The following is a 53967-nucleotide window of genomic DNA, read 5'->3' as shown; positions in this document are numbered from 1 at the left end:
GAGATGTGGACGGAACTTACGCGGGGTTCTTGTGCTGGAGATAGTCAACTCTGACAACCGAGTACCGTCGTGAACGTCGAGAAGCCAACTCAAATCGACGCGGACCTTTTTGCCGTCTTTGGCGACGATGAATCCGCCAAACTCCATCCCGGATTCGTCTGTGACCGTATGTTCTTTTACTTCTCTGTTCTTGAGATCTATGCTGTTTAGCATCGTCGGAAACGTAGACCGCCAGAGATAGGACCCAACCTTCGAGCCGGTATTTTCAACCACGGAGTCGGCCGCATACGCAGACTCGTCTACGCTAACAGTTCCTTCAATCGCTGCCGGTTCGCCATCGATTATTTCTCCGCGGTCGTAATGGTTTGCCAAGTACAGTTTGTAGTATATCCTGCAACTCTTCACTAGCAGGTTCCCGTAGTATATCGCAGGTATGAGCAGCAGCGCGTATATAATAAGCGCACCTATGCCAACCATACGTGGGTGCAGGATTTGACACCGTTAGTATCTATCGACAAAGAAGCTAGCAATCTTATATGCTAATATCTTATGGGATTAGAATGTAGGGCGATTATAATTGGCGTTTCAACAACGGGATTGCGGTTTCGATTATTACATTCTGTAAGAAAAAGTGGGAAGAGCCGCTGACTTGAATCAGCTCACCAGAATCGCATTAGGGGACGGGAATCGAAATTCCGTTGAGGCTCACACCTTTACAAATCGGGCAATTAAATCCTTTCGTCGGACACGGGTTTGCACAGACCTTCGGCGAGAGACCGATGGAAAGGCTAGACTCCGTGAGACTGGCGCTCACGCAGATGCTTCCGGTCATCTTCACGCCGTAATATTTGGTACTCCAGTCTTTGAGACAAAGCCCCTTGTCCGTGACACCGACTCCAATTCCGAAACTGGAAACGGTGATCGTGGCAGCACCGAGATAGAGGTCAACCGTAATACTCGCTGAAACGCCCTTGAAGTCGAAACTGAACTTCACTCCTAACCCAACACCGAACTCGAACTTTGGTATCCCGTCAAAGTTCAGGGTAGTTGTTCTTTTGACGTATGTTTTATTATCAGACGACGTGGAAACGACGTTCGTCGAAGGGCTTGACCAACCCTGAGAGTTATCCGGGCTGAACCCCACCGGAGCCTCTCGATTCTTGAACTCCTCGAAACTCTCAATCGCGTACGGTTTGGCTGTTGCCGTCTTCGCGTTTTTGTTCTGTCCAACGTATATTTTCGCGTCATCGGCGGAGTTCGAAGGTTGATCTACCGCGTTGGACTGGACCCCAGCGGCTTGGCTTGCCAAATGCAGGTCCATCTCCTCGAGACTCTTCTTCAGTTCTTCTTCGGTAGTCTCATCATCCTCGGTCGTCGTCTCGTCTGAATCCCCGGTGTCACCCGCGGCTGCCACGGGATACCCAACCATTGTACTACCGAGGCCGCTCGCAGCCAGCAACATCTTCCGTCTGGTGATATCTTTTTTCTCAGATATCAACGCGAGATCACTATCTCTGCATATTAAACGTTTCTAAATTAAGTATCGTCGTATATATTTCTTAATGCTTAACATACTGCACCCATATTGTATTCGAGGCTCTGATTTTAGAATTAATGGGGCGAGTTCACGCGTTGGTGGTGGGACGTGTCGAACCGGTATCGCAATGCACCCAGAACGCGTCCACTGCATCTCGTTGTTCTCGACGGTACTGTCCCCAGGGATGTAGGACGCGAGGGTACGATGAACACGCGAAGCGTCTCAGATTCCGTTAGAATCTGACTGCCGATCAGAACTCTACGATTTGAACGCTACACGCCGACTCAGTTGCCCCCTCACGAGCGCAAACTCGGAGAATCGTTTCGTCCCAACAGTTCGGCAGTCTCGTCCTCGCCGAACGCCATCGGGCGACGCCACCACGGACCCTTCCCGGAGTCGCTCGATAGGTCGGTGACGATGCGGTTCGCCTCGGAACCCTGCTCGGGCGAACTCAGCGGGACCGCCGTCTCGTAGAGACCGGAGTCCTCGTCGTCGCCCGCCAGTAGGACCGCGGCGTCGAACTCCTCGCGCTTGACGTGGGCGTTGTTCCGGAAGCGTCGGCGTTCCGCGGCGGGGAGGTCAGCGTACTCCTCGCCGGAAAGCGGGTCGCGCGCGAGTCGGAACTGCCCGACGAGGTACGCGCCCCAGTCGGGCGAAATCCACTCCTTTTCAGGTTCGTCGCGGGTCGTCAGCGTCGCGTAGAACAGCGCGTAGTCGCCTTCTCGCAAATCGAGGAGCGGTCGGGCTTTCACGCCGTGGGGGTCGCCGTAGGTGTAGGTCTCGCACTCGGGGTACTCGGCGAACTCCGGGTCGAGGTGGACCGGTGTGTCGGCGGTCCCCTCGGGCAGTTCAGTGTCGAGGGTGAGTTCGGCGTACGTCGGGACAGCGCGGTCGGTCGGTGCGTCCTCGGGAATCGGAACGAACTCGAAGCGGCCGTCGGGGTAGATGGGTCCGCGGACGCCCGGCGCGTTCGTGTTGGCTCCGACGTTGATGGCGACGGCGCGTGGCATTCGAAATGTGTCGAGGTGTGCCACCGAGAAAGGACTGTCGTTAGGAGTTACGGCGCCGCCATCGGACTCACGCAGTTCCGGCAGTAGGTGTAGCCGGTGTCGTTCTCCGCGCCGCACCGCGGGCAGACGACGACCGAGGGGTCGTCGCTTCGCTGTCGGTCCTCGAAGTCCCGGACATCCTCGATGGATATCGACTCGCGGTTCGTCGGCGTCGAGCGAAACAGCGGTGCGTCCTCGTCGCTGCGAAGATATCGGTAGATGAGCAACTGGACGAGCGAGAAGAGGAGTACGTAGAGGACGACCCAACCCCAAACGCCCATATCTTGGTATATGATGTCATGGTACTTTTCTCTTCTGTCGGTGTCGAGACGGGACCGGTTCGACTGGACCGATTCAATCAGACGTGCTTGACGGGACTCGACTGCGGTGTGTCCGTCGTCACAGACCGGCAACGCTTAATCCGGCGAGTGGACAGTAGAAAGCATGAAGCGACGTCGTCGGATGCGCTATCTCGCGTGGGTCGCACTTCTGCTAGGACTGGCGCTCGGCGCGCAGGGGTTGGCCGCGAATCAGGGCGTGTCGGCGACCTCGGCGGCCGACGGGCCGTACGAAGGCCACACGCTCATCAGCGTCCAGAGCTACGGTCTCGACGGTAAACTACTCGAAGTGAACGAGGACAACGAGGTCGTCTGGAAGTACGACCCGCCGAACTCGCGGGTGTTCGACGGTGAACAGTTGGACAACGGCAACTTCCTGGTGGGCGTGACGACCAAGCTTTCGCCCGAGGACTGCCCGGACGACCAACTCGTCGTCGCGTCCGACCAGTGCATCGAGTCGAAGGTCCTCGAACTCGACTACGAGACCAAAGAAGTCGTTTGGGAACACTCGTGGTACGACGAGTACATCACCCACCACGAGGTCCACGACGTGGACCGACTCGACAACGGTAACACCGCCATCGTGGATATGGGCAACGACCGGGCGTTCACGGTGAACCAGTCCGGCGGAATCGTCTGGGAGTGGCAGGCCGAAAACCACCTCTCGGAGGGCACCAAGTTTCACGAGGAGTACGGCGGTCCCGACGACCCCGGCGGCGAGGCCGACTGGACCCACATGAACGACATCGACAAGTTGGACAACGGCAACTTCCAGCTCTCGGTCCGGAACTTCGACGTAGTAATCGAGGTTGACCCTGAGACGAAGAATATCACGAACGTCGTCGGCGAACCCGGCGAAACGGACACTCTCGACCACCAGCACAACCCCTATAAGCTACGAAACGGAACGGTGCTGGTCGCCGACAGCGGAAACGACCGCGTGGTCGAACTGAACGCGACGACCGACGAAGTCCTTTGGCAGTACGGCGGCCGAGGCCTGCTCCACTGGCCCCGCGACGCCGACCGTCTCCCGAACGGCAACACGCTCATCGTGGACACCTTCAACAACCGCGTCGTGGAAATAAACGAACGCAGCGAGGTCGTCTGGACGTACGAAGGCGTCCAGATGCCCTACACCGCCGACCGACTCTCGGTGCCCGAAGAGGACCACGAGACGGTCCCCGGAACCGAACTCGGCAGTCGCCACAGCGATGTCAACTCGGTCGAAAGCTCGCTCAAGCAGGTGGAGGCCTACGCCGCGTTCGTCTTCCCGGCGTGGATGAAGCTCCCCGAACTCCTGACGCTCGCGGGACTGGCGGTCTGTGTGCTGCTGTTCGTGCTCGAAGTGGGCACTGCTATCGTCCGTGACGTGTAGCACGACGGCGAGCATACCAAACGAAGAACGCCAGGAGGACGGAACTCAGACCGGCTGAATTCGGAGTACGCGGTCGTCTTGGGGTGCGGGCGTCCCCCGACCGTCGTCGTTACTGGTCGTGACGTAGAGGTGGTCGTCCGGTCCAGTGAATACGGTCCGAAGACGGCCGTACTCTCCATCGAGCAGTCGTTCCTGTTCGACGACTTCCCCGCCGTCGTCGATTCGCACACGCCGGAGGTGCGTTCCCGCGAGCGTGCCAAAGAAGAAGTCTCCCCGCCAGTCCTCGACCGGACCGTCGTAGAAGGTTGCGCTTCCGGGCGCGACGGTCGGCGTGTAGGACGCGACGGGGTCGGTGAACTCGTCGTCGTCGCTCGGTCCCTTCGCGTCCGGCCAGCCGTAGTTGTTCCGCGCGCGGAGGACGTTTATTTCGTCGTCGGTGGACGGCCCGTGTTCCGTGGCGTAGAGGGTTCCGTCGCGCCACGCCAGCCCCTGCGGGTTTCGGTGGCCGTAGGTGAAGACGGCGTTGTCGAAGGGGTTGTCCGGATGAGGTTCGCCCTCGGGCGTCAGCCTGAGTACCTTCCCGGCAAGTGAGTCGCGGTCCTGTGCGAGCGACCCCTCGCTGGCGTCGCCCGTCGTGACGAAGAGGTTCCCTTCGGGACCGAACGCGATGCGGCCGCCGTCGTGGATGGAGGCACCCGGAATCCCGTCGAGGACGACCGACTCGCGGGCGAACTCCTCGGAGACGCGATGGCGAATGACGCGGTTGGCGAGACCGTTCTCGCCGTCGTAGGTCTGATAGGTGTACGCGAGGTCCGGGTCCTCAGGATGGAGCGCGAACCCGAGCAGGCCGCCCTCGCCGCGGGCCGCCACCGTGTCGGTGAGGTCGGCGACCTGTTCCTTGCGGTCGGTGTCGCGGGCGACGCGCTGGATGCGGCCGGGACGCTCGGTGACGAAGAAGTCGCCGTCAGGCGCGACGCCAACACCCCACGGAACCTCCAGTTTCATCGTCACGGTCTCGATGCGGAACTGCGGCTCTTCGGTGGTGGTGGTCGGGTCGCTCCCGGAGGTTCGCAGACAGCCACCGACCCCGACCGTGCCTGCCGCCGCCGTCAGCGACCGCAGGTACGCACGCCGCTTCATGCCCGGAGATAACGAGGTCGCGCGAGAAAAACGGCGTGGTTCGTGACTCGTCGTACCGCGACGAGTCCGGAGCGACGGCTATCGGGGCAGTCGGAAACAGGAACTCGTGGGGGAGGTCCCACGGAAGAGGGATGGTCGCGTCCGAATGGGGACAATCGGACGGCGCACGCAACGATTCGGTTCTGACGGGACCGGCGGTTACGCCGAGCAGACGCGCCATGTGGTCGCGCTCGTGTACGACCACTTCTCGATTTCGAGGTCGGTCGCCGAGTCCTTGAGGTTGACCATCAGCGCGCCGATTTCCTTCGCGGAGAGACCGACCTCGTCCGCGATGAACTTGCTCTTGAAGTACATCTCCCCGTCGTCGGCCTTGCTCCGGAGGAACTGCTTGAGGCGCTTTTCCTTGGACTGCGGTTCCGGGGCGTCGGAGGGCTGGGTAGTTGCGCTCATCGTCATTTCCACGTAGGAGGCGTAGGGTGATATAAAGGGGAGACGGTTAGTGTCGTTTTCCGACCGTTTCGGTCATAAAATCAACACGAGGGCAGAAAATCGGGTGAAAAAGACGTTTTACGACGTTTTCTACGAAGTTTTTATCGTTCAAAGCGACCTCTAAGTCTTTGTTTCTCTATTCATAGATTGCGTCTAAAAAGTCATGCGAGCGACTGACATTGGTCCGCAAAAGTGGCGTCGGTGCAACCCCGACGCGCCGGAGACGGGCGTCAGGACTGCTCGTGAACCCAGAACTGCTCGTCGGTCGTGACCTCCTTCTTGAATATCGGCACTTCGTCTTTGAGGCGGTCGATGCCGTCCTCGACCGTTCGAAACGCCTCCTCGCGGTGGCCCGCCAGCACGACGACGAACACGATGTCCTCCCCGTACTCGATGAGGCCGGTGCGGTGGTGCATCACCACGTCGAGGACGCCCTCGCGCTCTTCCAGTTCGGCGCTGATGGCGGCCATCCGCTCGTCGGCTACCCTCTCGTACTTCTCGAATTCGAGGTACTCGGTCGGGTCGTCGTCCTCGCTCTCTTTCGCCCGAACTCGCCCTGTAAACGTGGCGATGGCACCCGAATAGGACGCGTCGTCTGACCGCTTGACCTCGGCGACCAGCGAGTCGAGCGTCTCGTAGGGTTCCGTGTCGTCGAGTTGCGCCCGGACCTCGGCGAGGTCGATTTCCTCTGTCGCGTCGGCGCGCACGATGGTCTCCCCCGGCGCATCGTCGTCGCTACGCTCGCTTTCGACCACCACTCGGGGCACGTCGGCCTCGGGGAACCCGACGAGGAGCGCGTAGTCGTAGTCGGGCGCGAGGTCCGCGAGCAAGTCCGACAGCGACCGGTCACGCCCGGCGGCCGTCCACCCCTCGGAGTCGAGTTCGTACGTCGCGTCCGCGGGGTCGTCGCGGCGCTCGGCGTCGGTTTCGGTCCGGCAAATCTCCGCGACCCGGTCGGTCTCGCCGAGTCCGTCCGCGAGTCGGTCTGCGACGGCGCGTGCGGCCGCCTCGGGACCGACGACGCTCAGTACGTGCATACCGCGATTTTGCACCGGCGCGCGCTTGTAGCCTTCGGTGGTTTCTCCGGAACGCCGGACAGTGACGAAACGCGGAGCAGTCGCTCCCGACAGTTGGCAATCCTTAAGGCCGCGTCCGGGTTATTCCGCGACAGAATGAAAGTAGTCGTCTCCATCGGTGGGAGCGTACTCGCGCCGGACCTCGGTTCCGAACGAGTGCGCGCTCACGCCGACGTAATCGAGGACCTCGCCGCCGAAGGCTGTACCGTCGGAACCGTTGTCGGCGGTGGCGGCGTCGCCCGCGAGTACATCGCCAGTGCGCGCGAGTTGGGAGCCAACGAGATAGAACTCGACGACATCGGCATCGACGTGACGCGACTGAACGCGCGCCTGCTCATCGCGGCGCTCTCCGAACAGGCCGCGCCGAGTCCGCCCGAGGACTATGAGTCCGCGGGGGCCGCGATGCATCGGGGCGACATCGCCGTGATGGGTGGGGTCACGCCGGGCCAGACCACCGACGCCGTGAGCGCGGCGCTCGCGGAGTACACCAACGCCGACCTGCTCGTCTACGCGACCAGCGTTCCCGGCGTTTTCAGCGACGACCCCAACGAGACCGACGACGCCCGGAAGTTTGACGAACTCACTGCGGGCGAACTCGTGGATGTCATCGCGGGACTGGAGATGAACGCCGGAAGCTCCGCCCCGGTGGACCTGCTCGCGGCGAAACTCATCGAGCGGTCGGGCGTGCGCACCATCGTCCTCGACGGCACCGAACCCGAGCGCATCGCCGACGCGGTCCGGTTCGGCGAACACGAGGGCACCGACATCGTGCCCGAGGGCGCGGACGACCAGATGACCTACTGGGCCCGAGACGAGCGATGAGCGACGAGTCAGCCACCGACGGGGACGCCGTACGCGAGATGCACGCCGACGACGACCCCTACGTCCTCCAAGGTCCCCAGCCACACGCCTTCTGGGCCGAGTCGGTCGCCGAAAAGATTCTCGACCGCGACCCAGAGGAACCCATCGTCATCAAGGGCGGCATCTCGCCCTCCGGGGTGCCCCACCTCGGAAACATGAACGAAATCGTCCGGGGTTACTTCGTCGCCGAGGCCCTCCGCAGTCGGGGCTACGAGGTCCGGCAGGTGTTCACCGCCGACGACCGCGACCCGCTCCGAAAGCTCCCTCGAAAGCTGGCCGACTTGGACGGCAACATCGTGGAGTTGGGCGACGTGAACGCCGGGGCGCTCGGGCGCAACCTCGGCAAGCCCTACACCGAGATTCCCGACCCCTTCGAGTGCTGTGACTCCTACGGCGAACACTTCTCGAACCTCATCGAGCGCAGCGCCGAACTGCTCGGCATCCCCGTCGAGATGGTCTCGAACACCGAACTCTACGAGGACGGCGAGTTCGAGGACCTGACCCGCTATCTCCTTGACAATCAGGAGCAAGCCCGCGAAGTCCTCTCGCACTATCAGGACAAGGTGGACGAGGAGTACGTTCCGTTCAACCCCATCTGCGAGGAGTGTGGCAAGATAACCGAGACCGTCACCGAGGCGAACATCGACGAGGGAACCGTCGAGTACGTCTGTACCGACATGGAGGCGGGCGACCAGACCATCGAGGGCTGTGGCCACGAGGGCACTGCGACGTTCCGCGAGGGGAAACTCCCGTGGCGCTTCGAGTGGCCCGGCCAGTGGCAGGTGCTGGGCGTGGACCACGAACCGTTCGGCAAGGACCACGCCGAAGGCTCGTGGCCCAGCGGGTCCGACGTGGCCCGAAACGTGCTGGACATCGAACCCCCGGTGCCGATGGCCTACGAGTGGTTCACCCTCGACGGCGAGGCGTTCTCCTCGTCGTCGGGCCACGTTGTCATGGTCCAAGACGTGCTGGAGATGATCGAACCCGAAGTTCTCCGGTACTTCTTCACGAAGGACCCGAGCAAGGCACGGGACTTCAGCGTCGAACACTTCGACTACCTCGTGGACGACTTCGACGCGTTCGAGCGTACCTACTACGGCGAGGACCGCGACGCGGACGCCGAGACGACCGACGCCGACGAGAAGGCCGCGGACATCGCGGCCGCCGCCTATCCGCCGACGATTCGGCCGACGCTCGCGGCCCGGTTCGACGCCGACGGCGAACCGCTCTCGGCCCCTGATGCCAAGAGCGTGCCCGCCACCGACGACGACCGGCGCGCGCAACTCGACGCGCTCGCGGACGACGAGTTCGGCGAGCGCGTCCGCCTGCCCTACACCTTCGCGGCGGTCCTCGGGATGACCGACGACCCCGACCTCCGGGAGGAAATCGCTCGGCGAGAGGGCCACGTTCCCGACGACGCGCCCGAGTGGGTCACGGAGTTCGCGCTCTCGCGGGTCGTCCGCGCCCGCGAGTGGGCGCGCAGAACCCAAAACGAGTTCGACTACGAACTCAAGCGCGCCGAGATGCCCGCCGTGGAGTTGGACGCCGAGACCGAGGCCGCGCTGGACGACCTCGCGGACTTCGTGGCGGACCACGACGAACCCGACGAGATTCAGGGCGAGATTTACGAGACGGCCAAGCGCCACGACATCGATATCGGCGACTTCTTTTCGGTCGGCTATCGCCTCTTCTTCGACGACGAGGAGGGACCGAAACTCGGCCCGTTCCTCGCCAAACTCGACGAGGAGTTCGTGCTGGCGCGCCTCCGACGCGAGTCGTAGGGCGACCTTACCGCGCTTCAGGGCCACCATAACAAAGTGGCTAGCTCCCCTTTCTTTCGTCAGCGAGTCGGGCGGCAACGTTAAGCCCGCACCGACCCAAGGTGTTAGTATGGCGATAATCGAACTCAATCTGGAGAAGCCCGCGTTGAAGCGCGTCGAATCGGTCGAAGAGAACCAACTGCGAGCAAGCGAGACCGAGGTAGACCCCGAGGAGGTCGCCGAGTCGATGGAGGTCGAGACCGACGAGCAGACCGACGAGCAGGCCGAGTCGGGCGGCAAGAGTCGCGTCCGGAAGTACGGTCGCCGACTCGTCGTTCTCGGGGGAACTGCGGCAGGCGTCGCCGCGGCCCGAAAGCTCCGCCAGCGCCGAAAGTCGGGGAGCGAACAGCAAGAACTCGAAGAAGACTGGCAGACCGCGGAGTAGCGACGGTTCGTTCCCGGTCGAGTCACGCCGTTCCCAAACGCCTTTGACCGGCGCGTCCTTTCTTTCACGCGATGAACACGCTCGTGTGGGTAGTCGTCGGAGTTGCCCTCTACTGGCTCGGAGTGCTGTTGCTCGGCTCGAAAGGGCTTTTGCCGTCGTACATCGGGACGCAGGGGCCGATTCTGACGATTCACACCCAGCGCGGCAAGAAGTTTCTCGACTGGCTCGCCACCCCGAAGCGACTCTGGCGGGCGTGGGGGAACTTCGGTCTCGGCATCGCGCTGGTCGTGATGCTCGGGTCGTTCCTCCTGCTCGTCGTGCAGGCGGTCGTAATCGTCCGGAATCCGCCGCCCGCTACCGCGGCGACAGAACCGCAGAACGTTCTCGTGATTCCGGGCGTCAACCAGTTCCTCCCGCTGTCGGTCGCGCCCGAAATCCTGTTCGGCCTGCTCGTTGGACTCGTCGTCCACGAGGGCGGCCACGGGCTGATGTGTCGGGTCGAAGACATCGAGATTCGCTCGATGGGGCTGGCGACGCTCGCTATTCTCCCCATCGGCGCGTTCGTCGAACCCGACGAGGAGAGTCGCCAGAACGCCAACCGCGGGAGCCAGAGCCGGATGTTCGCGGCGGGCGTCACCAACAACTTCGCGGTCACAGTCGTCGCCTTCCTCCTGCTGTTCGGACCGGTCGTCGGGTCGGTCGCGGTCGCGCCGGGCGCGACCATCGGGGGGTCGTTCGACGGGTCGGCCGCCGACCGCGCCGACATCGGCGAGGGCGACCGCATCGTCGCGGTGAACGGAAACGCCGTCGAGGGCAACGACGACTTACAGACAGTGCTCTCGCGCACGGACGACCGGACGGTGACGGTCACGCTCGCGGACGGCGGCCAGAAGGAACTCCGCCAGTCGCTTCTGGTCACGGGCGTCCACCCCGACTCGCCCTTTGCGTCCGCGATTTCGGTGCAACGGGACAACACCACGACCGTGACCGAAATCAACGGGACGACGGTCCACACCGAGAGCGAGTTCCGCTCGGCCGTCGAGGACACCCCCGTCGTCACGCTTCGGACCGAGAGCGGTGAGACCGCCACCGGGCCGGTCGGCGTGCTGGCGACCGTCAAGTCCGACGGTCCCGGTGCGAGCGACGGGATGCCCGCCGACAGCACCGTGGTTATCACGGCCATCGACAGCGAGCGCATCCTCAACGCTTCGGACCTGAGCGCGACGACCGAGGACTACGAGGTCGGCGACAATATCACCGTGACCGCCTACGCCGAGAGTGACCCCGGCGAGTACAACCAGCGCGAGGAGTACGAGGTCACGCTCGGCGAAGGCAACGACGGCAGTCCCGTCGTCGGCGTCCTCTCGACGCCGGGATACAGCGGACTGACGTTCAGTAGCTTCGGCGTCCAACTCTATCCCGCCGAGCAGTTCCTCGACCTGTTAGGCGGCGAGTTCGGGAGCCTCATCGGTGGCGTGGGCGGTCCCATCGTCTCGTTCCTCTCGGGCGTCCTCGGTGTCTTGCTGCTCCCGTTCGCCACCATCTCGCTCGGTTCGACGTACAACTTCGCTGGCTTCGTCGCGTGGAACAGCGGCTTCTACACCGTGGCGGGCGGACCGCTCTCGTTCCTCGGTGAGTGGGGCCTGTTCCTGCTGGCGAACCTGCTGTTCTGGACCGGATGGGTGAACCTCAACCTCGGTTTCTTCAACTGTATCCCGGCGTTCCCGCTCGACGGCGGACACATGCTCCGGACGAGCACCGAGGCAATCGTCTCGCGGCTTCCGACGAACCAGCGCCATCAGTTGGCGACGATGGTCACGACGACTGTCGGACTGGTGATGCTGGCGAGTCTCCTCCTGATGGTGTTCGGGCCGCAACTGCTGTCGGGATAGTCGGGACGGGCCTCTTCGTCGGAGTTCAAGCGAAGACGTGTTTCACGGTTTCGGAGTCGATATCGACGACGACCGAGAGGCTTCGACCGTCGGGGTACTCGAACTGAACGGACGCCTCGTCGGGGACGTACGACGGTTCCACCCGGTCGGCGACCACGGCGTCGCTTTTCTCGTCGTAGCTGACAGTGAAGGCCGTCACGTTCCCGTCGGTTTTGACCGTTTCGTTGGCGGGCGTCGCGTCGTTGACGCTCACGCTCGCAGTCGCGCTCACCTTCCGAACCGGGTCAACAGTGGTCACGTACTCGCCGTCACCGAGGTCGTCGAGGCGTTGCCGGACGGTTTCGTTTTCGAGTGCGATCTCCCGCGCCCGATTGCGCTCGGACTCCGAGAGCGGACGCTGCTCGTCTACTGCCACCTCGACCCCGTCCGTGGTATACTCGAACTCGACGGTCTCGACCCGAGACGTACCGTTGACTATCTCCACCTCCGTCTCACCGTCGGAGTAGGTGAGGTTTTGACCCTCGAACGCGAACTCGGAGGCGGGACCGTCCGCGGTCGGACTGGGAACGCCGATTGCGGTTCCGAGTCCCGCGAGTCCGACGCCGAGAACTGCCAACCCCACGACGACCGGGAGTTGGCTTGTATCAATCATAGCTCTACATTGTGTGAAAGGCCAGATATGCGTTTCCGGTGAAACCGGTTCGAAACGGGTTTGCAACGCGTTTCGTTTCTTTTTCACTCTAAAGGATAGCGGATATTATAACGTTTAACGACTGACGGTTCGATATGGACTTGCGAACGTTCCGAAGGCGACGCCTACTTGCGGCAGTCGTCGCCGTCGTCTCGTCGTTTGTTCTCACGACTCAACTCGTCAATCCGTCTCCGGTGATGGTCTCTATCGACGGAAACACGACCGAGATATCCGAGATAGCGGGCGTGTTCACGTATCAAGATGTTCTCGTCCTCGCAGGTGCGGCGTTTCTTCTCGGTATCAGCGGGACGTACTTAGTCGTGGAACGCCGGACGGTGACCGAGACCACTGACGAGGAGGTGGACACCGAATCGCGGTCCCCGCCGACGCGGCCGACTTCTACCTTTACCGCGGGCGGTGCAGCAGTGATGTCGCGCGCGGACGCTGAACCAGCGGAGGCCCGCCTCGACGAGTGGGAAGCGACTGCCGAACGACTCGCAAACAACGAGCGCGAGGTGTACGAGGCGGTGTTAGAAGCCGAGGGCGTCCGTCCGCAGAGCGAAATTGTCGAGCAGACCGAGTTCTCGAAGGCGACGGTCAGTCGGACACTGGACAACTTAGAGAGTAAGAATCTCGTCGAGCGGAAGCGACGCGGTATGGGGAACGTTATCGTCCTTCTGTAGGTGAAACACCGCTAAACGCGGGTTTCGAACCGGTTTCGCGCTCTTTTCCAACGGGAATCTATGTGGTCTTTCACCCAACGTATACCCGTCGCGGTCCGGTGAGGCCCCGGTGGAAGCCGCGGTCGTCTCGCTCGGACCGTCGTCGAGTGATTACACATGCAACGCAATGCCCTGATGCTCTCCGTGTTTGCGGTCACGATGGCCCTCGTTGCCGGGTCCGTCGTCGCCGCGGACGTGGGGACAGACGCTCGGACAGACGCGAAAGTACAGCACGACGGCGTCGAGATAGTCGATGAAGACGGTAAGCTGACCCCCGACGAGCGCGAGACGGTTCGCACGCTCGTCTCGAACGACGGGGAGGCGATAGACGAACTCCGTTCCAGATTCGGTGACGCCGACGAACTCGCGCTCGAAGTCCACGGCGTTACCCCCGACGGACGGGTTCACTTGGACGCTTCGGCACCGGGCGAGAACCCCGATACCGCAGCCGTCGTCGACCTGTACGACGAAACCGTCGAAATCGAGTCCGTCGTCCTCGTTGAGGCCACTAACACCGATACCGTCGGAGACGAGTGGAACGTCACCGAGGTTGACGACGGCGAGTAGCGACGGGTAACTCGCCCCGATTAAATTAATCTAGAAATATTTTTATTAAATTTTGTTATTTCTCTAGTAGAAAATTTTAATAGTTAGTCTGCTAACAAAATGAATGCCATGTCAAAACAGACACGGCGGTCGTTCGTGCGGAAGAGTGCGATAACCACGGTTGGTGTCGGTGCGCTGGCCAGCGGTGTCGGGACCGCGGCCGAGAGCGACGCCGAGAAAATCCCCGCAAGCGAGATCGAAACAGAGAAGCTCGACTCCGCTACCATCGAGCAGGTCAGCGACGACGTGACGACAGAGGCGTCGTGGCCAGTCGGAACCGATTTCGATGGCATGCCGCCTGGCGCTTTCGACGGCGTGGAGTCTCCGGCCATCGTCGAGGGCGCGTACTACGAGTTCGACCTCCAGTACTCGCCGCAACACTCCGTTGACATCGGCTTTGTCGATACGGCGACCGAAAAGTTCCACTACGCGTCGGTCAGTGACAGCGATACGCACAACGTTAAGGCCACGGTGAGCATCCCGGAGGACAGTGCTGCCGTCGCTGTCGGTAACCCCTCCGACAGCAGCCGCGACATCTCCGGCAGTCTGGACGTCACCAACTGACTCGACTGTCCCCCTGACTATTTTTTCGCACGTCGTCCGCTAATCAGTGGGACGGACCCGTGAGAACGTAGAGAATCGCCGACGACTCACACGCTGTCTTACTCTGCCGCACTACTCCTCGGCGTCGAGTCCCATCCGCTCGGCGAACTCCTCGGGCGTGTCCGGAATCCGCTCGAAGTCGCCGAAGTCCCGCTCGTAGTGGCGGATGAGTTGCTCGATTATCCACGCGTTGAACTGCTCGTCGAAGCGCCACTCGTCGGAGCGGTCCTCGACCTCGAAACGGTCGTCGGTGGCGAACGCCGCGAAGACGTGGTAGAAGCCCAAGATTACGTCCGCGAAATCGCGGGCCTTGCCGCCGGTCTCCTCGCGCTTCTCCGCGAGTTCCTCGCGGCCCGAGTCGGTGATCTCGAAATACTTGCGGTCGGGTTCGTCCTCGCGCTCGATGCGCTCGGCCCACCCTTTCTCCTCGAACTTGTAGAGGATGGGGTAGACCGACCCGTAGGAGGGTTCCCAGTGGCCGCCGCTGATGGACCGAATCTCTTTGAGTATCTCGTAGCCGTATCGAGGTTTTTCGTCCAGCAGTTCGAGCACGAGATACGCGATGAGGCCTTTCGGCGGGCCGCTTTTCCGCATTGTGGGAAAGTTCCGACCGTATTTTTGAAAGGCTTTCGGTCGGAGAAACGAGCGTCTCCCGGTCGGTGTCGAGCAGGACTCAAAAACCTATTACCGCCTCGGAACCGAGTATGAGCCATGACGAGAGAACCCCCGGCGACCAACGAGGGCTGGTACGCGCTTCACGATTTCCGAACCGTCGATTGGGACGCGTGGCGCGACGCCCCGCAACGAGAGCGCGACGCCGCCCTCGACGCTGGCGTCTCGTTCCTGCGCGAGCGCGTGGACGTGACCGACGCCGAGGACGGCTCCTCGGCGGTGTTCTCGATGCTCGGCCACAAGGCCGACCTGCTCGTGATTCACTTCCGGCCGACGATGGCCGACCTCGACACCGCGGAGCGCGCGTTCGAGGACACCGCGTTCGCCGAGTACACCGACCAGACCAACTCCTACGTTTCGGTGACGGAAGTCGGCGGCTACACCAGCGAGGAGATGACCAAAGAGCCATCCGAAATCGAGGACACCGGTCTCGCGCGCTACGCCGAGAGCAAGCTCTACCCCGAAATTCCCGACAGCGAGTTCGTCTGCTTCTACCCGATGGACAAGCGCCGCGAACCCGGAGAGAACTGGTACGACCTGCCGTTCGACGAGCGCGCCGAGATGATGGACGCCCACGGCGAAATCGGCAAGACCTACGCCGGACAGGTCTCGCAGGTCATCTCCGGCTCTATCGGCTTCGACGACTACGAGTGGGGCGTTGACCTGTTCAGCAACGACCCGACCCACATCAAGGACCTGCTCTACGAACTCCGGTTCGACGAGAGCAGTTCCAAGTACGCCGAGTTCGGCCCGTTCTACTTCGGTCGCCAGTTCGAACCGGAGGACCTACCGGCGTTCATGGCCGGAGAAGCGGTTCCGGCAGACGAGAGCGCGGACGCCGACTCGTCGGGTCACCCGCACGGTGAAGGCGGCCATCACGGCGACGACGGCGGCCATCACGGCCACGGTGACAGCGAAGGACACGGCGACGGCCACCATCACGGCGACGACGGCGGCCACGACCACGACTCCGACGACGCCGATGACTCCGGGAACATCCGCGGCGAACTCGAAGACCTCGACATCTACGCGGGTCAACCCCACGGCGAAGACGTGTACGCGATGGTCCTCTACTCGGAGGCCGACACCGACGAACTCTTCGAGGAGGTAGACGGCCTGCGGGGCAACTTCGAACACTACGACACGCACGTCAAGACTGCAGTGTACCAGACGAAGGAAGCGTCCGACCGGGACCGCTCGGCGGTCGTGAGCATCTGGGAGACCCAGAGCGCGGCCGACACCGCGGGCGGATTCCTCGCGGACCTGCCGGGAATCGTCGCTCGCGCCGGAGAAGAGAGTGGCTTTGGCACGATGGGAATGTTCTACACCGTCAAGCCCGAACACCGCGAAGACTTCGTGGAGAAGTTCGACACCGTGGGTGGCGTCCTCGAAGGGATGGACGGCCACCTCGAAACGGACCTATTGGCCAACTGTGAAGACGAAAACGACATGTTCATCGCCAGCCAGTGGGAGTCCAAGGAGGACGCCATGACGTTCTTCCGGAGCGACGACTTTGCCGACACCGTCGATTGGGGCCGCGACGTGCTGGCCGACCGGCCGCGACACGTCTTCTTGGCCTGACTGCACGTCGAAACTCGTTTTGTCGTTCTTATCGGTCGCTCCGCGCGCGGAGCGACCGACGCACGGCGGTTTCTGCACTCCCCGCCGCAACCAAAACCCCCATCACGTTACGATGACAAGTGGCGGTAAGTGACCACGGAGGACCCTGTATGACTAAACGATACGTGACCCTCCCGGACGAGATGGAGGCCTCGCTCGAAGCGTTCATCGCGGAGGTAGACCGGCGACTCGCCAGCGACGAGGATACCTGCGCGGTAGTCGAGGAGGTGTTGGTCGATCTCCACGGCGACCGGGAGGCCTACGACCGGTGGCAGGACGGCGAGGAGGTCTCGCCTGCCGAGACGGCGCGTCTACAGAGCTATGACCCGTGTAACGCGACGCTCGAAAGCGAATACTACGCCGAGAAAAACGAAGCGAAGTTCAAACAGTCCAAGCATATCCAGTGGCTCTGGCGGCAGTTCGACGCCACGCCGATGGCCGACAACGTGGAGTTCGCGCTCCGGTTCCGCGCGATGCTCGCCGACCACCTCTTTGCCGACTGCGGTGACAACTGTCGGTTCTTCAAGGGCATCACGTTCACCTACGGCCACAACATCACGATGGGCGACAACGTCGTCGTCCACGACGACGTGCATCTGGACGACCGCGGCGAGTTGGTCCTCGGCGACCGCGTCTCCGTCTCTGACTCGGCGCACGTCTACACCCACGACCACGACGTGGTTGACCAGACCCAAGTTGAGAACTACCGCACCGTCATCGGTGACGACGCCCGCATCACCTACGACTCGATGGTCCGGGCGGGCGTCCGCGTCGGGGAAAACGCCATCGTCGGCGCGAAGTCCATCGTCCAGCGCGACGTGCCCGACCACCACATCGCGGTCGGTCAACCGGCCAAGAGCGTGAAAATCAAGCCCGGTTGGGAGGAGGTGGCCGAACCGCTGGACACCGACGCGGAGACCGACAAGGAGAGTCGCCACATCGAGTACGAGATTCCCGACGACTTGGAGGTCTTCGACGAGTTTCAGCGCGACCTGAATCCGCCGGGCGAGGAGTAGCCTCCTCGTCCGAACGGCGGTTCTCCGTGACCGTAGATTTTCGAGGTTTCGTCCTCGAAAGGCAACCGCATGTTTAAGATGAAATGGTAGTTAGGTGGCAACAAATGGCGCTATTCGGCGTCGGATGGCAGTATCTCGGATACGTACTCGCGTACGGGTTCGCCACGCTCGGCTGCGGGGTCGCCGTCTTGCGAGCCCGGTACGTGACGGACGCCGACACGCGACGAGGGCTTCTGGCGCTTCTCGTCAGTAGCGGCGGCTGGGCCGGACTGGAACTCGCCTTTCTACTGGCTTCGACCCGACTGGCTCAGTACGTCGCGTACCTCCTCAGCCTCGTCGTCGGGCTAACCACTGTCGGGGCGTGGCTGTACTTCTGTTCGGCGTACACCGGACGGTCGTTTCACAGGAGCGTCGGCTACCGTCGGGCGGCCGTGGCGGTGTACGCGTTCATCGTCGCGGTAAAGGTCACGAACCCGCTGCACGGACTCTACTTCACTACCGAGATTGCGACGACACCGTTCCCGCACCTGTCGATTCACCACCAGACGTTTCACTGGGTCGTCTCGGGGCTTTCCTACGCCCTCGTCGCGGTCGGGTTCTTCATGCTCTACGAACTGTTCCTCGAAGCCGACTACGACACGCGGTCGCTCGGTGCCGTCGTCGCCGCGACCGGTCTCCCCGTGGCGTTCGACATTGTGGGATTTGCGAGTCCGGCTCTCGTCGATATCAACTACGAACCCCTCGGGGTCGCCATCTTCGCGCTCGGCGTGCTGTACGTCTTCGAGGACAAGTTCCTCGCGGTTCAACTCACGGACGGCGTTGACGCACCGGTCGTGTATCTCGACAGCGAGGACCGTATTCGGGACTACAACGGAGGCGCTCGCACCCTGTTCCCGGCGCTTGAGGGCGCGACCGGCAAACCGCTGGCCGCCGTCCTCCCGGACCTCGCCGCGCGGGTCGGAGCCGCCGACAGTGACACGGACACCAACACTGACGCAGAAACCGATGCCGACCCCGTCTTGGAGCGGCGAGGAGACGGTGAGTCGCAGTATTACCTCGTCAGCGACACCGCGTTCACGCTCGGGCAGGCCGACATCGGGCGGATGGTCGTTGTCAGCGACGTGACCGAGACCGAACGCCGCCGCCGGGAGTTGGAGCGCCAGAACGACCAGCTCGAAGGCTTCGCCGCGGCCATCAGACACGAACTGCTCAACACGCTCCAAATCGTCGGCGGTCGAGTGGGACTGGCCGGTCGTGCGTTAGAGGACGGTAATCTACAGGGTGCGCGGGAGTCGTTACAGACCGCCTCGCACGCGGCCGACCGCATGACGACTATCGTCGGCGACCTCTCGGACCTCGCAAGACACGGCCAAACGCTAGAGGAGACCAGCCGCCTCGACTTCTCGACGGTCGTGAACTCCGGGTGGAGCGCGGCCGCCCCGGACGACATCGCGCTCTCCGTTGAGGGCCGCGGCACGCTACGGGCCGAGGAATCCCGGCTCGAAGACCTCTTCGAGAGCGCCTTCTCCTTTGTGGCCCACAACGGTGCTTCCGAGGTGACCGTTTGCCTCCGCGACGACGGCTTCGTTGTCGCTGACGACGGCGAACCGCCACCGGACGACACGGAGCCGTTCTTCGAGTACGGCGTCTCGGCACCCGACCCGGAAGTTGGCATGGCGCTGCCGAACGTCAGGACGCTCGCGCGCGTCCACGGCTGGGAGGTCACTATCGACACCGAGTACCGCGAGGGCGTCCGCCTCGTCGTCTCCGGCGTCGCCGTCGAGCGCAAACAGACACGGTCCGCGTGACCGACCCGTCTCGCCGCCTCCGACACTTTTGTAACGGCTACCCGCCACCCTACCAGACGTGTCACTCGTCTCCGCGCTCGGGTCCGCTATCCTGCCGGTCCTGTCGGTCGCGGCGGTCGGCTTCCTGCTCGGGAAGACCCGCGACGTGAACGTGGACTCGCTCGGAACTATCACCATCTACGTGCTGACGCCCGCGCTCATCTTCCACAGCCTCGCCACGTCCGAAATCTCGGGCGGACTGGCGGCGAAACTCGTCTTCGGGGTCGCGCTGTTCACAGTGGTGATGGTCCTGCTCGCGGAAGTCGTCGGCCGACTGCTCGGCGAGACCGAACCCGTACTGGGCGCGCTAGTCCTCTCGTCGTCGTTTCCGAACGCGGGCAACTACGGCATCCCGCTGTCGGCGTTCGCGTTCGGCGCGGTCGGACGCTCGACGGCGGTCCTCTACATCGCGGGCCAGTCGCTGTTGATGTACACAGTCGGCGTCTACCTCGCCTCGCGCGGCGAGGGGACCGACCTGCGCTCGGCCGCGGTCGAGGTGTTTCGCCTGCCGCTGGTCTACGCCGTCGTCGCGGCGTGGCTGGCGCGCTGGTTCGGCGTCGTCCCCGCCAGCGATACCGCGGCGATGGAGACGCTGAAACTGGTCGGCGACTCGGCTATTCCGGTGATGTTGCTGATGCTCGGCATCCAACTGGCCAACACGAAACACGGCGCGGCCGTTTCGCGGGTCGGCGTCTCGAACGGTCTCAAACTCGTCGTCGCGCCGCTGGTGGGCGTCGGCGTCGCCCTCCTGCTGGGTCTCGGGTCGAACCCGGCGGTCGCCCGCGTGTTCATCTTGGAGTGTGGGATGCCCGCGGCGGTCACGCCGCTGATTCTGTCCATCGAGTACGATTCGGGCGGCGACGGCAGACTGACCGGGCCGGAGTACGTGAGCACGGCCATCTTCACCAGCACCGTGGCCAGCGTGGTGACGCTGACGGGACTGATAGCCCTGCTACAGTCCGGACTGCTGGTTTGACTCGCCGTCGCTTCTCATACTGCTAAAACGTCCGAATCGCCGAGCGCGAACTACTGGTACCGACCGCGCCCTTCGACTTCCCGGAGGCGGTCGAGGACCGCCTCGTCGCCGACCTCGGCGTAGGCGTCCTCGAAGGTCTGGCGGAGCGAGTCGGCGTTGTCCGACGTTCCCGCGAGACTCTGGCCGAAGACGTGGAGGTCCATCGCGTAGTCCTCGTCGTCGTCGGTGTTGTATCCCAGTCCGAAGTCGATGAGGAAGGTCCGCTTTGGTCCGACCCGGACGTTTCGCGTGGTGGGGTCGCCGTGGACGAACCCCGCGCGGTGAATCGCGGCGAGGTGTCGCGCCACGTCGCGCACGCGCTCGGTCGTGAGTCCGTCCCGTAGGTCAGCCTCGCCAACGCACTCGAAGACTATCACGCCCTCCTCGGGGTCCACGTCGTAAACCACCGGCGTCGGCACGCCGTGCCTGCGGGCCTCGCTGGTGAGGCGCGCTTCGAGGACCGTCCGGTCGCGCCGGAGTCGCGCGTCGAGTTCCGGGTGGCGGTAGCTCTTGGGCAGGCGGCGCTTCGTGACACGCTCGTCACCGATTTCGACCGTCGCCTCCGCGCCCTGCACTTCGGTCCCCTCGTCGCGCCGGACCGCGACGGATTCGTCGTCTGCGCGCCAACTGACCGGCACTTGGTCCGGCCGGAAGTTCGGGTCCACGGCCGAGGCCCCGATTTCGAGGGTGTCGCCCGTGCGGGCCATCTCTGCGCCCAGCACCGCAATCATCCCGGCGTTGTCCCGGAGGAAGCGCGGGTCCGGCGCGTAGAAGTCCGCGCCGCGCTGGTCGCACATCTCCCGCAACATCTCCCGGAGGCGGGCGTTCTGTCCGACGCCGCCGCCGAGGACGAGTTCGTCGCTCCCGGTCAGCGAGAGCGCGCGCTCCGCGACCTCCGTGAGCATGGCGAAGACGGTCTCCTGAAGGGAGTAACACACGTCTTCGACCGGAACGCCGTCGTCGTAGGCGTCTTTCGCGGCGCTCATGATGCCCGAGAACGAGAAGTCCATCCCCTTGACGACGTAGGGCAGTTCGGTGTACTCGCCGTCGGCCGCGGCCTCCTCGACCTTCGGCCCGCCGGGGTGGGACCACCCGACGTGACGAGTGAACTTGTCGATGGCGTTGCCGACGCCGGTGTCCATCGTCTCGCCGAGGACGCGATACCGACCGTTCCGGTAGCCCAGTACGTGGGCGTTCGCGCCCGAGGCGTTCAGACAGACCGGCGAGTCGAAGCCCGACTGCTGGCGGCCGATTTCGAGGTGCGCGACCATGTGGTTGACGCCGACGAGGGGCACGTCCAACGTCTGGGCCAGCGCGCGCGCGGCGGTACCGACCGTCCGTAGGCAGGGACCGAGACCGGGACCGCGCGAGAACGCGACGGCGTCTATCGGACCGTCGGCCGCCTCCAAGGCCGTCTCGACGACCTCGGGGACGGCGTCGCTCATGTGTTCAGCGGCCTCGCGCGGGTGAATGCCGCCGCTCTCGGGTTGGTAGGCGTCGGTCTCGATAAAAATACCGTCGGGGTCAGTTGCGGCCGTTTCGTCGTCGTACACCGCCGCACTGGCCGCCCACGCTGTGCCCTCGATGCCGAGGACGCGCATTCGCTTGCTCACGGCTCCTGCTCGCGGGAACGAGGCCCGCTCGCTGTCGCCGTTCGCTTTTTCACGATGCACCTCACCTTCGGTCGGTGCATCGCCCTACTTCCACTCGGTGTAGCCACACCGGCCGCAGTGGAGGCGGTCGCCGTGGTCGGCGAGGAACGCGTCGCCACACCGGGTACACTGCTCTTTGTCGGTGGTGCCGTCGTCGTTGTAGAACTCGTTGCGCGCCATTATTCAGCCTCCTCCGCCTCGGCTTCGGCGTCGGTGTCCGCGGCAATCTTGTTGCGTTCGAGCATGTACTCCTGCTCGACATCGCGGGCGTGTTCGGGGCTGTCGTAGACCTTCGCGTAGCCGACGGTCTTTCGCATTCCGAACTTGGTGTTCATTTCGTGGACGACGACCTCGCTGGAGTCCTTGTCGAGCTTGGCCGCGAGGCTGTCGCGGACCGACAAGCGCGAAGGGGTCGATTCGTCGTGAACTATCTGGAACCGCACTTCGGACCGGTGGAGCATCGGATTCTGCTCCTCGGAGAGGATTTCGACTTCCATGTGTATCGCTCAGTTACTCACTACTTGGCCACGTAGCCTGTAAAAGGATTACGAACGACGCTACGACCTTTTCCAGCGGTCGGAAATTCGCCTTTGGCGAATTTCCTTCCTTACAAACGCTCGACCAAAAACACGTCGTCACCCCCTCAGGAGCGCTGTCGGCGCTCCTTCGAGGGTTCCTCGGTCCGCTCGCTCACGTTCGTTCGCTCGCGGTAGAACTGCTGGACTCGAAAAACGGCCGCTACGTCGCGTCCAATATCTCGAACAGCGCCGTCGAATCGCCGTCCATCCGGCCCAAGAGATCGCGCATCTCGGCCTTCGCCTCGTCGGTGACTTCCGCGAGGACCATTCCCTCGTCGGGTTGGCCGTAGACGACGCTCGTGCCGAGCGGCGCGGCCGCGATTGCCGGGAGGGTCACGAGGTCCTCCTCGCCGTCCACGACGATGACCGTGGGTTCGGGGTCCACGATGGCTTCCCCGAGGGTTTCGACCATCTCGCGGGAGACGGCTCCGGCGGGGTTCTCGACGCGGACCTCGCGCGCCTCGCGGCCGAGGCGCGCGACGCCCTCGGCCACGCTGTCTTCGACTTCCTCACGCTTAGTCAGGCCGTCCACGACGGCCACGTCCGGGGCGACTCCGGCACGTTCGAGGTGGTAGGTCACCACGTCGCCGACGGCGACGAGCGGTCCGTCGCCTGCCTCGTCCAGCAGGCGCTCGGCGTCGGTGAAAATCGGACCCATCGGTTCCTTGAGTTCTCCGCGCATCTCCGCGGGGAGCGTGACGAGAACGTCCACGGGAGCTTATCGGACCTTCAGCGCGTACTTTCCGGCTTTCGTCACTTCCATCTCCTCGGCGATTTCGCTCTCGTCGGGATGGGCGATAATGACGTACCCGGCCCAGTCCTCGGTGAGACTGGTCGAGCCACAGATGGGACAGGTGTCCTCGTCGGGGTCGGCCACGGCGTGACATTCGCGGCAGGCGAGACGGTCACTGGCCATCGTTACTCACTCTCTGTGGTCGCTTGTCGCTTCTCGCGCTCCTCTTTGAGCCAACCGTGCTTGCCGAGACCGACCTGCTTTGCGGTAAGCCCGATTTTGCTCTCGCGCGGATTCCGTTCGTCGATACTCTTCGTGACGATGCGCGCCCGCACCGAGTCGCCGACGCCGAGCGTGCGGTTCGACTCGCGGGAGGCGAGCATCTGGCCCTCTTCGTCGTAGGCGAGGTACTCGTCGGAAATCTGGGAGACGTGGAGCAGGCCGTCAACCGGTCCGATACCGACGAAGGCACCGAAGCTGACCACTTCCACGATCTCTCCGTCCACGACTTCCTGCATCTTGGGGTCGAAGGTGACCGCGTCGAACTCCGCTTCGTAGTAGACGCCCGGCCGGTTCGGAAGCACCGCGCCGTCGCCGATGTCGTTGACGTTCACGACACTGACGACGCTTCCAACGTCTTCGTCCATTCGACCCTCTAACTTGTCCTGCAGCAGCTTCTTCACTAGATTCGGCGTCACGTCCGCGAGGTGTTCTGGGGGGACCTCGACCGTATCCTTGAGTCTGACCCGTTTGTACATGCTAAGGTTTGCTAATTGCGAGTTTGTTCCGGCCCCTTATATGAATTACCGGTGCGCCCGCGTCGAGCAGACGCTTCTTGAGGGGACCGTCGTTCGTGACGACGTAGTCGAACTCGGGGGCGAGTTCGACGAGTACGTCGTCTGCGTACGATGCTTCGTGTTCGACGACTCGACACCGCTCGGTCGCCAAGTCCGCGCCGACGCTGGCCGCGACGGCCTCCGCGCTCGCGCCGTCCGAGAGCTTCGACAGTTCCTCGCAGACCGCGCGCGGAACCGCGCACTCGAACTCGCCCAGCAGGCGCTCTAGCTCCTCGAAAACCCGTACGTCGGCTTCGACGGGCATCATGAGCGCGCTGGTGTCCATGGCGACCGTATCGACCATCTATCCGGTGAGGGTGCCGACCCCGATGAGCCGCCAGCGAGCGCCGATGCGGCGGTTGATGGCGATCTGGGCACCTTCGGGCGCACAGACGGGGCGCTTGAGCGCGACCTCGCACTCGCCTTCGCGGGCGCTGGTCACGGAGCCGACCGTCGTCGCGGTGCCGATGGTGAGCATCAGCGGTTCGCCGGTCGAGATGTCGTCGATGTCCTGATCGTCAAGTCCGACGAGGCGTTCGAGCAGGTCCACTTCCATCGTGAACTTCTCCCACGTCGGTGGGAGCGTGCCGGGCGTTCCGGCGACCTGTCCCGCCAGCGCGTCGCCCTTCGTCAGACTCGGGTCGAGACCCGTGCCGACGCCGAGCAGACCGCCGGGCGTCACCTCTTCGACCGTGTCGCTGCCCGCCTGAAGCGAGCGCACGTCGGTCTCGATGGACTCCCAGCGCGTTTCTCCGCCCTCTTCGACCTCGCGGCCGGGGCGAAGCTCGATTTCGTCGCCGTCGGTCAGTTTGCCTTCGACCAGACTGCCGCCGAGGACGCCGCCGACGAGACCGTCCCACTCCGTGCCGGGGCGGTTGATGTCGAAGCTTCGGGCGACGTGCATCCGCGGGTCCGCGTCCGGGTCGCGCTCGGGCGTGGGAATCTCGTCTTCGACCGCCTGAATCAGGAGGTCGATGTTGACCTCCTGCTGGGCCGAGATGGGGACGACCGGCGCGTCTTCGGCGACGGTTCCCTCCACGAACTCCTGAATCTCCTCGTAGTTGCGCTCGGCCTGCTCGCGGTCAACGAGATCGACCTTGTTCTGTGCGATGACGATGTTCTCGATGCCGATGATGTCCAGCGCCATCAGGTGCTCTTCGGTCTGGGCCTGCGGGACGGGGTCGGTCGCAGAAACGACCAACACCGCGCCGTCCATGATGGCCGCGCCCGAAAGCATCGTCGCCATTAGCGTCTCGTGGCCCGGTGCGTCCACGAACGAGACAGTCCGGAGCGGCTCGCTCTCGCTGCCGTCGGGGCACGTCTCGTCTACCGTGTATCGCTCTGGCTCGTCGAGGTCCGGACACTGCCGGAACGTGGCGTCTGCGTACCCGAGCCGGATGGAGATGCCACGCTTCATCTCCTCGGAGTGTTGGTCGGTCCATTCGCCGGAAAGCGCCTGCACGAGCGTCGTCTTTCCGTGGTCTACGTGACCGACCAGTCCGATGTTCACCTCCGGTTGGGCGTAATTTCCTGTCAAAGTTGACCTCCTGAAGTAATTCTACTGGAAGATTCGCCCCGAGCGAGTGATAAACCTACTGTTCTCGGTCCGGGGTGAGCGCGCCGCTGAGACCCGTGGCGTCGGTTCACATGCGCTCTCCTCGGCGCTACCTCGGAGTGCGTGTCTCACGGAGTCGTACTCCGCGTCTGTCGGCGGTACACGTCGTAAAGGACGCCCACCGTGATGACGCTCCCGGCGGCCACGATGAGTATGTCCTCCCGGCTGTCGAACGGGCCGGTCGGCTCCGATATGGCGGTCTCCGCTGGCCGACGCATTCGGTCGTTGAGGGCCATGTTGTACTCCGAGAGACGACGACGACGCGCGCCAGCATACGGATTTCGGCCGCGAGGTGCGAATAGAGGCGGAACAAAAATACGGTCACGGCAACACTTTAGCCGGATGCCGCCCCAACGTGTTCCCATGAGCGAGACGAGCGGGCCGAACGCGACGCTGGGAGACTGCGAGGACTGCGTGGCCCCGGCCGAGGCGTTCTCGGTCATCGCCAACGAGACGCGACTGTCGATTCTGGAGGCGCTCTGGCAGGCATCCGACCGACCGGTAAGCTTCACCGAACTCCGACGCGACGTTGGAATGTCCGACAGCGCGCAGTTCAACTACCACCTCAAGCAACTCACCGACCACTTCGTGGTCCAGACCGACGACGGCTACGACTTCCGGCAGGCCGGAAAGAAAGTCGTCCGCGCGATTCTGGCCGGGTCGTTCAACGAACATCCCGAGATGGGACCGTTCGAAATCGACAGCACCTGCGCGAAGTGCGGCGAGGGCTTGCGGGCGCACTACCGCGACGAGATGTTGGCCATCGAGTGCGCCGACTGCGGGAAGAACCACGGCCAGTACCCCTTCCCGCCGGGCGGGCTGAACGACCGCACCCGCGAAGAGATTATGGACGCGTTCAACCAGCGCGTGCGCCATCTCCACTGCCTCGCCGCCGACGGCGTCTGCCCGGAGTGCAACGGCCGGATGACAACCACCGTCACGCGCGACGCGGAGGACTACCTCGGACTGGCGGTCCGCGTGGACCACGAGTGCGAGCAGTGTCGCCACCAGCTCTACTCGGCGGTGGGACTCTCCCTCCTCGACCAGTCGGACGTGGTGACGTTCCACCGCGAACACGGCGTGGACCTCTGTACGACGCCGTACTGGGACCTCGCGTGGTGTGTCACCGACGAGCAGACGACCATTCTCTCGGAGGAGCCGTGGGAGATTCTGGTCGAGATTCCGCTAGACGAGGAAGTGCTGTCGGTGACCCTCGATGGCGAGTTGAACGTCATCGGACTCAACCGGTCGTGTCGCGCGTCCGCCGACGGCCCGCAGGCGATTTCGGACTGAACGACCACCCGCTACCGGATACCTCCGAGAAACCGTGGTTCGACGCCGCTACCCGTCTTCCAGACTGCCAGCGTCGAACTCGCCGTCGAGGTACCGCTCGCCGAGGTCGGTGATAGTGTAGGTGCCGCCACCGACGTTCTCCAGCAAGCCGTGGTCGTCGAGCGCGCGACAGCGCATCCCGAGGTGATTGGTCGAGTAGCCGAGGTCGTCGCCGATGTCGGCCAGTCGGTCGCGGATAGCCGACGGCGGGAAGTTACCGTTCTCGCGCAGAAATTCGAGGATTCGCTCGTCGGCCTGCGTGAGCCAGTTAGCGTGCTTGCGCATAGTCGAACCCACTGTTCCGTGCCGAGGCGTATATACCTACTCGTCTGAGCAACGTGGAGATTGGTCTCTGGCGGCGAACCGGCGAACGACTGCTAGCGGCGGTTCGGCCGCACCGACCAGAGCCGCCCTACTCCACGGGTTCGCGCCAGTGAATCGTGACGTTGTTCACCGCGAAACTGTCGTCGGTGTCGTCGTCGCGGACGACTCGCAGGCTATTCGCGCCCTCGACCAGTTCGGTCTCGATAATCGCGTCCTCCCAGTACTGCCACCCGTCCGCTGGCGGCACGTCGAACCCGCCGAGCGAGTCGCCGTTGATTCGCAGTTCGTGGCCGTATTCGCCCACGCGGAACGCCTGCAAGCCGACGTAGGGTTCGGCGGCGCGGTCGGTCGGCACCGTGAACTCCGCCTCCGCCGTCGCGTCGCCGACGTACTCCGCCCACGGCACGTCCAGCACGCCTTCGTCCGGTCCGAGGGCGGCGCTCACGTTCACCAGCGCGTAGTTGGCGCGATAGGGCATGGGTGCCCCACGACGCGCGCCCCCAAATTCGTACGTGATATCGATTCGATTACTATTCTGCCTGCGATCCGTCTAAGCGAGACGGAACTACCGGATACCACGGTCTCGTTCCGTTTGAATAGTGTTGATACATCTTGACGACCAATGTTGGAGTTCCACCAATCAGTAGTACGTATCCCAGTGTTTCGAGACCGGCCGCGAAACTAGCGGCGAGGCAGCCAATAGCCCCGACAACCAATAGAGATTTTAGCGCTATTGTCCAGCGGAGCGCACGTTTACCCTCCTCAGCGTCAAGTTCGTCGAGATGCACCGGCGTCCACTCGACGGGTTCCCATGGGAAGTACCCGTACTGAATATCTCGAGCACTCGATGTAAGTGCATACAGTATGATGAATACAACTAATACTACCGATATAAACTCGTTGTCAGACCGATAAATTAGGCTAACGACGTACAACGCTAGGGTGACCGCGGTTACGCGACCGAGGACTCTCCCGAGCGCGACGCCATTCCACGTTGTTTTCTCGTCTTCATTGGGCACGGACATACGGTAGCTCTTTAGCTACGGTTGGATTTAGTCCTCTAGGAACTGGCAGTCGTTCGTGACGCCAGCGCAGATAGCTGCAGTTCCGGCAGCACAGGACAACGTTCCGGCGTTTGCAACAATATACGTACAGAACGCCGCCACTGCAGCCCCGGCGGTGGGGCTGAACACGGACGATGCAAATGCTGCTGAAACGCATGTTGAGTACGAGAGAGTGGCTGCGCCAGCACAGGCGATACCGACAACGGTCGCACATCCCCAGCAGGTGAATCCGCCGTTACCGGTAGGGGTGACGGTTGGTGTATTAATTACTGAAGGTCATTAAAGCTTACTATTACAAATAAATATGGCCAATAATGTTATTTTATTCACATAAGTCGTCTCTGATAGTGCACAACAGTAGCAGTCACAGCATTTAGTTTGGATCAACGCAAATGAGAAACCCGTTTAGGTCCCGACCCCCATCTTTCCAACATGACCATCCTCAAAGACGCCCGCCGCGTCGCGGCGAACGGTCCCGTCTGCGATGCCTGTCTGGGCCGGTGTTTCGCCGACCGGAGTTTCGGGCTGACCAACGCCGAGCGCGGCCGCTCGCTCCGCATCACGGCCGCACTCGAAGACGACGACCCTTACGAACCCACTGACCCCGAGACCTGCTGGGTCTGCGAGGGCGAGAGCCAGCGCTTCGACGAGTACGCCGAGAAGGTCGCCGAGAGCCTCGAAGGCTGGAACTTCGCCACCTATCAGGTCGGGACGCGCACTCCGCCGCTGTTCGAAGAGAACGAGGCGCTGCTCCGCGAGTCGGCGGACCTGCCCGAGGACGCGGGCGAGTCGTTCAAATCGGAGTTCAACCGCGAGGTCGGCAAGCGCGTCGGCCGGATGACCGACGCCGAGGTGGACTTCGGGCGGCCCGACGTGCTGGCCCTCCTCAACGTGGACCCAGAGCGCAATGAACTCTCGGACCACGCCGTCGAGGTGCAGGTCAACTCGGCGTTCGTCTACGGCCGCTACCGGAAACTGGAGCGCGACATCCCCCAAACCGAGTGGCCCTGCCGGGAGTGTGGCGGCACCGGCAAGCAACTCGCGGAGGGCGGCGGCGAGGAAGCCTGTGACCACTGCGGCGGGTCGGGCTATCTCTACGACGAGAGCGTCGAGCAGTTGACGACGCCGCCGGTCTTGGAGGCGATGGACGGGGGCGAGGCGCTGTTCCACGGCGCGGGCCGCGAGGACGTGGACGCCCTGATGCTCGACACGGGCCGCCCGTTCGTCATCGAGGTCAAGCGCCCGCGGAAGCGCGACGTGGACACCGACGCGCTCGAAACCGAAATCAACGAGTTCGCCGACGGGAAGGCCGAAGTCACCGACCTGACGCTGGCGACCCACGAGATGGTCGAGCGCGTCAAGGAACTCGACGCGAGCAAGACCTACCGGATGGACGTGGAGTTCGAGAGCGACGTGACCGCTGCCGACCTCGACGAGGCCGTCACGGAACTCCGTGGAACCACGATTGAACAGGACACGCCCCAGCGCGTGGACCACCGCCGGGCGAGCATCACGCGGACCCGAACCGTGTACGACATCGAGGGCCACCTCAAAGACGAGCGCCACGCGGAACTCGAAGTCCACGGCGAAGGCGGCCTTTACGTCAAGGAACTCGTCTCGGGCGACGAAGGCCGGACGACGCCGAGTCTCGCGGGACTGCTCGGCGTCGATGCCGTGGTCACGGCGCTCGACGTAGTTGTCGTCGAGGGCGAGGACGAACCGTTCGCTGACCCCGAGTATCTGAAGGAAGCGCCGCCCGACTCGCCGTAACTCGCGGGTGTCGGCCGGGAGACGCCGACTCGTGGAAGAGGTGACAGACAGACACCATATTCTCCCGGCAGTCACTCGGCGGACGAAACCGCGATGGTACCGTCGGCGCGGACGCGAACCGCGTATCGTTCGACCGTGAACGCGAACTCCCACTCGCTGTCGGCGCTCGTCCGGTACAGGTCCTCTATCGCCTCTACGTCCACGCAGTCGTAGAGTCGAACGTCGAGGTCGGACGGCGCGACTCCCTCGACCGCGGCGAGTGCGGTGTAAATTGACCGGCTTATCGGCTCGGAACCGTCGGGTTCGTGTCGCGTTCGGTAGAGCGTCGGGGCGTCCGCGTCGGAGGAGGTCGTTGCGATTGCCATAGTTTCTGTACGATTGTCAACCGTATCAAACACCGGCAGACGACCGTCAGACGCGCGTCTTGTGCCATCGGCGTCGAAATGAAATCGCCGCGTTCGCCGCGCGAACGCGGCGACGCTCTCGCGTCGGTCGCACCGATTCGATCAGTCGTCGGCCGACGCACCCGGCCGGAACTCCCGACTGATGGCCTTCCACTTGCCGGTGGCGAATCGGTGATAGTTGATGAGCGCCGGGATCGTCGTCTCGGCGACGAACGAGAGGTAGAGACCCACCAGTCCGAGCGACGTGGTCGCACCGAGATACGCGACGGGGATGGCGACGCCGAACATCCCGAGGAGTTGACTGTAGAACGTCCAGCGCGTGTCGCCGCTGGCGTCGAGCGGTCCTGCGGTGGCAGACTTGACACCCTGTGCGACGGCGGCGACGCAGGCCGCGTACACCAGCGCGACGGCGACCGGAATCGTCGCGTCGCCGCTCTCACCGACGAACAGGCCGACGATGGGTTCGGCGAAGAGACCAACGAGAATCGCCGCGACGACGTAGGTTGCGACCGAGAAGGCAACGATGTCGCGGGCGTAGGCCTCCGCTTCCAGTTCGTTGCCCTCGCCGAGTTCCTGCCCGACGAGACTGCTGGAGGCGAGTCCGAAGCCCCAACCGGGCGTGTTCATCAGCCCCCAGATGCGCCGTGCGATGACGTAGGCGGCGACGACGCTCGGGCCGAACAGGCCGACGATGGCCAGCATGGGGAACTTGGCGACCGTCCAGACGCCGTTTCGACCGACGACCGGGAGACCGATGCGCACCAAGTCCGCGACAGTCTCGCGGTCGTAGTAGGTGCCCGCCGGACTCACCTGCACGGGGAGGTCGCCGAGACCGGGGAGTCGTCCAGCGACGAGACCTGCGAGGAACGTCCCCGTGACGAGGACGTTCGACAGCACGGTTCCCACCGCGGCCCCGGTGACGCCCATGCCGAACCCGAAGATGAGAACCCCGCTCAGGACGATATTGGCGAGCGCGCCGCCGCCGCGGACTATCATCGGCGTCCACGAGTCATCCGCGCCGATGTAGATGCGGCTTCCCACGAGATTGAGCGCCGCGAAGGGGACGCCGACCGAGAGAATTCGGAGGTAGGTCGCACCGAGTTCGATGGCTCGCGGGTCGTCGGTCATGACCGAGATGAGTCGGACGGGAGCGAGCAAGAAGGCCGCCGCGACTGGGAGCGAGACAGCGAGGACAACGAGCGCGCTGGCCCGGACCGCGAGCGCGAGGTCGTCGTAGGCCTCCGCGCCGAACCGCTGGGAGACCAGCGCGATGGTCCCGCCAGCGAGACCGCCGCCCAGCGAGAACGCGACGCCCCAGTAGGGACTGGCGAAGCCGATTCCGGCGATGGCGACGGGTCCGACCGCCAGTCCGACCATCGCCACGTCCACGGCGTTTTTCGACATGCGCGCGAGACCGGTGACGATGCGGGGCCACGCGAGGTCGGTCGTCCGGCGAACTCGCTCCGAAGAGACGAGACCGACGCGCGCGAGCGCGTGGCCGACCGCGAGGATGAGCAGTCGCACGGGGTTCGGGAAGCGTCGCACGTTGGTTGACCTATTTCGAATCGAAAGTAAAGTAGTTTTCATCTGTGGCGACTGGCGAGCGAGCTTCCACGCCGGTTCGAGTCCATCGAAAGAGCCAATTACTCCGACGCGGATTTCGAGAGCGTGTTCGGAGTAGACGAGGCCGGGAAGGGACCGGTGCTGGGGTCGATGTTCGCCGCCGCGGTCCGTGTCGCCGACCCGGCCGACCTCCCCGCGGGAATCGACGACTCGAAGAACGTCGCGCCCGCGCGCCGGGAGGAAATCGCGGCCGAACTGCGCGCTGACGACCGCGTCGGCGTCGGCGTCGCCGAGATTCCGGTCGAGCGCATCGACGGCGAGACCGACATGAACACGCTCACCGTGGCGGCCCACGCCGAGGCAGTAACGCAGGTGGTCGAGGGCGACGACGGCGCAGAGGGCATCGCAGACGCTGGCGACACCAGCGAACAGCGATTCGCCCGTCGCGTCGCCGACGGAGTCTCTGAGAGCGTCGAGTTGACCGCGGAACACGGTGCCGACGAGACCTACCCCGTGGTTGGCGCGGCCAGCATCGTGGCGAAGGTCGAACGCGACGCCCACGTCGCGGCGCTCGCGGAGGCGTACGCCGACGAGTACGGCCCGGAACTCGGCGAGTTGGGGTCAGGCTATCCGGGCGACTCGACCACCCGCGAGTTTCTGGAGACGTTCGTCGCCGAGCGGGGCGAACTCCCCGACTGTGCGCGCCGGAGTTGGTCTACCTGCGAGGACGTGCTGGCCGCCGCCGAGCAGTCGGGGTTGGGGGACTTTTAAGCGGTGTCGAGTTCGTCGGGACCGGACGGTGACTGCGACGACGTTCCACCTCGTCGCGTTGAACCTCATCGCAACGAGACCGAACCCTGCGTAGATACCGACGAACGAGACGACAGTGCAGAAGAATCCGCCGATGAGACTGTCGATTTCGGCGCGGACCGCACGCTGGACGGCGCGTTCTAGCTCCCTGTCGGAGATGTCTCATCGTGGCACTTGCTGAGAGAGTACCGGGCGGGAAAGCAGTCCGTCGAAGAACGCGAGGAGGAGCGTCTATCGTCTCGGAGCGGCGGGATTACCAGTTCGGTACGCCACCGAGTTCCTCGTCCGCCTTTCGGGCAACTGTATCGAATAGAGCCGTAATCCAGCGGTCACGGTCCGTCCGACGGCGGTATCCCTCCTCCAAATCGTCGTTCCGTTTCGGTTCGTTCATAGTCATGAATAGTCGAGAAAGTCGGAAGACGAAACAGTTCGCTATTTATCCGTCAGCAGGCTCCGCAGGATGTCACCGTACGCCGGACGCGTCACCAGCACGCCGATGAGGACGCCGAGGATGGTGATGATGGCGAAGCCCTGCAGGTCGCCCAGCGAGAGGACGGCCAGCGGACTCATGGCGATGATGGTCGTCGCGGCGGCCGCGCCGATGACCCAGAACGCCTTCCGGAAGCGATTCTGGAAGACCCGCGAGGAGTTGACATCGCCCTCGGACATCACCTCGTCGGCGATGATGATGAGGTCGTCCACCCCGGTCCCGATGACCGCGATGAACCCGGCGATGTGGCTGAGGTCAAGCGGCAGTTGAATGGCCGCGGCGAACCCAAGGAGGATGACGACCTCCGAGAGCGCCGTCACCAGCATCGGGGCGGCGACCTTCGGGTCACCGTACCGGAGGAAGACGACGAGGCTGACCGCGGCGACCGCGACGAGACCCGTGATGAACGAGTAGAGCTTGAACTCCTCGGCCAGACTCGGCGCGAGGAAGTACGACGTGCCCTCGTCCATGTTCAGCGAGGCCGGGAGCGAACCGGCGTTCAGGTGAATCTGGAGCGCGCGCGCCTCGGACATATTGGTCGTACTCATGACGAAGTTCGGACTCTGGGTGAACTTCTCTTGGCGGAACGTCTGAGCGAGGTCCGGACTCATGTGGGCCGCGTAGACGGTTTCGCCGTCCACGACGGTGTACAGGCAGTGGCCGGGGTCGTCGGGCGTCTGCCGATAGCGACAGTTGTTGACGCCCTCGTTGGTGAAGCCGAACGTCCGCATCGCATCAGAGAAGTTCTGCGCGGTCTCGCCGTTCAGGACGACTGGGACGTTCGGGCCGAGCTGGCGACTCTCCTGTGCGGTCCCGATACTGCTGAAGTCGCCCTGCGTGAGCAGTGGCGTCCGGCGGTGCTCGGTCCCGTTGTCGGTCTGGACCGGGTAGCCAGCGACGACCTGCACCTGACCGCGTTCGGTCACGAGGTTCTCGACCTCGGTCCGGTTGGTGTTGGGCATCTCGATGACCACGAAGTGTTTGTTGCTCGCGGTCGTGACCTGCTGGACGCGACCGCCCGAGAGGCCCGCCTCCGAAATTTTGTCACGGAGGATGCGAACGACCGTGCCACGCGTCTCTTCGGTGACGCCCTGCCGGACGCTCTCGTAGTCGTAGCCCGACTGTTCGAGCGCCTGCTCGAACTCCCCGGTCGTCGCGTTGTCGCTGAGTACCTCGACGGTCGTGGTCTCGTTGGAGGCCTGCGCGAGTCGGAGAGTCACGTCGGCGGCGGCGACGTTCGAGAGGTTACCGGCGACCTGCTTCTCGACGGTTCCGGGGTCGGTGGCGCGCGGCACGTCCACGCCCTCGGCAGTTAGACCGTTGACGGGCGCGCGGATTCGGGTGCCGCCCGAGAGTTCGAGACCGAACTGGAGGTTGCTCGGGCCGTCGCTGGCCTGATCGACGACCGAGCCGTTCGCGGCGGTGTCGCCGCCGCTACCGCCGGTGCCGGGCGCGAAGAGTGCGAACCCGCTGACGACGAGGAACACTGCGAGCAGGATGACTCGCCAGTTGTCACGGATATCCATTATCGAGCCACCCCCTCGTACTTGTACCAGCGAAGCAGGCTGAGGTTGAGCATGTAGGTGTTCATGAGGTCGGTCGCCAGTCCGAGGACAAGGACGATGCCGATGTCGCGCAGGAGGTCAATGCCGAATATCGACGCGACGAGCGCCATGACGGCCATCGCCGATAGCGAGGTGACGGTCATCGTCACGCCGGTCCGCATCGCGCGGTAGGTCGATTCGTAGAAGCCACCCGACCGGCGCAGGATGTGGTTGTTCAGCAGGATGTCGGAGTCAACCGAGTACCCGATGAGCATCAGCAGGGCCGCGACCGTGCCCAGCGACAGCGGGATGCCGAGCAGGTTCATCAGCGCGAGCGGAATCACGATGTCGCTGAACGCCGAGATGACCACCGCGATGGAGGGGACGAACGTGCGGAACATCAAGAATACGAGGACGCTCATCCCGACGAACGCGATGCCGATGCCCATCAGCGCGAGGTCTTGGGTCTCCCTGCCGAAGCTCGCGGAGGTGCCTTGGACGGACTTTACCATGTCCGCCGTTGACTGTCCTTGGACCGGTTGTAAGTTGTTGCGCGCCTGCTGGCCGATGTTCTCGGCCTCCGGCGGGAACGTCACGATGTAGGTGTTGTCGGAGGTCTGGACGGGCGTGACGGACGCTTCCGTCCCGAACGCCGCGGAGATTTCGGAGGGCGGTGTCGAAGTCTGGACCCGTAGCTCCGTGCCACCAGTAAACTCCATTCCGAGCCGTACCGGTGCGCCGGTAACGACGTACCACCCGATGACAACCAGCAGTGCGACGGCGAGAATTGCGAGCGGAATCGCCGCCAACTGCCGGTTCGTGTACTGGGTGTAGTCCACCTCCGGCACTTCGAACGCTACCATATGGGTGTGGAATGTGGCACGCCCGTGAATAAGTGTTCTTATCCAGTGTCCCGCGAACGGTCCCGTTTCCGCGACGAAGCCTCGATTTCGTGGGAAGAAGACCCAAACGTATCGGGCACGTAGTCGCCCGCATGGGTACTCACACCGACGACCTGAGCGAGCGACACGACAATCTCGCGCCCGCGGAGCGCGTGGTGCTCTCGTATCCGGCAGACTTGAGCGACTGGGGCCGGTTTCAGGTCGAGAAGAGCGCGTTCGTCGCGTACCTCCGAAAGACGAAGACCCACCGCATCCGGCAGGGCGACTCGTGGGAGGAGTTCGTCGGCGTCGGCTGCTGTGGCAGTACGCTGGACGTGCCCCTCCGAGTCGAGCGAATCGAGGGCGGCGAGACGTTCGGTCCCGAGACCGAAGTGGAGTGGGAGGTCCGGGGGGCCTGCGGGATTCAGGGCGGGTGGCAGGTCCAGAGCGAAGGCGGACCGAACGAGGTGTAGACGGACTATGGCATGTAGCGGACGCTGACGACGCCGTCCTCGGCCCGGACTTCGACGCGCGAAACGCCGAGTCTAGCCGCCCGCGAGAGCGTACTCGCGTCGTCTAACACGTCGTCCACGGCGTCCTCGGTGTCCTCCGGAGGCACCGTGAGGACGTGAATCTCGCCGTCGCCAGCGCGCTCGGTCCGGGTAATCTCGCCGACCGCCTGCTCGTCGGCGATGTCGCGCTCGTGGACAGTCGGCGGTTCGTCGCTTCGTTCGGTCGAGAGGTCACGGCGCTCGGCCACTTCCACGACCGACCACGTCACGTTCATCGGGGGGTCGGGCGCGACGGTCGCTTCGACGGCGTCGGTCTCCTCGACGCCGGGGTTCGACGAGAGGGTGTGGACCTGCCCGTCATGTACGTCCTTGAGAATCGCCGAATCGCCCTCGGCGTGCGTGACGAGGAAGGTGCTGGTCTTTTCCTCGGTGTCGGTGTCGCTCATGGGTCGGCGTACGGACGCCCCGCTTTTCCCGGTTGCGTTTGCGGTTCCGACGGCCGCGAGAACGGAGGTCGTTCGGCCCGGCGCTCCCTTCGATTTCTACGTCGCTACCGCGCGACTCGATACACGACGCCGATGAGCGCCGCCGCGACGAGCGGCGGCGCGACCGCGAACGTGGTGGGCAACGAGTAGAGGAACTCCACCGCGGGCGCGAGAAGCGCGGGCGGGGCACCGCGCTGGTCCGGCGGCGCGGAGATGAGAAGCGAGGCGTACAGCGACAGCACGAACAGGTAGCCAGCGAGCGCGAGCGACACGTCGGCGCGGGCGCTCGCGGTGCCGCGGGCGTGTCGCCGCCCGGCCAAGACGACCGGCGCGACCAGCGCGACCAGCAACAGGACGCCCCCGACGATGAGGAACGCCCGCGAAAAAGTGGCGAGCACCGACCCGCCAGCGGTTTCGAGCACCCAGACTGGGAGCGCGAGCAGGAGCAAGAGCGTGAGCAACCCGCCGAGGAGCGCGCTGACCAGGACGTACGTCTTGAGGAGTCGAGACTCGGTGTGGGCGAACGTCCGGCGGAACGCGCCGACGACGAGGCTTCGAGACCCGTCGGCAGTCGAATCCGGCATCGGTCTGCTCTTGGGAAGGGCCGCCAATAAGCCGTGCGATGCCGACGGCGACGTTCGCGGGACCGGCCCATTTTTGGTTCGTCCCGTCTCGGTCTGACGTATGCGCGTAGACCTCGGTAACGCACTCTCGGAGGTCGCCGACCCCGGCCTCTCCCGCACCGAACTCGACGAGTTAGACGAGCGAGTCGCCGACGCTCACGACCGAATCGAGCACGGCATGGCGAACGCCGAACACGGCTACGCCGCGCTGAACCTGCCCGAGACCGCCGACCCCGACGCGATTCGGGCCGCGGTCGAACCCTTCGCAGACGCCGAGGCGGTCCTGACCGTCGGCATCGGGGGGTCGGCACTCGGCGCGGCCACCCTCGCCCGCGGCCTGCCCTCCGAGACGGACGCCTACTTCCTCGACAACGTGGACTCCGAACACGTCTCTCGCCTGCTGGATTCGCTCCCGCTCGACTCCACCGCAGTCAACGTTGTCTCGCGCTCGGGCACCACCGCCGAGACGCTGGCCAACTTCCTCGTCGTCCGCGAGGCGATGGCCGATGCGGGCGTCGATTGGACCGACCGGACCTTCGTCACGACCGGTCAAGCGGGCAATCTCCGGCGACTCGCCGAGAAGGAGGACCTGCCTGCGCTCGACGTGCCCGACGGCGTGCCCGGCCGGTTTTCGGTCCTCTCGACGGTCGGACTGGCCTGCGCCGCGATACAGGGCCACGACCTCGACGCGATTCTGGCGGGCGCGAGCGACGAGGCCGACCGCCTCGCGGGGTCGCTGTACGACTCCCCGGCCTACGCCTACGGCGCGGTCTCCTACGCCCTCGAAGAGCGCGGCGCGGCGGTCAACGCGATGATGCCCTACGCCGAGTCGCTGGAGACGTTCGCCGAGTGGTTCGCCCAGTTGTGGGCCGAGAGTCTCGGGAAGGACGGCCGGGGACAGACCCCTGCCCGCGCGCTCGGCGCGACCGATCAGCACTCCCAACTCCAACTCTACCGTGCGGGTCCCCGCGACAAACTCGTCACGCTCGTCCGCCCGGAGAACCGGGCCGACCGCGACATCCCCGAGACCGACCTCGACGGTCTCTCGTATCTCGGCGGGTCGTCGCTCGGCGACCTGCTCGACGCCGAGTTCGAGGCTACCGAAGCAAGCCTCGCGGAAGCGGGACAACCGAACGTCCGGGTCGAAATCGACCGCGTGGACGAGCGAAGCCTCGGCGAACTCCTCTACGGCATGGAGACCGCCTGCGTCCTCTACGGGGAACTCGCCGACGTTTCGACGTTCACTCAGCCAGCGGTCGAGTGGGGCAAGAAGGCGGCCCGCGGACTGCTCGGCGGCGGCGACTTCGAGGAGGCCGACGCCGTGGCCGAAAAGACGACGCTGACGGTGGAGTAATCCCTCTTCGGAGCTGAGTAGCTGTTCTTCGACGGCCGTTCTTTGTAGCGCGCAAACACAGGGACTTTAGCCCGGCCGTCCGTTCTTGCAGGCATGGAAGACCGTTCTGCTGCGACCGTCGGCGTCGCGGTGGCAGCCCTCGCGCTTGCGGCCGCCGCGTTCCCGTGGGGTACGACCGGCGTCGGACCCGTCGAGAACGTCGTCCTCGCGGTTCTCGCGGGGACCGCGTTCGGGGCGTTCTCGCTCCGACGCCACGACCTGCTCGGCCGGGCCTCGGGGTCGCTGACCGCTGGCGTCGCCAGTTTCGGTATCGTCGGCTACGCGGCTGTCGCAACTGCGGGCGCGCTCGCCGGTGAAAGCGCGCTCGTCGTCGAATTCCCCTCGACGCTCTCGCCGTGGGGCGTCGGACTCGCGTTCCTCGGCGGCGTCGGTGGGGTCATCGCGGCCTACGGTGACGGCCGAGGATACCCCGACTCGCTCCGACAGGCCGCCAAAGCGGCCAGCTGGAGCCTCGCGGTCGGCTACGCGGGACTGTTCGCCATCGCCATGTGGGGAAGTCTGCTCGTGACCGTCGCCGCCGGAGTCGTCCCCGGCGAACCCGGCACTGCGGTCCGACTCGCGCTCAGTTCGGTCGCGCTTGGACTGGGAACCGGAACCGTCGCGCTCGTCTACTTCCAGTGGAGCGACAAGACGCTCGCGCACCTCGACTTTCGGATTCCTTCCGTTCGAGACGTGGGATACACGGTCGGCGGCGTCGTTGCGATATTCGCTCTCCAGTCGGTCATCTCCGTCGTCCTCACGGAACTCGGCGTGGGTACCGCGAACCACAACATCCAGCAGACAGCAGCGGGCAACGCGAGCGTCCTGCTGTTGATGATTCCGGCGGCGTGGCTCATCATCGGTCCCGGCGAGGAGTTGCTCTACCGAAACATCATCCAGAATGAACTCTATGACACCTTCGGCGGGTGGGGTGCAGTGGTCGTCGGTAGCGTAGCGTTCTCGCTGGCCCACATCCCGGCCTACTCCGCCGGGGCGTCGGACTTCGCGTCGCTCGCCAGCACGCTCGCGGTCATCTTCTGTCTCTCGTTCGTGCTCGGTGCGACGTATCTGAAGACGGACAACGTCACCGTCCCGGCACTGATTCACGGCACGTACGACGCCGTCGTCTTCGGCGCGATGTACCTTCAACTGAGCGGCGGCGTCTGACGGACACAGGAGGCAGTTGGACTGGCGAAAATCGGCAAGTGTGTCAGATGTCGGTCTCGCGTCCGCTCTCCGTCTGACGTAGATTTAACAAGTCCAATCACTTTTGAAAACCGTATGGAGAGTCGGTATTCGATAACTTTCGAGCGCGACCGCGCCAAGCGCATCGAGACGCTGGCCCGAGAGTACGATCTCACGACGCAGGAAGTGCTCCAGCAACTCATCGAGGTCGGTCTCGAAGAGATAGAGACCGACGAGTAACAAAAATCGTTCGCGCGTCAGTTGTGTCGCAGGTGTCTCGGTCGTTTGCAGGTCTCTCAGTCACGCCGCAGATGCCACAGGATTCTGTCGCGTCGAAATTCCGACAGTCGCCCGAGAGCGCCGCTCAGGCGTTCGAGGGGTTCTTGCGCGTGAGTTCGCTCCCGCAGATGGGACATCTGTCCTTGTTCTCGTCGAACTCCCGGCCGCAACCCTGACACTGGAACTTCCAGTCGCGCTGTTCGGCGATGCCGTCTTGGGCGATGACCTCGACGCTCACGTCCATGTGTTCGGCGACGTTCTGCATCGCGTAGTCGTCGGTGACGAGTCTGGCGTCGAGTTCGAAGGCGGCCGCGATGAGGCGAACGTCGGTGTCCGATAGTTCTTCGAGGTCACCGGTCTCCTCGGCGGCCCGACGGACGCGCTCGACCGCGCCGTCCTGCGGGATGTGGATGTGCATCCCCGACCCTTCCATCGCGTCGAAGCGATAGGCGCTCTCGTCTTCGAGTTCCTCCCGGACCATGGGGATGGTCGCGGTGTCGTTTGTCGTGTGATACTCGTTGATGAAGGCTGAGGAGTCTAAAACGTACATTTACCGCTGAACGACGATGTAGTCTTTTACCGCCTGCACTCGTTTCACGGGGACCTGAAACCGACCCTCTTCGTCCGAGTCGAACGCCACCGTGGTACTGTCCAACTGTTCGTCCGGTTCGATGAGCAAGTCGGCGAGTTCGCCCGTCTTGAGGTCCATGGTGATATTGTACAACATGCCGAGTTCCGTCCCGTCCGACCCCATGACGGCTTTCCCCGAGAGGTTTTCGGCGAGGATTTCCGACATAGGGTGAGTTACTGAGCGCTCCCATATAAAGGGTGGGGGGAAGCGTGGCGGGCCATCGAGGACGACCCTTCGACGCGTACGGTGGATTTTCGCGGGGGACTCCCGTCGATGGGAAGGGACTCGTCCTCGCAAAAGTTAAATGCCGCGCGAAGTACCTCTTGAGTAAGAAACCTTCTTTCCCGGTGGTAGCCTATGCCTGACACTGATGCACGCAATGACGAACAAGGTTTGCGAACCCCAATCGTGGCAGTATTGGGACACGTAGACCACGGCAAGACCAGTCTACTGGACAAGATTCGCGGCTCGACCGTCATCGAAGGCGAGGCGGGCGCAATCACCCAGCACATCGGCGCGACGGCGATTCCTCTCGACGTGGTTTCGAAGGTCGCCGGAAGCCTCATCGACCCGAGCGACTTCGACCTGCCCGGCCTGCTATTCATCGACACGCCGGGCCACCACTCGTTCACGACGCTGCGCTCGCGGGGCGGCGCGCTCGCGGACATCGCCATCCTCGTGGTGGACGTGAACGACGGCTTCCAGCCACAGACCCTCGAAGCCATCAACATCCTCAAGCAGTCCCAGACGCCGTTCGTCGTCGCGGCGAACAAGATAGACACCGTGCCGGGGTGGAAGCCCAACGAGGACGCGCCGGTCCAGCAGACCAAGGAGGCCCAGAGCGACCGGGCGAGTTCGATGCTCGACGAGAAACTCTACGAGATAATCGGGGAGTTGAGCGACGAGGGGTTCTCGGCGGACATGTACTGGCGCGTGCAGGACTTCCGGGGGAACATCGGCGTCGTCCCCGTCAGCGCAGAGACCGGCGAGGGCGTCCCGGACCTGCTGACCGTCCTGATGGGACTGGCCCAGCGGTACATGAAAGAAGACATGGCCATCGACGTGTCGGGACCGGGCGCGGGGACCGTCCTCGAAGTCAAAGAGGAGAAGGGCTTCGGGACGACCCTCGACGTGGTGCTGTACGACGGGACCATCCGCGAGGACGAGACCATCGTGGTCGGGGGTCTCGACGACCCCATCGTGACCGACGTGCGCGCCATCCTGAAGCCCCGACCGCTCGCCGAGATTCGGACCGAAGACCGCTTCGAGAAGGTCGAGGAAATCGCGGCCGCCTCCGGGGTGAAAATCGCCGCGCCGGACCTCGGGAACGCGATGGCGGGCGCGCCAGTCCGGGTCGTCCGTGACCGCGACATCGATGAGGTCATCACCGAGGTTCGGGCCGAACTCTCCGAAATCGAGGTCGAAACGCAGGAGCAGGGCGTCGTCGTGAAGGCCGACACCCTCGGGAGTCTGGAGGCCATCGCCAACGCCATGGCCGAGGCCGAGATTCCCATCATGCGCGCCGAAGTCGGCGACGTGGCACCGCGGGACATCAGCGTCGCCTCGACCGCGGGCGAGGACAAGCACAAGACCATCCTCGCGTTCAACGTGGACGTGCTGGCCGACGCCGAGCGAGAGGCCGAGGAGAGCGACGTGAAACTGTTCGAGAGCGGCGTCATCTACCGGCTCATCGAGGAGTACGAGGAGTACGTCGAGGAACTCGAACGCGCCCAGCAGGAGACGGTGATGGACAACATCACCCGGCCCGCCCGGTTCCAGATTCTCCAGGACCACACCTTCCGGCAGAACGACCCCGCGGTGGTCGGCGTCGAAGTCCTCTCTGGCACCATCAAGAAGAACAGCAACGTCGTGAAGTTCGAGGGCAACGACCCCACGCGGGTCGGCCACCTCAAGGGAATTCAGGAGCAGGGCGACGACGTGGACGAGGCCCGGAGCGGCAACCGCGTCAGCGTCGCCATCGACGGCCCGACGGTCGGCCGCCAGATAGAGGAAGGCGACGAACTCTGGATGGAGGTCCCCGAGAAGCACGCCAAGATTCTCGAACAGGAACTGGCCGACGACATCCCCGTGGACGAACTGGAGGCGCTCACGATGTACCTCGACAAACAGCGCAAGCGCGACCCCTTCTGGGGGAAGTGAGCGGCCGAGTTCGATTTTTGCCCGGCGCTCGACCCGACTGGCGACGTTTCGACTTCGAAGCGCGAGCGACGTGACAAACCCGACGACTCTCCGGAATACCTTGTTATTCTACTGTATTGGAACCTGTTTTTAACAGAGACGGTTATCTATCATTGTTTATTCATCGCTCGTGTCCGTTCACGTCTTGGATTAAAATAAACCTGCTTTGTCGGAATATTCGGCTACTCACGGTCTCTAATGCGGTTTTAAACGATACAAATTCCCCAAACGGCTACCACCCTTGAAGTGCCGTCCGTCGCTCACCGCCGAGTGGAGCAATGACCGAACACGATACGACGCGACGACGGTTCCTGAAGGCATCGGCCGCGACGGTCGCAACCGCCGCCCTCCCCGCAAGCGCGACCGCCGCCGAATCGCCGTGGACGGTCGCCGAGACACCGTCGGACACGTCCGACGAGCCTTGGCAGACTGCCAAGACCCCCACCGGAAACACCCTCTACGACGTGGAGTACGCCAGCGACGGCGCGTACGCGTTCGGCGCGGGCGGCGTCGGACTCGAACGGACGAGCGAGGGGTGGCGCAAAATCTTCGACGGCGGCGTCACCGGCAACGGCAACTCGCTGTACGGCGCGGACGTGACCGACGACGGCGAGCGCCTCTGGTTCGTCGGGTCCTCAGGCGCGGTCGGCGAGTACGACGTGACGACGGGCACCCTTTACAACCATTCGAAGCCCGTCGGGAGCACGAACAACTTCAACGACGTGTCCGTGACGGGCACCGCGGGCGAGGCCAACGTCTACGTCGCGGGCGACTCTGGCAAAATCTACTACAGTTTCGAGAACGGCGCGTCCCAGACGTGGAACTACGTCACGCCCGGAAGCGGGTCAGGCATCTCGGCCATCGACTTCCACGGCGTTCGCTCGGGCCACGTCGTAGACACCAACCAGAAGGTGTTCCAGACGACCGACGGCGTCTCGTACCAGAATATCGGCATCGCCAACGCCAACGTCAACTTCTACGGCGTCGATAGCGACGCCACCGACGACGTGTGGGTCTCTGGCGGCGGCGGCATGGTGTTCCACTGGGACGGCGCGAACTGGACACCGACGGACCTCGGCGACGCCGGACTGCGCGACATCGAAGTCACCGACGACGACCGAGACGGCTTCACCGTCGGCGGCGGCGGCAAGGTCTTCGACCTGACCGACCGGAAGTGGGCACAGAGCGCGACGCCGACCGGCCAGAACCTGAAGGCGGTCGTCCGTGGCGACACAAACGTCGCGGTCGGCGCAGGTGGCACCATCGTCGAGAAGTAGACCGTCCGCTCACGCCGCTCGCACACGGATTTTACCACCGACCAATAATTTTTAGTCGCCTGCGGTCGTACTGCCTCATCCAAGGGTGATTTCATGCTCGGGCGAAACCTACTACGCAGTGGTAACGCCGGGGTACCGAACGTCTCCTACTACGACCTCGTTCTCGCCGTCGTGCCGCTCCCGCTGTTGGTCGGCTTTTTCGCCGACGCGGTGCTGGCGGTTCCGAACCAGACCGCTACGATGGCGGGCGGCGTCGTGTCCGCACTCGTCGTCGGCCACCTGCTCTTCGGAGACCCGCCGACGCGGCGCGGACCCCGCGGGAGCGAGCGCGCTGGGGAGAGTAGCGTCGAAGGAAGTAGCGCCGGAAGCAGTAGCGTCAGCGGCGGAAGCGTCGGAAACGGAAACGTTGGAACTAAAACTGTCAGCGAATCGTCGTCCTGAGAGCCGTCGTCGGTCGAATACGACCGACCGTGAAGCGGGAGCTACTTATCTCGCGGTCGGCGTGATGTTGTCACCCATCATCTGCTTGACCTGCATGGCCGCGCTGGCCGCGAGACCGCGGGCGACCTCGGCTTCCTCGTGGGTCACGAGGTCTTCACCGTCGAAGTCGTCGAGGTCGGGTTGGAACCCGGCACTCACGGGGTGGCCGACCGGCGGTTGGACCGAAACCTGCGCCTGCGGTCCGCTGCCGTCGTCGGCGACTTTCGAGCCGACGACGTACTCGTCGGGAAGGAACTCGCGGGTCTGACTGGCGATAGCGGTGATGCTGTCGCGGAGCGACTCCTTCTGCTCGTTGGAGAGTTCGGGCACGTCGGTCTGGGCGCGGTGGCCCGCCTGCGTCTTGCCGGGGACGCCCGCGTAGGGGGTGTTTCCGTTCATCGGTCTGCTGAAGAGACGTTAGGACCCTACGCTTTAAAAGCCCTCGACTTCGGCAGTCTGTGACACGGTCGGAGGAGATGGCTCTGTAGAATCCATCAAACGGCCGATTTCGGGACTCACCGACTCAACAGATGGGGTCGCTCTCGCCGTAGACCGCGACGACGACTGCGGTTGCGTAGCTGTCCGACTCGGCGCGAACGTCGGCGGTCTCGATTCGCTCGTCGCCGAACTCCCACTCGCGCAACTCGCGGCCCGCCGCGAGACCCGAGCGGACGCGCTCGGCCACGTCCTCGGGGTCGGTCTCGCCCGCGGCCTCGTAGAACAGGCCGGGACCGGAGCTATCGCCGTCGTCGCCCTCGCTCGTCGTCCACCCGAGCGCGGCCGAGGCGCGGCCGGGACCGACGCGGGTCGCGCGCGCCTCCACGACCGTCAGGCGCTCGCCAGCGGGACCGAGGTCCGGAACCGTGCCGACGGCCTCAACGTCGGCGTCGGCGGGAATCATCGACGAGACCGCCACGAGGTTGTAGTTGTGGAGGTTGGCGTCCGCCAAGGCGGCGTCGTAGGACGACATCTCGGTGGGTCCGGTCGCGGTGCCCCACGCGACCCGAATCGTACTCATACTCGATGGCAGTCGCCGGGCGAGGTAAGGGGTTGCGATTTTCGGACCGCGGACCGGGTTCAGGGTCGTCCGTCCGAGAGCGTGGCCCGGTAGCCCGCGACTCCTTCGGCGACGAAGTAGCCGACGACTGCAAGGACAGTGAGCGCCGACGCCACCGTCCGAAGTTCCACGCTGGCGACGACGTAATCGCCCGCGTACAGCGTCGTCGCACCGACACTGAGCAGGACGGCGATTGCGGCCACGTACCGCCAGCGCGCCGCGGTCGGGACGAGACCGTCCTCGCCGCGGACCGCGAGATAGAGGTGGGCACCCCCGAGGACGAGTCCGTTGAGCAGTAGATACGCGAGGACTTCGACGGCAGTTCCGTCCGAGCCTCCACTTAAAGAGTTTACCAGTACCAGCAGGACGTACGCCAAGGCGACGGTAGCGATGTGGACCGTAGTGTCTCGGGAGAGCATAGAATTAGTTGCTAGCGCGACATAATCAGTTTTCTGGAACGACGAGAGCGGCGTCTCCGAAGCGTGCCGGGCGAACCAACACCCATAACCTCGCCCCGCTCCGACCGGGAACTAACCGGAGAGACCATACGTGACCATCAGATTCGTGACGAGCAACGCGGGCAAGGTCCGAGAGGCCCGCGAGTACCTCACCGACGACGTGGAGCAGATCAACTACGACTACACCGAAATCCAGAGCGACGACCTCGCGGAAATCGCCACGGCGGGAGCCAAGGAGGCCTTCGCCGAGACCGGCGGCGACGACCCCGTCGTCGTAGACGACGCGGGCCTGTTCGTGGACGCCCTCGGCGGGTTCCCCGGCCCATACTCGTCGTACGTCGAAGACACCGTCGGCGTCGAGCGCGTCTGGAACCTCGTGGAGATGGAGGATAGCGAGGCGACCGCCTCGGAACAGTCGAGCGGTGACGAACCGCGAGACGCGAACCGCCGAGCGCGCTTCCGGTGTGTTGTCGCCTACTACGACGGCGAGGAGTCCAAGACCTTCGACGGTTCCGTGCCGGGGCGCATCGTCGCGCCGCGGGGCGACGGCGGATTCGGCTACGACCCCATCTTCGAACACGAGGGCGAGACGATGGCCGAGATGAACACCGAGCGCAAGAACGCGATTTCCCACCGCGGGCGCGCGCTGGCGAAGTTCGCAGACTGGCTGGCCGAGAATCGGTGAGTTCGGTTCGAAGGTAGTCGGTGTCGAGGAGTAGTCGTTCGCCCCGACGGACCAACCGTTGCCTGCGCCGACGGAGTTCCGTACAGTTTTTACCTCCGACGTTCGCCCACCGAGTATGAACCGGGCCGCGTTGGTCGCCGTCGTCGCCGGAGCGTTACAGGGCGTCTTCGAGTGGTTGCCGATTTCGAGCGAGGGCAACATCACCGTCTTCTTGACCGCGCTCGGGTCCTCACCCGAGGCGGCGGTCCAGTTCTCGCTGTTCCTCCACGTCGGGACCGCGCTCTCGGCGACGGTGTACTACCGCGGAGAGTTGACCGACGTGCTGAGCACGCTCCCGCGCTGGCGGCCGGGCGAGGCCTTCGACGGCGGCGAGACGGCCACCCTCTCGTTTCTCGCCGTCGCCACGCTGGCCTCCGGCGTCGTCGGTCTCGCGGCCTACGCCACGCTAGAGACGGTCGTCTCGGCGCTGACCGGCGGCGCGCTCGTCGCGCTGATCGGCGTTTTACTCGTAGCGACGGGGGTCCTCCAGCGCGTCGCCGACGGGTTCGAGTTCGGCGGCCGAGCGTCGCCGGACCTCACCGACGCCGTGCTGGTCGGCGCGCTTCAGGGACTCGCAATCCTGCCGGGCGTCTCGCGCTCGGGTACCACGGCGTCGGCCCTCCTGTTCCGGGGCCACGACGGTCCCTCGTCGTTCAGACTCTCCTTTCTGCTGTCGATTCCGGCCGCGCTCGGCGCTGGCATCCTCGTCTTGCTCGACACGGGGATTCCGTCGGTCGCGCCCGTCGAGGCCGCCCTCGCGCTCGGGACTGCCGCGGTCGTCGGCTATCTGACCATCGGCGCGCTGATGCGCGTCGTCAAGCGCGTGCCCTTCTGGGGCGTCTGTCTCGGACTGGGCGCGCTGGCGATTCTCGGCGGTGCGGCGCTGGCGGTCTGAACCAAGCGTCGCGTAGTCGCTCGGCCGAACGCGACGCCGCGATAAGCCGAAAGTTGATACGGCCACTGACCGATGCGTTACCCATGACAATTCGCGCTGCCGTCGTGCTGGCCGCGGGCGAGGGGACCCGCCTGCGACCGCTGACCCGAAATCGCCCGAAACCGATGCTCCCGGCCGCTGACAGACCGATTCTCGAACACGTCTTCGACGCGCTCATCGGGACCGGTATCGAGCGGTTGCACGTCGTCGTCGGCTACAAGCGCGACCGCGTGCAGGACCACTTCGGGCCGACCTACCGTAACGTGCCCATCAACTACGTCGCACAGGACAAGCAGTTGGGGAGCGGCCACGCACTCCTTCAGGCCCGCGAGGCCGTTGCGGGCGAGGACGGCTTCCTCGTCGTCAACGGCGACCAGGTCATCGAGCGCCAGATGGTCGCGGACGTGCTGGACGCCTTCGAGACTGACGACGGCAACGCCACGCTCGCTGTCACCGAGCAGGCCGACGTGTCCCACTACGGCGCGGTCGTGATGGACGGCGACCGAGTGGTCGAGTTGGTCGAGAAACCCGAGACCGACGACTACCGCCTGCTCAACGCCGGGGTGTACGCCTTCTCGCCAGCCATCTTCGAGGCCATCGAGGAGACCCCGCGAGTGCAGGGGGAACTCGCGCTGACCGACACGCTGGTCGATCTTATCGACGAGGAGGCGGTCGTCCGCGGGGTCGTCACCGAGGAACTCTGGGAGGACGCGACCTACCCGTGGGACCTGCTTGACGTGTCCCAAGACCTCCTACTCGGCGGGCGCGTCACGGAACCCGAGCGCGAGGAGTCGGTCTGGGTCGCCGACAGCGCGACGGTCCACGACGACGCCACCCTACAGGCTCCGGTCGTCGTCGGTCCCGACACCGAGGTCCGTCCCGGCGCGGTCGTCGGTCCCGACACCGCGCTCGGCCGGAACGCCACTGTCGGCGCGAACGCCGTCGTCGCCCGGTCGGTGCTGGACACCGACACGCGCGTCGGGCCGAACGCCACCCTGCTCGACTGCGTGACCGGACAGGGCGTCGCGCTCGGTGCGAACGCCACGGTTCCGGGCGGACAGGGCGACGTGCGGGTCGGCGACACGGTCTTCGAGGGGCAGCGTCTCGGCGCGGTACTCGCCGACCGAGTGCGCGCCGACGGCGACGTGAGTTTCGCGCCCGGCACGCTCGTCGGACCGAGCGCCCATCTCCGAACGGGCGTGACGGTTTCCGAAAATATAAGCGAACACGCCGAGGTGTTCCGCTGAATGATTGGTATCTCGCCGTCTGATGCGTTCCTCTCGACCGGTGCAAGCGAGGTGGCCGACTGATGTGCGGCATCATCGGCTGTGTCGGTCGGCGCGACGAGACTCTGGACGTTTTGCTGTCGGGTCTCGAAGGTCTCGAATACCGGGGGTACGACTCGGCGGGCGTCGCGCTCTCGGACGGCGACCTCTCAGTCTGCAAGCGCGAGGGCGAGATTCAGCGCCTCCAGCAGGCGGTCGGCTCCGACCTCGACGGACCGGTCGGCATCGGCCACACGCGCTGGAGCACTCACGGCCCGCCGAGCGACGCGAACGCCCACCCTCACACCGACTGCGAGGGCGGCGTGGCGGTGGTCCACAACGGCATCGTCGAGAACTACGCCGACCTCCGGGCGGAACTGGCCGACCGCGGCCACGAGTTCGACAGCGACACAGACACCGAGGTCATTCCCCACCTCATCGAGGAGGAACTCGCGGATGGCGCGAGTTTCGAGGACGCGTTCCGCGCGGCGGTCGCCCGACTGGAGGGGAGTTACGCACTGGCGGCCGTCTCGAAAGACTCCGAGGCTATCCTCGCCACCCGCCACGACTCGCCGCTGGTCGTCGGTGTCGCCGACGACGCGGCGTATCTAGCCAGCGACGTGCCCGCCTTCCTCGACTACACCGACCGCGTCGTCTATCTGGAAGACGGGGAGTTCGCCCGCCTCGAATCCGGGTCATGGACCGTCTCGGACGGCGACGGTCGCCTGCTCGACAAGTCGATTTCCCGCGTCGAGTGGGACGCCGAGGAGACCGCCAAGAGCGGCTACGACCACTACATGCTCAAGGAGATTCACGAGCAACCGCGCGCGCTCCGGAAGTGTCTGCGGGGCCGCGTGGACGAACGGACTGGCTCCGTCTCCGTCGAGTCGCTGGAGGGCCTGAATCCCTCGTCGGTCCAGTTCGTCGCCTGCGGCACCAGCTACCACGCCGCGCTCTACGGCGCACAGACGCTCCGCGAGGCCGGAATCCACGCTCAAGCGTTCCTCGCCAGCGAGTACGCCACCGCGCCCGCGCCGGTGGACGACGACACGCTGGTCGTCGGCATCACCCAGAGCGGCGAGACCGCCGATACCCTGTCTGCGCTTCGGGAAGCCGAGCGACGGAATGTCGAGACGCTGGCGATGACCAACGTCGTGGGTTCGACCGCGGCCCGCGAGTGCGACCGCGCGCTGTTCATCAGGGCCGGGCCGGAAATCGGCGTCGCGGCGAGCAAGACCTTCTCCTCGCAAGTGGTCGCCTGCAACCTGTTGGCGGCCGCGCTCGCCGACAGCGACGACGCCCGCGAAGTCGTCGAGGCGCTTCGGGACCTGCCGGGGCAAGTGCAGGAACTGTTGGACTCCTCGCGCGCCGAGCGGGTCGCCGACCGGTTCGTGGACAGCGAGGGCTACTTCTTCGTCGGCCGGGGATACCACCATCCGGTCGCGCTGGAGGGAGCGCTGAAGCTCAAGGAAATCAGCTACAAGCACGCCGAAGGGTTCCCCGCGGGCGAGTTGAAACACGGACCGCTCGCGCTGGTGACCGAGGAGACGCCGGTGTTCGCGGTCGTGACCGGTGGCGGGGAGCAGGCGACGAAGATGGTCGGGAACGTCAAGGAGGTCGAGGCTCGGGATGCGCCCGTGGTTGCGGTGACGGATGGCTCCTCGGACGTGGGTCGGTACGCCGACGCGGTGCTGGAGGTTCCGGAGACCCATCCGCGCGTTGCCCCGGTGCTGGCGAACGTCCAGTTACAGTTGGTGGCCTACCACGTGGCGAAGCAGTTGGGGCGGTCGATAGACAAACCGCGGAATCTGGCGAAGAGCGTTACGGTGGAGTGAACCGGTTCCGGAGTAGAACCTGACGTTCTATCTGCGGACAACAGGGTCAACGTCGTACGCTCGGGAAGAAGTAACGGTACTGAGACTGCTGAGAAGACTGTTTCGCGTTCGACTGTACCGAAACGCTACTCCTCGATCACTTCCGATTCGCTGATTCGCATTCCGTCGAGAGACTCGGTGCTGTCGTCGATTTCAGCGTCGAGGTCAGCGACGAACTCCTCGGTGCGGTCGGTCGTGATGGCGCCCTGGCTTGTCGGGCCGAGCGCCCGCCTCCGGACCGGCGTGACAGTTTTCGAAAATATAAGCGAACACGCCGAGGTGTTCCGGTAGTATGTGCGGGATTAGCGGGTACGCGGGGCAAGACGACGAGACTCTCGATGTGTTGCTCACGGGTCTAGAGTACCGCGGGTACGACTCTGCAGGCGTGGCCCTCGCCAACGGTTCGCTGGAAGTCTGCAAGCGGGAAGGCGAAATCCAACAGCTTCAACAGGTGGTGAGTGCGGGACTCCACGGGCCGGGCGGCGTCGGCCCCACCCGCTGGAGCACCCACCGGCCACCGACCGACGAGAACGCCCACTCGCACACCGGATGCTCGGACGAAGTCGCAGTCGTTCACCACGGCATCATCGAGAACTACAGCGACCTCAAGTCCGAACTAGTCGAGCGGGGCCACGAGTTCGACAGCAACACTGATTCGGAAGTCGTTCCACATCTCATCGAGGACAAACTGGCGGGGGTGTGAGTCTGGAGGAAGCTTTCCGCGCGGCGGCCGCCCGGCTCGAAGGCAGTTACGCGCTGGCCGCCGTGGTCTCCGGGTCCGAGCAGATACTGGCGACCCGCAACAACTCGCCGCTCGTGCTCGGCGTACCTCGCCACCGACGTGCCCGCCTTCCTCGACTACACCGACCGCGTGGTATACCTGGAGGACGGCGAGTTCGCCCGCTTGGAGTCAGGGTCGTGGACTGTGACCGACGAGGAGGGCCGCCTACTCGAGAAGTCGGTCACCTGCGTCGAGTGGGACGCCGAGGAGATCGCCAAGAGCGGCTACGACCATTACATACTCAAGGAGATCCACGAACAACCCCGTGCGCTCCGGAAGTGCCTCCGGGGCCGGGTGGACGAACTCGCGGAATCGGTGGACGTCGAGGCTTTGGACAGGGTGAATCCTGGCTCTGTGCAGTTCGCCGCCTGCGGGATGAGCTATTACGCCGCGCTGTTCGGAGAGCAGGTGCTGTGCGAGGCGGGTGTCCACGCACAGGCCTTCTTAGCTAGTGAGTACGCCGTCGTGCCCCCGAGGTCCCCGACGACACGCTCGTAGTCGGCATCACCCAAAGCGGCGAGACCGCCGACACCATGTCTGTGCTCCGCGAGGCGAAGCGCCGCGGCGCGCGGACGCTGGCGATGACCAACGTCGTGGGTTCGACCGCGGCCCGCGAGTGCGACTAGGCGCTGATGATTCGCACGGGCCTCGAAATCAGCGTAGCCGCGACCCAGACCTTCTCCTAACAAGTCGTGGCCTGCAACCTGCTGTCAGCCGCGCTGGCCCTGCAGGACGACGGCCGCGAGGTGGTCGAAGCACCGCGCGACCTGCCGGGACAGGTGCAGGAACTGCTCGACTTCTCCCGAGCGACACGAGTGGCCGACCAGTTCGTGGACAGCGAGGGCTACTTCTTCGTTTGACGGGGCTATCACCATCTGGTTGCACTAGAGGGCGCGCTGAAGCTCAAGGAAATCAGCTACAAGCACGCTGAGGGGTTCTCGGCGGGCAAACTGAAGCACGGACCGCTGGCGCCGGTGACCGAGAAGACGCCGGTGTTCGCAGTGGTCACGGAGAGTAGCGAGATAGCGACAAAGACGGTCGGAAACGCCAAGGAAGTGGAGGCGAGGGATGCCTCGGTGGTGGCGGATGGGTGGCGGACGTGGGGCGCTACGCTGAGACCGTGTTGGAGATTCTCAAGACACACTCTCGCGTGGCTCCGGTGTTGGCTAATGTTCAGTTGCAGTTGGTGGCGTATTACGTAGCGAATAAGTTGGGTCGGAGTATCGATAAACCGCGGAATCTAGCGAAGAGCGTGACGTTGGAGTGACGACTGTCGAACGAACCCTCGCTATCGTGACGAACGATTACCGTCTACGTCGAGTCGTGTGATCGTACCGTTGACGGTCGTTTTTCCGAGGTCGAAGTGGACCGACCGTCCTATTTCCAACGGCTCACCCTGAAGTAGAAGTTCGTCCTGACTACTCGTAGCGTTCACCGTGAGTTGTAGCTGAATCGTCCTC

At 64.3% G+C, this 53967-nt stretch carries 61 protein-coding genes and 1 pseudogene (2 of these 62 running past the window's edge); 29 read left to right on the top strand and 33 right to left on the bottom strand.

Features of this window, described 5'->3' with window-relative positions; translation table 11 throughout:
- The 4 genes from EP007_RS05145 to EP007_RS05130 form a co-directional block, all read right to left on the bottom strand.
- On the bottom strand, positions 1-477 hold the 5' portion of the coding sequence (locus EP007_RS05145; RefSeq protein WP_128476635.1) for a hypothetical protein. Its footprint begins 333 nt before the window's first position; the window shows 477 of its 810 coding nt (coding positions 1-477); its start codon is at positions 475-477; the stop codon falls past the left edge of the window.
- Positions 478-673: 196 nt separating this feature from the next.
- A complete protein-coding gene (locus tag EP007_RS05140) occupies positions 674-1498 on the bottom strand; it encodes a hypothetical protein (protein ID WP_128476634.1) in 825 nt (274 codons plus the stop codon).
- Between the two features lie 335 nt (positions 1499-1833).
- Positions 1834-2547, bottom strand: coding sequence for an Nmad3 family putative nucleotide modification protein (locus tag EP007_RS05135; protein ID WP_128476633.1), 714 nt, complete (start codon positions 2545-2547; stop codon positions 1834-1836).
- Positions 2548-2594: 47 nt separating this feature from the next.
- Positions 2595-2867, bottom strand: a complete 273-nt coding sequence (locus EP007_RS05130) for a DUF7577 domain-containing protein (RefSeq protein WP_128476632.1) — start codon at positions 2865-2867, stop codon at positions 2595-2597.
- A gap of 163 nt (positions 2868-3030) precedes the next feature.
- Between EP007_RS05130 and EP007_RS05125 the strand changes: the two genes are divergently transcribed.
- Positions 3031-4299 (top strand): aryl-sulfate sulfotransferase, encoded by a 1269-nt coding sequence (locus tag EP007_RS05125; RefSeq protein ID WP_128476631.1) that lies wholly within the window; start codon positions 3031-3033, stop codon positions 4297-4299.
- A gap of 45 nt (positions 4300-4344) precedes the next feature.
- Here the strand turns inward: EP007_RS05125 and EP007_RS05120 are convergent, their stop codons facing one another.
- From EP007_RS05120 to EP007_RS05110, 3 genes are all read right to left on the bottom strand, one after another.
- Positions 4345-5439, bottom strand: a complete 1095-nt coding sequence (locus tag EP007_RS05120) for a PQQ-dependent sugar dehydrogenase (protein ID WP_128476630.1) — start codon at positions 5437-5439, stop codon at positions 4345-4347.
- Between the two features lie 198 nt (positions 5440-5637).
- Positions 5638-5895 (bottom strand): DUF7123 family protein, encoded by a 258-nt coding sequence (locus EP007_RS05115; RefSeq protein WP_128476629.1) that lies wholly within the window; start codon positions 5893-5895, stop codon positions 5638-5640.
- Between the two features lie 263 nt (positions 5896-6158).
- Positions 6159-6965 (bottom strand): molybdopterin synthase, encoded by an 807-nt coding sequence (locus tag EP007_RS05110; RefSeq protein ID WP_128476628.1) that lies wholly within the window; start codon positions 6963-6965, stop codon positions 6159-6161.
- Positions 6966-7100: 135 nt separating this feature from the next.
- On the opposite strand from EP007_RS05110, the gene pyrH reads away from it, so the two are divergent.
- The 4 genes from pyrH (at position 7101) to EP007_RS05090 (ending at position 11962) form a co-directional block, all read left to right on the top strand.
- Entirely contained in the window at positions 7101-7826 is a 726-nt protein-coding gene (gene pyrH / locus EP007_RS05105; protein ID WP_128476627.1) for a UMP kinase, read from the top strand.
- Entirely contained in the window at positions 7823-9646 is a 1824-nt protein-coding gene (lysS, locus tag EP007_RS05100; RefSeq protein WP_128476626.1) for a lysine--tRNA ligase, read from the top strand. The genes pyrH and lysS overlap by 4 nt, the downstream gene beginning before the upstream one ends.
- A gap of 109 nt (positions 9647-9755) precedes the next feature.
- Positions 9756-10070: a hypothetical protein gene (locus tag EP007_RS05095; RefSeq protein ID WP_128476625.1), complete on the top strand. Its 315-nt coding sequence runs from the start codon at positions 9756-9758 to the stop codon at positions 10068-10070.
- Positions 10071-10141: 71 nt separating this feature from the next.
- Entirely contained in the window at positions 10142-11962 is a 1821-nt protein-coding gene (locus EP007_RS05090; protein ID WP_128476624.1) for a site-2 protease family protein, read from the top strand.
- Between the two features lie 25 nt (positions 11963-11987).
- On the opposite strand, the gene EP007_RS05085 is transcribed toward EP007_RS05090, so the two are convergent.
- Positions 11988-12614 carry a hypothetical protein gene (locus EP007_RS05085; protein ID WP_128476623.1) on the bottom strand — a complete coding sequence of 209 codons (627 nt, stop codon included), beginning with the start codon at positions 12612-12614 and terminating at the stop codon, positions 11988-11990.
- A gap of 134 nt (positions 12615-12748) precedes the next feature.
- Between EP007_RS05085 and EP007_RS05080 the strand changes: the two genes are divergently transcribed.
- From EP007_RS05080 to EP007_RS05070, 3 genes are all read left to right on the top strand, one after another.
- A complete protein-coding gene (locus EP007_RS05080; protein ID WP_128476622.1) occupies positions 12749-13336 on the top strand; it encodes a helix-turn-helix transcriptional regulator in 588 nt (195 codons plus the stop codon).
- A 156-nt stretch (positions 13337-13492) separates the two neighbouring features.
- Positions 13493-13942 (top strand): hypothetical protein, encoded by a 450-nt coding sequence (locus EP007_RS05075; protein ID WP_128476621.1) that lies wholly within the window; start codon positions 13493-13495, stop codon positions 13940-13942.
- A gap of 108 nt (positions 13943-14050) precedes the next feature.
- Positions 14051-14545 carry a hypothetical protein gene (locus EP007_RS05070; protein ID WP_128476620.1) on the top strand — a complete coding sequence of 165 codons (495 nt, stop codon included), beginning with the start codon at positions 14051-14053 and terminating at the stop codon, positions 14543-14545.
- A 111-nt stretch (positions 14546-14656) separates the two neighbouring features.
- On the opposite strand, the gene EP007_RS05065 is transcribed toward EP007_RS05070, so the two are convergent.
- Entirely contained in the window at positions 14657-15178 is a 522-nt protein-coding gene (locus EP007_RS05065) for a PadR family transcriptional regulator (RefSeq protein ID WP_128476619.1), read from the bottom strand.
- A gap of 117 nt (positions 15179-15295) precedes the next feature.
- Between EP007_RS05065 and EP007_RS05060 the strand changes: the two genes are divergently transcribed.
- The 4 genes from EP007_RS05060 (at position 15296) to EP007_RS05045 (ending at position 20715) form a co-directional block, all read left to right on the top strand.
- Positions 15296-16837 (top strand): heme-binding protein, encoded by a 1542-nt coding sequence (locus EP007_RS05060; protein ID WP_128476618.1) that lies wholly within the window; start codon positions 15296-15298, stop codon positions 16835-16837.
- Between the two features lie 149 nt (positions 16838-16986).
- Positions 16987-17892, top strand: coding sequence for an acyltransferase (locus tag EP007_RS05055; protein WP_128476617.1), 906 nt, complete (start codon positions 16987-16989; stop codon positions 17890-17892).
- Between the two features lie 104 nt (positions 17893-17996).
- Entirely contained in the window at positions 17997-19700 is a 1704-nt protein-coding gene (locus EP007_RS05050) for a sensor histidine kinase (protein WP_128476616.1), read from the top strand.
- Positions 19701-19758: 58 nt separating this feature from the next.
- Complete coding sequence (locus EP007_RS05045; protein WP_128476615.1) at positions 19759-20715, top strand: AEC family transporter; 957 nt, start codon at positions 19759-19761, stop codon at positions 20713-20715.
- Between the two features lie 50 nt (positions 20716-20765).
- Here the strand turns inward: EP007_RS05045 and EP007_RS05040 are convergent, their stop codons facing one another.
- From EP007_RS05040 to EP007_RS17335, 9 genes are all read right to left on the bottom strand, one after another.
- Entirely contained in the window at positions 20766-22355 is a 1590-nt protein-coding gene (locus EP007_RS05040; RefSeq protein ID WP_128478502.1) for a bifunctional N(6)-L-threonylcarbamoyladenine synthase/serine/threonine protein kinase, read from the bottom strand.
- Between the two features lie 96 nt (positions 22356-22451).
- Positions 22452-22586: a 30S ribosomal protein S27ae gene (locus tag EP007_RS05035; RefSeq protein WP_128476614.1), complete on the bottom strand. Its 135-nt coding sequence runs from the start codon at positions 22584-22586 to the stop codon at positions 22452-22454.
- On the bottom strand, positions 22586-22903 hold the full coding sequence (locus EP007_RS05030; RefSeq protein ID WP_128476613.1) for a 30S ribosomal protein S24e: 318 nt from the start codon (positions 22901-22903) through the stop codon (positions 22586-22588). Before EP007_RS05030 ends, EP007_RS05035 begins: the two co-directional genes overlap by 1 nt.
- Before the next feature lie 241 nt (positions 22904-23144).
- Complete coding sequence (locus EP007_RS05025; protein ID WP_128478501.1) at positions 23145-23666, bottom strand: GTP-dependent dephospho-CoA kinase family protein; 522 nt, start codon at positions 23664-23666, stop codon at positions 23145-23147.
- A gap of 36 nt (positions 23667-23702) precedes the next feature.
- On the bottom strand, positions 23703-23900 hold the full coding sequence (gene spt4 / locus EP007_RS05020; RefSeq protein WP_128476612.1) for a transcription elongation factor subunit Spt4: 198 nt from the start codon (positions 23898-23900) through the stop codon (positions 23703-23705).
- Positions 23901-23902: 2 nt separating this feature from the next.
- A complete protein-coding gene (locus EP007_RS05015; RefSeq protein WP_128476611.1) occupies positions 23903-24475 on the bottom strand; it encodes a DNA-directed RNA polymerase in 573 nt (190 codons plus the stop codon).
- Position 24476: 1 nt separating this feature from the next.
- Positions 24477-24857, bottom strand: coding sequence for a DUF188 domain-containing protein (locus EP007_RS05010; RefSeq protein WP_128476610.1), 381 nt, complete (start codon positions 24855-24857; stop codon positions 24477-24479).
- Complete coding sequence (locus tag EP007_RS05005) at positions 24858-26090, bottom strand: translation initiation factor IF-2 subunit gamma (protein WP_128476609.1); 1233 nt, start codon at positions 26088-26090, stop codon at positions 24858-24860.
- Positions 26091-26236: 146 nt separating this feature from the next.
- Positions 26237-26404: a hypothetical protein gene (locus EP007_RS17335; RefSeq protein ID WP_166035444.1), complete on the bottom strand. Its 168-nt coding sequence runs from the start codon at positions 26402-26404 to the stop codon at positions 26237-26239.
- A gap of 127 nt (positions 26405-26531) precedes the next feature.
- Here EP007_RS17335 and EP007_RS05000 point away from each other — a divergent pair, with 127 nt between their 5' ends.
- Complete coding sequence (locus tag EP007_RS05000; RefSeq protein ID WP_128476608.1) at positions 26532-27461, top strand: winged helix-turn-helix domain-containing protein; 930 nt, start codon at positions 26532-26534, stop codon at positions 27459-27461.
- A gap of 48 nt (positions 27462-27509) precedes the next feature.
- Here EP007_RS05000 and EP007_RS04995 read toward each other — a convergent pair whose 3' ends face one another.
- The 3 genes from EP007_RS04995 to EP007_RS04985 form a co-directional block, all read right to left on the bottom strand.
- Positions 27510-27785: a phage repressor protein gene (locus tag EP007_RS04995; RefSeq protein ID WP_128476607.1), complete on the bottom strand. Its 276-nt coding sequence runs from the start codon at positions 27783-27785 to the stop codon at positions 27510-27512.
- A 127-nt stretch (positions 27786-27912) separates the two neighbouring features.
- Positions 27913-28302 (bottom strand): DUF7383 domain-containing protein, encoded by a 390-nt coding sequence (locus EP007_RS04990; protein WP_128476606.1) that lies wholly within the window; start codon positions 28300-28302, stop codon positions 27913-27915.
- A 52-nt stretch (positions 28303-28354) separates the two neighbouring features.
- A complete protein-coding gene (locus EP007_RS04985) occupies positions 28355-28849 on the bottom strand; it encodes a hypothetical protein (RefSeq protein WP_128476605.1) in 495 nt (164 codons plus the stop codon).
- A 55-nt stretch (positions 28850-28904) separates the two neighbouring features.
- Between EP007_RS04985 and EP007_RS04980 the strand changes: the two genes are divergently transcribed.
- Together EP007_RS04980 and EP007_RS04975 are read left to right on the top strand one after the other, a co-directional pair.
- A complete protein-coding gene (locus EP007_RS04980; protein WP_128476604.1) occupies positions 28905-29171 on the top strand; it encodes a hypothetical protein in 267 nt (88 codons plus the stop codon).
- Positions 29172-29320: 149 nt separating this feature from the next.
- Positions 29321-30658: a tRNA pseudouridine(54/55) synthase Pus10 gene (locus EP007_RS04975; protein ID WP_128476603.1), complete on the top strand. Its 1338-nt coding sequence runs from the start codon at positions 29321-29323 to the stop codon at positions 30656-30658.
- Positions 30659-30729: 71 nt separating this feature from the next.
- On the opposite strand, the gene EP007_RS04970 is transcribed toward EP007_RS04975, so the two are convergent.
- Both EP007_RS04970 and EP007_RS04965 read right to left on the bottom strand, forming a co-directional pair.
- The gene (locus tag EP007_RS04970; protein ID WP_128476602.1) at positions 30730-31023 is read right to left on the bottom strand and encodes a HalOD1 output domain-containing protein; all 294 of its coding nucleotides are present in this window, start codon (positions 31021-31023) and stop codon (positions 30730-30732) included.
- Between the two features lie 141 nt (positions 31024-31164).
- Positions 31165-32649, bottom strand: a complete 1485-nt coding sequence (locus tag EP007_RS04965) for an MATE family efflux transporter (RefSeq protein WP_208023543.1) — start codon at positions 32647-32649, stop codon at positions 31165-31167.
- A gap of 126 nt (positions 32650-32775) precedes the next feature.
- Between EP007_RS04965 and EP007_RS04960 the strand changes: the two genes are divergently transcribed.
- Both EP007_RS04960 and EP007_RS04955 read left to right on the top strand, forming a co-directional pair.
- Positions 32776-33396, top strand: coding sequence for a ribonuclease HII (locus tag EP007_RS04960; RefSeq protein ID WP_243700471.1), 621 nt, complete (start codon positions 32776-32778; stop codon positions 33394-33396).
- 3 nt (positions 33397-33399) lie between these two features.
- Complete coding sequence (locus EP007_RS04955; RefSeq protein ID WP_128476599.1) at positions 33400-33579, top strand: hypothetical protein; 180 nt, start codon at positions 33400-33402, stop codon at positions 33577-33579.
- Between the two features lie 288 nt (positions 33580-33867).
- On the opposite strand, the gene EP007_RS04950 is transcribed toward EP007_RS04955, so the two are convergent.
- Both EP007_RS04950 and secF read right to left on the bottom strand, forming a co-directional pair.
- Entirely contained in the window at positions 33868-35454 is a 1587-nt protein-coding gene (locus tag EP007_RS04950; RefSeq protein WP_166035640.1) for a preprotein translocase subunit SecD, read from the bottom strand.
- Positions 35451-36332, bottom strand: coding sequence for a protein translocase subunit SecF (secF, locus tag EP007_RS04945; RefSeq protein ID WP_128476597.1), 882 nt, complete (start codon positions 36330-36332; stop codon positions 35451-35453). Before secF ends, EP007_RS04950 begins: the two co-directional genes overlap by 4 nt.
- Positions 36333-36463: 131 nt before the next feature.
- On the opposite strand from secF, the gene EP007_RS04940 reads away from it, so the two are divergent.
- Positions 36464-36823 carry a hypothetical protein gene (locus EP007_RS04940; RefSeq protein ID WP_128476596.1) on the top strand — a complete coding sequence of 120 codons (360 nt, stop codon included), beginning with the start codon at positions 36464-36466 and terminating at the stop codon, positions 36821-36823.
- A gap of 5 nt (positions 36824-36828) precedes the next feature.
- Here EP007_RS04940 and EP007_RS04935 read toward each other — a convergent pair whose 3' ends face one another.
- Both EP007_RS04935 and EP007_RS04930 read right to left on the bottom strand, forming a co-directional pair.
- Positions 36829-37308: a DUF5812 family protein gene (locus tag EP007_RS04935; RefSeq protein WP_128476595.1), complete on the bottom strand. Its 480-nt coding sequence runs from the start codon at positions 37306-37308 to the stop codon at positions 36829-36831.
- Between the two features lie 104 nt (positions 37309-37412).
- Positions 37413-37931 (bottom strand): hypothetical protein, encoded by a 519-nt coding sequence (locus EP007_RS04930; RefSeq protein ID WP_128476594.1) that lies wholly within the window; start codon positions 37929-37931, stop codon positions 37413-37415.
- 100 nt (positions 37932-38031) lie between these two features.
- On the opposite strand from EP007_RS04930, the gene EP007_RS04925 reads away from it, so the two are divergent.
- The 3 genes from EP007_RS04925 (at position 38032) to EP007_RS04915 (ending at position 40788) form a co-directional block, all read left to right on the top strand.
- A complete protein-coding gene (locus tag EP007_RS04925; RefSeq protein WP_128476593.1) occupies positions 38032-39324 on the top strand; it encodes a glucose-6-phosphate isomerase in 1293 nt (430 codons plus the stop codon).
- A 93-nt stretch (positions 39325-39417) separates the two neighbouring features.
- Positions 39418-40530, top strand: coding sequence for a CPBP family intramembrane glutamic endopeptidase (locus tag EP007_RS04920; RefSeq protein ID WP_128476592.1), 1113 nt, complete (start codon positions 39418-39420; stop codon positions 40528-40530).
- A 114-nt stretch (positions 40531-40644) separates the two neighbouring features.
- The gene (locus EP007_RS04915) at positions 40645-40788 is read left to right on the top strand and encodes a CopG family transcriptional regulator (RefSeq protein ID WP_128476591.1); all 144 of its coding nucleotides are present in this window, start codon (positions 40645-40647) and stop codon (positions 40786-40788) included.
- Positions 40789-40912: 124 nt separating this feature from the next.
- Here the strand turns inward: EP007_RS04915 and EP007_RS04910 are convergent, their stop codons facing one another.
- On the bottom strand, positions 40913-41377 hold the full coding sequence (locus EP007_RS04910) for an NOB1 family endonuclease (protein WP_128476590.1): 465 nt from the start codon (positions 41375-41377) through the stop codon (positions 40913-40915).
- Positions 41378-41623: a PRC-barrel domain-containing protein gene (locus EP007_RS04905; RefSeq protein ID WP_128476589.1), complete on the bottom strand. Its 246-nt coding sequence runs from the start codon at positions 41621-41623 to the stop codon at positions 41378-41380.
- Between the two features lie 192 nt (positions 41624-41815).
- Here EP007_RS04905 and infB point away from each other — a divergent pair, with 192 nt between their 5' ends.
- From infB to EP007_RS04890, 3 genes are all read left to right on the top strand, one after another.
- Positions 41816-43618: a translation initiation factor IF-2 gene (infB, locus tag EP007_RS04900; protein ID WP_128476588.1), complete on the top strand. Its 1803-nt coding sequence runs from the start codon at positions 41816-41818 to the stop codon at positions 43616-43618.
- 317 nt (positions 43619-43935) lie between these two features.
- Positions 43936-44934: a WD40/YVTN/BNR-like repeat-containing protein gene (locus EP007_RS04895; protein ID WP_128476587.1), complete on the top strand. Its 999-nt coding sequence runs from the start codon at positions 43936-43938 to the stop codon at positions 44932-44934.
- A 93-nt stretch (positions 44935-45027) separates the two neighbouring features.
- Entirely contained in the window at positions 45028-45375 is a 348-nt protein-coding gene (locus tag EP007_RS04890) for a hypothetical protein (RefSeq protein ID WP_128476586.1), read from the top strand.
- Positions 45376-45420: 45 nt separating this feature from the next.
- Here the strand turns inward: EP007_RS04890 and EP007_RS04885 are convergent, their stop codons facing one another.
- The 3 genes from EP007_RS04885 to EP007_RS04875 form a co-directional block, all read right to left on the bottom strand.
- A complete protein-coding gene (locus EP007_RS04885) occupies positions 45421-45813 on the bottom strand; it encodes a DUF5811 family protein (protein ID WP_128476585.1) in 393 nt (130 codons plus the stop codon).
- Between the two features lie 124 nt (positions 45814-45937).
- Positions 45938-46432: a pyruvoyl-dependent arginine decarboxylase gene (locus EP007_RS04880; protein WP_128476584.1), complete on the bottom strand. Its 495-nt coding sequence runs from the start codon at positions 46430-46432 to the stop codon at positions 45938-45940.
- Positions 46433-46491: 59 nt separating this feature from the next.
- Positions 46492-46890 (bottom strand): hypothetical protein, encoded by a 399-nt coding sequence (locus EP007_RS04875; RefSeq protein WP_128476583.1) that lies wholly within the window; start codon positions 46888-46890, stop codon positions 46492-46494.
- A 130-nt stretch (positions 46891-47020) separates the two neighbouring features.
- On the opposite strand from EP007_RS04875, the gene rdgB reads away from it, so the two are divergent.
- From rdgB to glmS (EP007_RS04850), 5 genes and pseudogenes are all read left to right on the top strand, one after another.
- Positions 47021-47614 carry an RdgB/HAM1 family non-canonical purine NTP pyrophosphatase gene (gene rdgB, locus EP007_RS04870; RefSeq protein WP_128476582.1) on the top strand — a complete coding sequence of 198 codons (594 nt, stop codon included), beginning with the start codon at positions 47021-47023 and terminating at the stop codon, positions 47612-47614.
- A gap of 115 nt (positions 47615-47729) precedes the next feature.
- Positions 47730-48548, top strand: a complete 819-nt coding sequence (locus EP007_RS04865) for an undecaprenyl-diphosphate phosphatase (RefSeq protein ID WP_128476581.1) — start codon at positions 47730-47732, stop codon at positions 48546-48548.
- An 83-nt stretch (positions 48549-48631) separates the two neighbouring features.
- Complete coding sequence (locus EP007_RS04860) at positions 48632-49834, top strand: sugar phosphate nucleotidyltransferase (protein WP_128476580.1); 1203 nt, start codon at positions 48632-48634, stop codon at positions 49832-49834.
- A gap of 62 nt (positions 49835-49896) precedes the next feature.
- A complete protein-coding gene (glmS, locus tag EP007_RS04855) occupies positions 49897-51687 on the top strand; it encodes a glutamine--fructose-6-phosphate transaminase (isomerizing) (protein ID WP_128476579.1) in 1791 nt (596 codons plus the stop codon).
- A gap of 331 nt (positions 51688-52018) precedes the next feature.
- Positions 52019-53774: pseudogene (glmS, locus tag EP007_RS04850) on the top strand (glutamine--fructose-6-phosphate transaminase (isomerizing)).
- A 21-nt stretch (positions 53775-53795) separates the two neighbouring features.
- Here glmS (EP007_RS04850) and EP007_RS04845 read toward each other — a convergent pair.
- Positions 53796-53967, bottom strand: partial view of a DUF4330 domain-containing protein gene (locus EP007_RS04845; RefSeq protein ID WP_166035442.1) — the 3' end only. Its footprint extends 317 nt past the window's final position; only the last 172 of its 489 coding nucleotides appear in the window; its start codon lies off the right edge, out of view; its stop codon occupies positions 53796-53798.

It is taken from the genome of Halorussus pelagicus (assembly GCF_004087835.1).
Taxonomy (GTDB): Archaea; Halobacteriota; Halobacteria; order Halobacteriales; family Haladaptataceae; genus Halorussus; species Halorussus pelagicus.
Note: the sequence above shows the minus strand (reverse complement) of the source record. Positions and strands in the feature narration are given on the sequence as shown.

Bases quoted from the DNA above. Each gene is read 5' to 3' on its own strand.
- EP007_RS05135 (WP_128476633.1), bottom strand. From the start codon at position 2,547: ATGCCACGCGCCGTCGCCATCAACGTCGGAGCCAACACGAACGCGCCG.
- EP007_RS05130 (WP_128476632.1), bottom strand. From the start codon at position 2,867: ATGGGCGTTTGGGGTTGGGTCGTCCTCTACGTACTCCTCTTCTCGCTC.
- EP007_RS05125 (WP_128476631.1), top strand. From the start codon at position 3,031: ATGAAGCGACGTCGTCGGATGCGCTATCTCGCGTGGGTCGCACTTCTG.
- EP007_RS05120 (WP_128476630.1), bottom strand. From the start codon at position 5,439: ATGAAGCGGCGTGCGTACCTGCGGTCGCTGACGGCGGCGGCAGGCACG.
- EP007_RS05115 (WP_128476629.1), bottom strand. From the start codon at position 5,895: ATGACGATGAGCGCAACTACCCAGCCCTCCGACGCCCCGGAACCGCAG.
- EP007_RS05110 (WP_128476628.1), bottom strand. From the start codon at position 6,965: ATGCACGTACTGAGCGTCGTCGGTCCCGAGGCGGCCGCACGCGCCGTC.
- pyrH (WP_128476627.1), top strand. From the start codon at position 7,101: ATGAAAGTAGTCGTCTCCATCGGTGGGAGCGTACTCGCGCCGGACCTC.
- lysS (WP_128476626.1), top strand. From the start codon at position 7,823: ATGAGCGACGAGTCAGCCACCGACGGGGACGCCGTACGCGAGATGCAC.
- EP007_RS05095 (WP_128476625.1), top strand. From the start codon at position 9,756: ATGGCGATAATCGAACTCAATCTGGAGAAGCCCGCGTTGAAGCGCGTC.
- EP007_RS05090 (WP_128476624.1), top strand. From the start codon at position 10,142: ATGAACACGCTCGTGTGGGTAGTCGTCGGAGTTGCCCTCTACTGGCTC.
- EP007_RS05085 (WP_128476623.1), bottom strand. From the start codon at position 12,614: ATGATTGATACAAGCCAACTCCCGGTCGTCGTGGGGTTGGCAGTTCTC.
- EP007_RS05080 (WP_128476622.1), top strand. From the start codon at position 12,749: ATGGACTTGCGAACGTTCCGAAGGCGACGCCTACTTGCGGCAGTCGTC.
- EP007_RS05075 (WP_128476621.1), top strand. From the start codon at position 13,493: ATGCAACGCAATGCCCTGATGCTCTCCGTGTTTGCGGTCACGATGGCC.
- EP007_RS05070 (WP_128476620.1), top strand. From the start codon at position 14,051: ATGTCAAAACAGACACGGCGGTCGTTCGTGCGGAAGAGTGCGATAACC.
- EP007_RS05065 (WP_128476619.1), bottom strand. From the start codon at position 15,178: ATGCGGAAAAGCGGCCCGCCGAAAGGCCTCATCGCGTATCTCGTGCTC.
- EP007_RS05060 (WP_128476618.1), top strand. From the start codon at position 15,296: ATGACGAGAGAACCCCCGGCGACCAACGAGGGCTGGTACGCGCTTCAC.
- EP007_RS05055 (WP_128476617.1), top strand. From the start codon at position 16,987: ATGACTAAACGATACGTGACCCTCCCGGACGAGATGGAGGCCTCGCTC.
- EP007_RS05050 (WP_128476616.1), top strand. From the start codon at position 17,997: ATGGCGCTATTCGGCGTCGGATGGCAGTATCTCGGATACGTACTCGCG.
- EP007_RS05040 (WP_128478502.1), bottom strand. From the start codon at position 22,355: ATGCGCGTCCTCGGCATCGAGGGCACAGCGTGGGCGGCCAGTGCGGCG.
- EP007_RS05035 (WP_128476614.1), bottom strand. From the start codon at position 22,586: ATGGCGCGCAACGAGTTCTACAACGACGACGGCACCACCGACAAAGAG.
- EP007_RS05030 (WP_128476613.1), bottom strand. From the start codon at position 22,903: ATGGAAGTCGAAATCCTCTCCGAGGAGCAGAATCCGATGCTCCACCGG.
- EP007_RS05025 (WP_128478501.1), bottom strand. From the start codon at position 23,666: ATGCGCGGAGAACTCAAGGAACCGATGGGTCCGATTTTCACCGACGCC.
- spt4 (WP_128476612.1), bottom strand. From the start codon at position 23,900: ATGGCCAGTGACCGTCTCGCCTGCCGCGAATGTCACGCCGTGGCCGAC.
- EP007_RS05015 (WP_128476611.1), bottom strand. From the start codon at position 24,475: ATGTACAAACGGGTCAGACTCAAGGATACGGTCGAGGTCCCCCCAGAA.
- EP007_RS05010 (WP_128476610.1), bottom strand. From the start codon at position 24,857: ATGGTCGATACGGTCGCCATGGACACCAGCGCGCTCATGATGCCCGTC.
- EP007_RS17335 (WP_166035444.1), bottom strand. From the start codon at position 26,404: ATGGCCCTCAACGACCGAATGCGTCGGCCAGCGGAGACCGCCATATCG.
- EP007_RS05000 (WP_128476608.1), top strand. From the start codon at position 26,532: ATGAGCGAGACGAGCGGGCCGAACGCGACGCTGGGAGACTGCGAGGAC.
- EP007_RS04995 (WP_128476607.1), bottom strand. From the start codon at position 27,785: ATGCGCAAGCACGCTAACTGGCTCACGCAGGCCGACGAGCGAATCCTC.
- EP007_RS04990 (WP_128476606.1), bottom strand. From the start codon at position 28,302: ATGCCCTATCGCGCCAACTACGCGCTGGTGAACGTGAGCGCCGCCCTC.
- EP007_RS04985 (WP_128476605.1), bottom strand. From the start codon at position 28,849: ATGTCCGTGCCCAATGAAGACGAGAAAACAACGTGGAATGGCGTCGCG.
- EP007_RS04975 (WP_128476603.1), top strand. From the start codon at position 29,321: ATGACCATCCTCAAAGACGCCCGCCGCGTCGCGGCGAACGGTCCCGTC.
- EP007_RS04970 (WP_128476602.1), bottom strand. From the start codon at position 31,023: ATGGCAATCGCAACGACCTCCTCCGACGCGGACGCCCCGACGCTCTAC.
- EP007_RS04965 (WP_208023543.1), bottom strand. From the start codon at position 32,649: ATGAAAACTACTTTACTTTCGATTCGAAATAGGTCAACCAACGTGCGA.
- EP007_RS04960 (WP_243700471.1), top strand. From the start codon at position 32,776: ATGTTCGCCGCCGCGGTCCGTGTCGCCGACCCGGCCGACCTCCCCGCG.
- secF (WP_128476597.1), bottom strand. From the start codon at position 36,332: ATGGTAGCGTTCGAAGTGCCGGAGGTGGACTACACCCAGTACACGAAC.
- EP007_RS04940 (WP_128476596.1), top strand. From the start codon at position 36,464: ATGGGTACTCACACCGACGACCTGAGCGAGCGACACGACAATCTCGCG.
- EP007_RS04935 (WP_128476595.1), bottom strand. From the start codon at position 37,308: ATGAGCGACACCGACACCGAGGAAAAGACCAGCACCTTCCTCGTCACG.
- EP007_RS04930 (WP_128476594.1), bottom strand. From the start codon at position 37,931: ATGCCGGATTCGACTGCCGACGGGTCTCGAAGCCTCGTCGTCGGCGCG.
- EP007_RS04925 (WP_128476593.1), top strand. From the start codon at position 38,032: ATGCGCGTAGACCTCGGTAACGCACTCTCGGAGGTCGCCGACCCCGGC.
- EP007_RS04920 (WP_128476592.1), top strand. From the start codon at position 39,418: ATGGAAGACCGTTCTGCTGCGACCGTCGGCGTCGCGGTGGCAGCCCTC.
- EP007_RS04915 (WP_128476591.1), top strand. From the start codon at position 40,645: ATGGAGAGTCGGTATTCGATAACTTTCGAGCGCGACCGCGCCAAGCGC.
- EP007_RS04910 (WP_128476590.1), bottom strand. From the start codon at position 41,377: ATGTACGTTTTAGACTCCTCAGCCTTCATCAACGAGTATCACACGACA.
- EP007_RS04905 (WP_128476589.1), bottom strand. From the start codon at position 41,623: ATGTCGGAAATCCTCGCCGAAAACCTCTCGGGGAAAGCCGTCATGGGG.
- infB (WP_128476588.1), top strand. From the start codon at position 41,816: ATGCCTGACACTGATGCACGCAATGACGAACAAGGTTTGCGAACCCCA.
- EP007_RS04895 (WP_128476587.1), top strand. From the start codon at position 43,936: ATGACCGAACACGATACGACGCGACGACGGTTCCTGAAGGCATCGGCC.
- EP007_RS04890 (WP_128476586.1), top strand. From the start codon at position 45,028: ATGCTCGGGCGAAACCTACTACGCAGTGGTAACGCCGGGGTACCGAAC.
- EP007_RS04885 (WP_128476585.1), bottom strand. From the start codon at position 45,813: ATGAACGGAAACACCCCCTACGCGGGCGTCCCCGGCAAGACGCAGGCG.
- EP007_RS04880 (WP_128476584.1), bottom strand. From the start codon at position 46,432: ATGAGTACGATTCGGGTCGCGTGGGGCACCGCGACCGGACCCACCGAG.
- EP007_RS04875 (WP_128476583.1), bottom strand. From the start codon at position 46,890: ATGCTCTCCCGAGACACTACGGTCCACATCGCTACCGTCGCCTTGGCG.
- EP007_RS04865 (WP_128476581.1), top strand. From the start codon at position 47,730: ATGAACCGGGCCGCGTTGGTCGCCGTCGTCGCCGGAGCGTTACAGGGC.
- EP007_RS04860 (WP_128476580.1), top strand. From the start codon at position 48,632: ATGACAATTCGCGCTGCCGTCGTGCTGGCCGCGGGCGAGGGGACCCGC.
- glmS (WP_128476579.1), top strand. From the start codon at position 49,897: ATGTGCGGCATCATCGGCTGTGTCGGTCGGCGCGACGAGACTCTGGAC.